This is a genomic window from Parasedimentitalea maritima, from assembly GCF_005771405.1.
Classification (GTDB): domain Bacteria; phylum Pseudomonadota; class Alphaproteobacteria; order Rhodobacterales; family Rhodobacteraceae; genus Parasedimentitalea; species Parasedimentitalea maritima.
The window spans coordinates 173,015-228,961 of record NZ_VAUA01000005.1 but is presented as its reverse complement, the minus strand read 5'-3'; the positions used below and the strand labels follow the sequence as shown (position 1 = coordinate 228,961).

Genomic DNA, 55,947 nt, shown 5'->3' with positions numbered 1-55,947 from the left:
GCGGCGCGGTGCAATTGCCGAGGGTATCCTGGAAGCGGTTGCACGCGGGGTGAACTGTCCTGCTGACAAAATGCCCAAACCTGACCGCAGCAAGGAAAAACTGCAGGTGAATCCGGCGCTGGCTGATCTGTTGCGGGTGTTGTTGAAATCCAAAACCGAGAGTGCTGGCGTTGCGGCTAAATTGATCGCACCAAGCTCTGATTTGGACGCGATTGCAGCTGGTCAGCGCGATGTTCCAGCTCTATCCGGTTGGCGGTTAGAAGTCTTTGGAGCTGATGCACTGCGGCTATGTGGTGGTGAAATTGGCTTAGCCGCCAAGGGCCAGTCAGTTAAGGTCGTTGAGCTCTGAACAAGCGGAAGTGTTCCCAATTTAAATGGCGCCTAGATGGCGCCATTTTTGTTCAGTGTTGGAGAGGTGAAAAGGCAACCTCCACCTGACGGCGAAGCCACACAGACAGATCAAACCCGGCTCTGCCTTAACGGCGGGTTTCGCGCGCGTTGCTGTCACTGGTGACCCGAATCAATCTAACTCCGGCAAGATCCTGATGCGTCAAACTAACGGCTACGCGTACTGTGCGGCTGGTTTCACTACCCACGGCTGTTGGATTTGCCGGATACAGAGCCCTGAAACTGAAGTCGAGCGTCGCGTCGTCAGCATCTAGGTTGCGGCGCAATCTAACGCCATAAGCCCCCTGACGGCTGGCTACCCCAGTGGCATAAACAATGGCCCCAGTTGGCGTTTGTTCAACCTGCAGCCCAGTCACACCTGCAATTTGAACACTCAGATCCTCTGCGGGCGCATCAGACTTGCCAAAAAGGCGCACTTTGTCAGTTGACGGAATAAGAGGATTTACCGGCTCTGCGCTGGCTTCAACCGGCACCTCTGCGCTCTGTGAGTCCCCGAACCAATTGCTGGGATTTACCCGCGATGCCTGCCAGCTGCTACAGCTCGCGAGCGTAACTCCGGTGACCAGAAAAACTGCAATGGATTTGCGCATGTAAGCCGTCCGTTTGAATTGTCCTCGCATTGGATTACCTGATTGTGGGCATGATGAAAAGCGGTTGAAAAAATACTGAGGTCGGCATAGGTCGGGGATTATCCATTCCTGCTACACGATCGGACCTAATACATGGCCAGCGCCGCTTTTGAGGAAATCGTAGAAGATTTTGAATTCCTGGAAGATTGGGAAGACCGCTATCGCTATGTCATTGATTATGGCAAGGCTATGGTTGCTCTCGAAGAAGCGCTAAAGGTGCCTGCCACTAAGGTTCACGGATGTGCCAGCCAAGTCTGGTTGCACCCCAACGTAAAGGGCGATGTATTTTCCTTTGATGGGGACAGCGATGCAATGATTGTGCGTGGGCTAATCGCTGTGTTGCGCGCATTGTACAATGGGGTGCCTGTCGCACAGGTGGCTGGGGTAGATGCAAATGCTGAATTGGGTCGTCTAGGGCTGAACGATCACCTCTCTGCGCAACGCTCAAACGGATTGCGGGCCATGATCGAGCGTATCCGCGAGGTTACGGCCCAGGCCGCCTGAGTTCTGGGCTAGAATGGGGAGAGGGGAAGGGGGCTAGCCCCCTCTTGGCCTTCTGCCAATTCACCCCTAGGATACTTTCAGCTAGATGAAGACGCGGATCCCGCCCAACTGTGTAGCGTCGTCTTCAGGTCGCCGTAACCGGTATGGCGATGTTCAAAGGAAAGCCCCAACCGTTCGGCGCAATGTTGTGCGCGTAGCACCAAGTCTGGATCGTTGACCTGGGACTGGTAGACTAAAGTGGTGTAATTGCCGAAAATCATCTCAAGTAATTCGGGGTTTTTATCAAGCCCCATCGGCCGCCAGATGAAGGCGTCAAATTGCTTTACCAGGAAATCCGTGAGATAAAATGCGGTGATTTCGCCATTGTCCGTTCGTTGGCCAAAGCCCTCATTGCCTTCAAAGAAGGAGTAGCAATGAGGGCCCGCAACCATTTCGACACCCAGTTTTTTGCAGGTGCTTGCCAGTGTGCCGCCAGTGCCGCAGTCGGCATAGACCACAAATATCTGCTCATACTGAGCGCGATGTTTGGTCACCGCTGCGGCAACTGCAGTTGGAATTTGATCAGGGTAGAGATGTAACTTGGCTGGCAAGCAGGTGAGATCAATGTGGTCCAATTGACCATTGGACTTAATGTCCAGAATTTCACGCGCCAGCGCACCACAGGCTATTAGTAGGATGCGGCCAGTTTTGAGTTTAGGAGCAGCCAAACCCTGTTCGGTAAGGCTGCTCTCGTCCAGTTTGCTTTCACTTGGCGGACGAACAGCAACCCGGCCTTGCAGGCGGGCCGCTCTTCCCCGGCGGGCCATTTTAGGCGCTCAATTGGTTGTGTTTGCGGCCCACAAATTCTTTGGCCGTTTCAACCGCAACCGCCGCATCTCTGCAATAGGCATCAGCGCCAATGGCTTTGCCGAATTCCTCGTTAAGAGGCGCACCGCCGACAAGTACGATATAGTCGTCACGCATGCCTTGTTCGATCAGCGAGTCGATCACCACTTTCATGTAGGGCATTGTGGTGGTGAGCAGGGCTGACATCCCGAGAATATCGGCTTTTTCCCGTTCCAGCGCTTCGAGATAGTTTTCAACTGGGTTGTTTATGCCCAAATCGACAACTTCAAAGCCTGCGCCTTCCATCATCATTGAAACAAGGTTCTTACCAATATCGTGAATGTCGCCTTTGACAGTGCCAATCACCATTTTGCCAACCTGCGGCGCGCCGGTCGCGGCCAGCAGGGGCTTAAGAATGGCCATGCCACCCTTCATTGCGTTAGCGGCCAAAAGAACTTCGGGGACAAATAGAATGCCATCGCGGAAGTCAGCTCCGACGATGGTCATGCCGCCAACTAACGCTTCGGTCAGGACCTTATACGGTTCCCATTCCCGCGAAAGCAGGATGTTCACACCTTCTTCGATCTCTTCCTTCAGACCATCATAGAGATCGTCAAACATCTGCTGGACAAGTTCTTCGTCATCCAGTTCCGCCAGGATGATGTCTTCTTCTTCTGACATGGGTGTCTTCCTTGACTAAGGCGGGGGGCTGCCCCTGTGTGGCCGTGTTCTAAGTTCATTTGCGCCAAAAGGCCGCTGGCGGACTGCAATAATTGCGACATTGCCATGGCTTGTACCGACGTATAGGCGCAAAAATAGCAGAATAATAATGAAGAATTCGCATGGTGATCTTCAGTTCTGCGGGTTTGTTCTTTATTTGTTCTTGTCGTTGTTGCAGTATGCAAGGATGCAAATAGATAGAACGATGAATTCAAAGACTCATAAAGCACGTGCTGCCCTTAGTAATGCGGCAGGGCGATTTGATCCGCAGCGCGAATCTGTTGTTGATGGGTGGTTTCCAGAGGTGGAAACATCCAATGTCCCAACCGAGGTACGCCTTGAAGATGCACGCTCCATCATTAGCTATAACCGGTCTCCGGATTTGCCCTTTGATCGTTCGATCAATCCATATCGCGGGTGCGAACATGGGTGTATTTACTGTTTTGCACGGCCCACACATGCGTACCTCGGGCTTTCGCCGGGGTTGGATTTTGAGACCAAGCTGGTGGCGCGTCCCAATGCGGCTGATCTGTTGCGACATGAATTGCGCGCCAGGCGCTACCGTGTCGCAACACTAGCGATGGGCACCAACACTGATCCCTACCAACCGATTGAGAAGGCTCAACAAGTCACGCGGGCCTGTCTGGAGGTTCTAAGTGATTTCAGTCATCCGGTGGCTATTGTGACCAAGGGCGCAATGATCGAACGAGATATTGATATTCTGTCGCCGATGGCGGCCAAAGGGCTGGTTCGCGTCGGAATTTCAGTGACAACTTTGGATCCAGGCCTATCACGCCGCATGGAGCCAAGGGCCCCTGCGCCTGCGCGGCGTTTGGCAGCAATCAAGCGATTGAGTGACGCGGGTATTCCAGTCCGGATCATGGTGGCGCCGGTGGTGCCCGGACTAACAGATCATGAAGTAGAGGCCTTGCTGGCTGCGGGCGCTGTTGCCGGAGCAGATGCTGCCAGTTGGATTATGCTTCGCCTGCCACGCGAGGTCTCGGAACTGTGGCAACAGTGGCTGGCCGAACATGAACCTGGCCGTGCAGCAAAGGTGATGGCCCGATTGCGTGAAATGCATGGTGGCAGAGACTATGACCCACGCTGGGGTCAGCGGATGCGCGGTGAAGGAGAATATGCACGGATGATCGGTCACCGTTTTAAGTCTGCCTGCAAAAGACTAGGCCTGCTTGAGAAAGCGTCAGCATTGCGCAGTGATTTGTTTGCCTTACCCGCACAGATTGGCGATCAACTTTCGCTTCTTTGATTGCCTTGTAGATCTAGATTAAGTGGATCATGCCGTAAGCTGTTGAAAATATGCACGGACGTTCCTCAAAGGGGATATACATAGTGTAGATGAAATTGCGGATCACATTAGGAATACGATGCCGGTAAATTTGTACTGTTGGCGCTGCGAAATGGTCGTCCCAATGTTAACTGATCAGGAATGGGGGCACTTGCAGCTGGAGGTCGACAACATGCGCTTATCTCGCCAACAGGGATTGCTGGCTTTGTGCAAAGGGTATGAAAGGCTTACAGGCTTTCAAGAAAGCAATCCAAGTGCTGTTTTCCACCATGTCGCAAGCCAGTACGGGCCACCCTGTGCCACATGCGGCAAACCGCTTAGAACTGGCAAAGCCAGTTTTTGCGCCGCCTGTGGTGAGAGCGTCCAATGAAAGGTGTGATCAAAATGTTCAGATGTGAACGGAAATCTGGTTGACCATAGCTGGAGAGTTCGTCCACATCAGGCTGTCCAGCAGCAATGCCGCCAATGGTTTTGCAAAAGCTGTCGCAGTACACTGGCGCTGCTACAGCTAAATTTTTCTTTAGCTGCGACGGCGACCACGGCGTTCGCGGGCAGGGGCGACGTCGTCACCAGTGCCATCACTAGCCGATGAAAACGGGCCAAGCGCTTCGACAATCTGCTCCAGCGCAGGGCGTTCGCCGCGTGGCTGGGTATCAAGAGCTTCGCGCATAGCGCGCAGGTGGTCGGGCATGGTGCCACAGCAGCCGCCGATAATTTTGGCGCCACTGTTGCGAGCCATCACTGCATACTCACCCATCAGTTCGGGGGTGCCGTCATAATGAATGTGGCCATCGACATATTTTGGGATGCCGGCATTACCTTTGGAAATAATCGCCCGCTCCGTTCCTTGCGCAGCAAAGCCAAGAACGGTTCGCAGAATGTCGGAGGCACCGGTGCCGCAGTTAGCCCCAAATGCCAGGGGTGCATTATCGATGTCTTCGACCAGCTGCGCCAATGCGGCAGAGGTCACGCCCATCATAGTGCGCCCTGCGGTGTCAAAGCTCATGGTGCCACACCAAGGCATATCTGCCAGTGCAAAGGCCTCGGCAGCGGCAAGAAATTCTTCTGGGGCGGAAATGGTTTCCACCCACAAGACGTCAACGCCGCCTGCTTTAAGTCCCTCGGCTTGCTCGTGGAACATTTCAACAGCCAGGGCGTGGCTCAATTCGCCAACGGGCTGCATGATCTCACCAGTTGGGCCGACTGATCCTGCAACGGCAACCTTGCGTCCCGACTTGTCAGCCACTTCGCGGCCCAGTTCGGCACCCGCTTTGTTCAGTTCGTGCACACGGCTTTGGGCGTCGTGCAGTTTAAGCCGTGAGGTGGTGCCGCCGAAAGTATTGGTCAGGAACAGATCGCTACCCGCGTCGACCGACCCTTGGTAGAGCGCTCGAATTTTGGCGGGTTCATCTACGTTCCACAGTTCTGGGGCATCACCTGCTTGTAGACCCATGTTGAACAGATTGGTGCCCGTGGCGCCATCGGCCAGCAGCACATCCTTACTGTTGAGCAATTCGATAAAGGTGTTGGTCATATTTGATATCCCGTCAAAGTTGGGGCAAAACCCCAGATCGCCTGCGCAGCGCAATCATCTTGGCCTTCCTGTGTCACGCAGCGCGCGACAAGGCAATTCCATTCTGCTCATCTTCTTTATGAGGCTGCGCTACCGGGTCTTCTCTGCGGTGCTGGGTGACGCCAAGGTAAAGTGGAAATTTGAGGGAGTAAAACTAGCTTTAGACCCTTGTTGATGCGGGTCTCCAGACGATGATCTTATACCGTTGCCAGGGACAATCGGCGCAAGCCCAAATCAGCAGCTGCGGCAATTGGGTCCCATCTCAATGCCTGGCAGTCCAGCATGTCCAGAGCCAAGGCAGCACGGAGCTGAAGATATGAGTACAGCTTTGAGAGCGGCAGAATAGGCTAGAACCATCAGGCCCTGTTTCTATTCGGTTCTGTTCCAGAAGAGCGTAACCAACCGATGCCAGAAAAACGATGTCACTTGCAACAGTGGTAAATCTTCGTCGTGACTTTGAAACGCGAAGGGCAAGGTGTTTCAGTTAAGCGCCATCGAAAAAAATGTCGCGCCGGTCGAGGCCAACCGATATGCACGCTCGGTAATCCAAGTTTGGATCAGCTGGCTTCCGATAGAATCTGTTCTTTTGCGTCGGGAAGAAATGCAGCGCGTTTTTTGCGAATTTCATCGGATGTGACCCGCCCTTGAAGGTCCGCGGTCATTTTACGTACGACATCCTCGTGATCCGCCTCTTCGACATCAGCTGTAACAATGGATCTTGCATAGTCTTCGGCTTTGCTACCAGATTTCCCCATTTTTGCTGCAGCCCACAGGCCTAGCATCCGGTTGCATCGGGCCTGTGCTTTGAATTGCATTTCTGCGTCGTGGGCAAATTTCGCCTCAAACGCCTGTTCTCGGTCGTCAAATGTAGTCATGCGGTCGCACCCTATTTAAGTGTGATTTCCTATACTTTTGATATTAGCCCCGCGGCGCATCGGAGCAAGGGTGCGTGGTTTGCTTGCGGCATTGGCAGGCTTGGTCTATGAGGGCGGCACAAACGGGATTCAGGTATCCCCATCAGGCTTATTCGAAAGGCTGACCATGGCGCGTCGCAAGAAAATCTACGAAGGCAAAGCCAAAACTTTGTTTGAAGGTCCGGAACCAGGCACAATTGTGCAGTATTTCAAGGACGATGCCACAGCCTTTAACGCTGAGAAAAAGGACGTCATTGAAGGCAAGGGGGTTCTGAATAACCTTCTGAGCGAATACTTCATGGTGGGCCTTGGCCAGATTGGTGTTCCAACACACTTTCTGAAGCGTCTGAACATGCGCGAACAACTGGTGCGCAGCTGCGAAATTGTGCCGCTTGAAGTCATCGTGCGCAACTATGCCGCAGGCTCTATGTCCAAGCGACTTGGCATTGATGAAGGTACTCAACTGCCGCGGCCAATCGTCGAGTATTGCCTGAAGGATGATGCTTTAGGAGATCCACTGGTCAGCGAAGAACACATAGCTGCGTTTGGCTGGGCCAGTCAGCAGGACATGGAAGACATCCTGAGCCTTACGCTCCGGGTGAACGATTTTATGTCAGGCGTCATGCTGGCAGTTGGGATCCGGTTGATCGATTTCAAGATCGAATTTGGTCGCGTCTACGATGGTGATTTCCAGCGTTTGGTTTTGGCCGACGAGATTAGCCCTGACAGTTGCAGACTGTGGGACATCGAAACCGGGCGCAAGCTGGACAAAGATGTGTTCCGCCGCGACTTGGGGAGCCTTACCGATGCCTATTCAGAAGTCGCGCGGAGACTGGGCGTCATGCCCAACACTCCTCCGACTATGGGCAAACCAACACTGGTTAACTGAGTCCTCAGCGCCCCAAGCGGGCGTTGAACTATTGATGTTTTAGCAAAAAGAGCCCTGAGGGGTTCTTAAACACCGCAATCGAGGAACGACGCAATGAAGGCACGGGTGCATGTGATGCTGAAGAATGGGGTTCTGGATCCACAGGGTGAGGCTGTGCGCCACGCCCTTGGGGCGATGGGCTTTGATAAGGTTGAAGGTGTCCGCCAGGGCAAGGTGATCGATCTGACCCTAGCCGAAGGCTCCAGCGAAGCAGATGTAACTGAAATGTGCGAAAAGCTGCTCGCCAATACAGTGATCGAATCCTACAGCATCGAGATGCTGTGATGAAGGCGGCGGTTGTTGTTTTTCCGGGATCAAACTGTGATCGCGATCTGGCGGTAGCATTTGAAAAAGCGGGATTTGACGTCTCAATGGTTTGGCACAAAGACAGTGCATTGCCTGAAGGCGTTGACATTGTTGGTGTCCCCGGCGGGTTCTCCTATGGTGACTACCTGCGCTGTGGTGCCATCGCGGCGCAATCACCGATTTGCAAGGCCGTTGTCGAACATGCCAACCGTGGCGGCTATGCTCTTGGCGTTTGCAATGGGTTTCAGGTGCTAACTGAAACAGGCGTTCTGCCCGGCGCCTTGCTCCGCAATGCCGGGTTGAAATACATCTGCCGTACGGTTGATCTGAAAGTAGCAACCTCTGACAGTGTCTTTACCGAAGGGTATAATGCTGGCGATGTGATCGGCATTCCGATCGCCCACCACGACGGCAATTACTTTGCAGATGCTGACACTGTGGCCCAGTTGCAGGATCAGGACCGGGTTGCCTTTACCTACGCTGACAATCCCAATGGTTCTATTGCGGATATCGCGGGAATTTTGTCGGAAAACCGTAGGGTGCTGGGCATGATGCCTCACCCTGAACGGGCAGCGGATGAAGGCCACGGCGGCACCGACGGGGTGGCAGTGTTCCGCGCATTGATGGGTATTGTCGCTACAGCGTGACTTGTGGTGCCGGGGCGGCGAGCGTAGATTTGAGCTATGATCGCCCCGCATGACACCTCCCCACAGACAACGCTCGCCAAGCCGTCCAAAACGTTCTCCTGGAAGGTGCGTTTGGGATTGGTTGTTTTGTTGGCAGTGGTTGCAGTTACAGTCTGGCAAACCAATCGCCTGTTGACCAACCGGTTCACGCAGAGCACCCAAAACCGAGCTGAACTTCGGCTCGCACTTTATTCCGGCAATCTGTTGAGCGAATTGCGCCAGAACGCCATCGTGCCACAGTTGTTGGCGCGCGATCAGACGTTGATTTCAGCGTTGCAGTCCAGCGATTTTTCTTTGTCGACCCAACGCCTGATTTCATTTGTCGATGAAATTGGCGCGGCTTCCATTATGCTCCTTGCTCATGATGGGCGAACCGTAGCGGCCACTGATCGCAATCGACTGGGTGAACTGCATCGCAACGCCCCATATTTTGTCGATGCGATACGTTCCAATGCGACTGTGTTCACGGTAATCGAGCGTGAGGCGGGTGGATACCGCTTCAGCTATTCACGCCGTCTGGAAGATACTTCAGACGTGTTGGGGGGCATTGTTGTTGAGGTCGACCTGCAGAAATTCGAACAGGCTTGGGCTGGTATCTCCGATGCCGTAATGGTGACCGACAGTACTGGAACAATCGTGCTGGCAACAGAATCCCGTTGGCGTGGGTTGAGTGAGGAAGACGCTCTTAGGCAGCAAACACCGCAGGGGGCAATCCAGCGCGCAATCCGGGCCACCGCAGATTGGACAGCGTTATCGGCTGATACCTACTTACAGGGTGAGGCGGTGATGCGCATGGCAAACCGCATTCCTTTTCGTGGCTGGCGGATGACATCTTATACCACTTATGTTTCTGTTCGTGAGCGGGTCAACACGGTTCTTGCTCTTGAAATCATGGGATTCGCTATTCTTCTTGCGCTGGCGTTTTATGCTTTAAGTCGCAAAACAGCGCTGCGCATGGCGCTATTCCAGCGGGAGTCGGCGGAGCTTCGCGTATTGAATGCCAGACTGAGGCGGGAAGTCGCCGAGCGGGAGCGGGTGCAAAAAACGCTGGAAGTGGCAGAACAAAGCCTCGCCCAAAGTTCAAAACTTGCCGCACTGGGGGAAATGTCCGCGGCTGTGAGCCATGAATTGAATCAGCCATTGGCAGCAATGAAAACGTATCTTGCCGGGGCGCGGTTGCTACTTGGTCGCAATCGGCCGGAAGAGGCATTGGTGTCCTTTGGACGCATTGATGACCTGATTGAACGAATGGGCGCGATTACCCGCCAGCTGAAATCGTACGCGCGCAAGGGAGGCGATAGCTTTAGCCCTGTAAACATGGGCGATGCACTGGCTTCTAGCCTGTCAATGATGGAACCCCAGTTGCGCCAGCGACATGTCAGAATTGCCCGCGTTTTACCTGATGATCCGGTTTTTGTGATGGGCGATAGAATGCGTATCGAGCAGGTTATGGTGAACCTCTTGCGAAATGCCCTAGATGCCACCAAATCAGTAACAGATCCTGAAGTCGAAATCATTTTGGCAGCAGGTGAAACTGCCATTCTTGCGGTGCGTGACAACGGTGTGGGTATCAAGGATTTTGGGGAACTATTTGAACCCTTCTATACCACCAAGCAGCCTGGAGACGGGGTCGGACTTGGGCTTGCTATCTCATCCGGTATCGTAAACGACCTAGGGGGACGGCTGACGGCTCGCAACGGTGAAAATGGCGGTGCGGTGTTTGAAATGCAGTTGCCAATCCTGGTGGATGGGATTGAAGCCGCTGAATAAGCGCGGCGTGTATTTGAGAGAGGATGCTATATGGCACAGGCTATGAAAATTGCGATTGTTGATGATGAGCAGGATATGCGTCAATCGATCAGCCAATGGTTGGCGCTGTCGGGCTATGATACTGAAACTTTTGCCAGTGCCGAAGACGCATTGAAGGTTCTGGGCGCAGATTATCCTGGCATTGTGATTTCCGATATTAAGATGCCCGGCATGGATGGAATGCAGTTTCTAAAAAAACTGATGGGCAGTGACAGTGCTCTGCCGGTGATTATGATCACCGGTCACGGTGATGTACCCATGGCGGTTGAAGCAATGCGGGTCGGAGCCTTTGATTTTCTTGAAAAACCTTTTAATCCTGACCGTATGTCAGAATTGGCCAAGCGTGCGACTGGCGCACGGCGTTTGGTGTTGGACAACCGGGTCTTGCGACGCGAACTGTCCGATGGCACTCAAATCATGAAGAAATTAATCGGTGCAAGCCCGGTCATGGAGCGTCTGAAAGAGGACATTCTGGATCTTGGCCAAGCCGATGGGCATGTGCTGGTTGACGGTGAAACCGGAACTGGCAAGACCTTGGTGGCCCATGCGCTGCACGCGGTGGGAAGCCGGGCAGGTAAGAAATTTGTACTGGTCAGCTGTGCTGCACTAGAGGAAGACGCTTTGTCTCGGCGGCTGTTTGGGCCGATGATGCCCGAAGATGCGCAACTACCCGCAATCGAGGAAGCGCGTGGCGGTACCCTTGTGCTTGAAGATATCGATGCCCTGACTGAAACACTACAGGCCAAGCTGTTGGGGGTGATCAATGAGCAAGGCACCCCAAGCGAGACACGTATTGTAGCGATTTCGAATCTGCAAGAAGCTGGCAAGACCTGTGAAGACGCACTGCGTTCAGACCTGTTTTACCGTTTGGCCGCACTGCGGGTTACCGTGCCGCCCTTGCGACAGCGTGGCGAGGACATCTTAGCGCTATTTACACGTTTGTCCGAACAGTTCGCTGAGGAATACGGCTGTGACGCGCCACAGGTTTCAGCCCAAGAGGCTGCGCAATTGTTGCAGGCGCCATGGCCTGGCAATGTGCGCCAACTGATCAACATTGCTGAGCGGGCGGTGCTGCAGGCGCGACGCGGCTCTGGAACGATTGCCTCTCTTTTGATGTCAGATCATGAAGAAATGCAGCCGGTGATGACCACAGAAGGTAAGCCGCTCAAGGAATATGTCGAAGCCTTTGAACGTATGCTCATTGATAACACCATGCGTCGGCACAAGGGATCAATCGCTTCGGTGATGGAGGAGTTATGTTTGCCGCGGCGAACATTGAACGAAAAGATGGCTAAGTATGGTCTACAGCGATCTGACTACCTTTGAATGAATTTATCCACAGGGGGCAGCAGTGTTCGGCGCGCCTCACTGCGGTGAGTGGAGAGTGAAAAAGCCTAAAAGCTATCGTACTCTTAACCTTTAGGCTGAATTGTTTGCCCTGTAAGACGATTTACGTTGGGACTGATAAAGATGCCCATTGTCATTACCTATCCACAGGCCTTATGCTGGTGAAACGGGACTGACGCCAATGTGGGCGTCTTCCGTTCAGATGAGTTTCGCTGCTCTGTGTTTTTGTCCGGCATGACCCGAGAAGGCACAGGCAGATCGATTAGCCCCGGATCCCGGGGTAGTTTAGCGCCTGCACCGGGCCGATTTCGGGGTAGGCAGAAATGGGCAGGGTTCGGGATACCCCCACCTGTCGGAGAAGAACCGCGATGACGCGCGCGCACAAACTGAGCACAGAGACAGGACCGACGGGAACATTTTCCGCGACCATGTCCTGTCGCGCGCCGTCTAATATCGCCCTGACAAGACACCACCCAAAACGCGCAGCTCCCCCCGGCAACGGCCGGAGCCTGCGCGCGCAGGCATGGTGCACCAAGGAAACATGGCAAAGAAGATGCTTATTGATGCCACCCACGCGGAAGAGACCCGCGTCGTGGTGGTCGACGGAAACAAAGTTGAGGAGTTCGACTTTGAATCTGAAAATAGACGCCAGCTTGCTGGCAATATCTATCTAGCAAAAGTAACACGGGTTGAACCCTCTCTGCAGGCGGCATTTGTTGACTATGGCGGTAATCGCCATGGCTTTTTGGCGTTCTCGGAAATACATCCTGACTACTATCAAATTCCGGTCGCCGACCGTGAAGCTCTGATGGAAGAAGAGCGCGCCTATGCTGAGCAAATGCGCGCCAAGGATGACGAGGAAGAGAGCAAGCCTTCCAAGCCCCGTCGTTCGCGGTCACGCAGCCGTACTAAGGCTGAAGGTGTCAAATCCAAGGATGCGGTTGAAACAAAAGAAGTTGAGACCGCCACTCCCGAAATTTCGGGCATGGAGACTATCGACCTCAGTGATGAGGGCGAGGCCAGCGCCGTAGATGTACTTGGCGTAAGCGAAGGCAGCTCTCCAATGGAGACTGTTGCTGAAACGCCTGTGGAAGAGCCTGCTGATGATCAGCCCGAAAGTGCGGCAGAAGAGGTCAATCCAGATGCTGAGGCCGTTGCAGCGGGCGCGGAACCTACCGAAGTAGCTTCTGCTCCTGCTGAAGTAGAGGTTGCTGTAGAGACCGCAGTTAAATCGGATGAGGCCGTAGAGGAACAGACAGTAACTACGACGGTTGCTGAAGCCATTGCTGAAGCCGTTGCCATTGCAACAGAAGCCGACCCTGCTGAGGAAAAGGCTGTTGAAGCCAAAGAGCCAGGCAGCGATGAACCAGACGCCGAAGAACAACGCGCTGATGCGACCTCCAAAGACAGTTCTATTGAATCTGTTGCGGAAGAGGATGACAGCGAAGACATCCGTCCGCGTCGCAAGCCACGTCCACGTCGTTACAAAATTCAAGAAGTCATCAAAGTCCGTCAGATCTTGCTTGTGCAGGTCGTTAAAGAAGAACGCGGTAACAAAGGTGCGGCTCTGACCACCTACCTGTCTCTTGCTGGACGTTATTGCGTATTGATGCCCAACACTGCTCGTGGTGGTGGTATTTCACGCAAAATTACCAATGCTGTTGACCGTAAAAAACTGAAAGAAATCGCTCACGAAATCGATGTGCCTCAGGGCGCTGGCCTAATCGTGCGCACCGCAGGTGCCAAACGCACCAAGGCTGAAATCAAGCGCGACTACGAATATTTGCAGCGCTTGTGGGAGCAAATCCGCGAGCTGACACTGAAATCTATCGCACCTGCCAAGATCTATGAAGAGGGCGACCTGATTAAACGGTCGATCCGAGATCTCTATAACCGCGAGATCGATGAAGTGTTTGTTGAAGGTGAACGCGGCTATCGCATTGCCAAAGACTTCATGAAAATGATCATGCCGTCGCATGCCAAAAATGTGAAACGTTACAACGAAACCCTGCCGCTGTTCGCCCGCTATCAGGTGGAAAGCTATCTGGGTGGCATGTTCAACCCGACGGTTCAGCTGAAATCTGGCGGCTACATCGTGATTGACGTGACCGAGGCACTGGTTGCCATCGATGTGAACTCAGGCCGGGCCACCAAAGAAGGCTCGATCGAGGATACTGCGACCAAGACCAACCTTGAAGCTGCTGAAGAGGTAGCGCGCCAGTTGCGCCTGCGTGACCTTGCTGGTCTGATCGTCATCGACTTCATCGACATGGACGAGCGTAAGAACAACGCTGCTGTTGAAAAGCGTATCAAAGACAAGCTGAAAACCGATCGTGCGCGTATTCAAATTGGTCGAATCTCGGGCTTTGGCTTGATGGAGATGAGCCGTCAGCGTCTGCGCCCTGGCATGCTGGAGGCCACAACACAGCCGTGCCCATCGTGCCACGGTACTGGGTTGATCCGTTCAGATGACAACATGGCGTTGACCATTTTGCGTCAGATCGAAGAAGAAGGCACCCGTGGTCGCTCACGCGAAGTACTGGTGCGCTGCCCTGTCAGCATTGCTAACTTCTTGATGAACCAAAAGCGCGAGCATATTGCCCAGATCGAAGCACGCTATGGATTGTCGGTCCGGATTGAAGGCGACCCGCATTTGGTGAGCCCTGACTTTACACTGGAAAAACTCAAAACAGCCACCCGTGCGGTGCCGGTTGCTGCAGCCCCAGTGGTTTCAGTTGACACATCGTTGATGGATCAGGTGGATGCCGATGAGGCCGAAACCACCAATGACGAAGAAACGGTCGTTGAAAGCTCCGGCGCTGCTGAAGAGACTGAAACTTCTGAAGAGGACGTCAAACCCAAGCGTAAGCGTCGTCGTCGTCGTCGTCGTTCGGGCAAATCCGATGCTGCTGAAAATGGGTCGGATACCGATACTACTGATGCAGAGTCTAAAACTCCGGTCGAAGGCGACGAGGCTACGAAAGCTGATGATGGGGCGACAGAGGTCGAACCTGCAGCAGACGAAGAGAAGAAGCCAGCCAAACGCACACGGTCTCGTTCCCGCTCTCGCGGTGGTAAGGCCAAATCAGAAGTTACAGAAAGCCCGGACACTGTTACATCAGAGGCTCAGGCAGAGACTGAAGTTAAGGTCGAAAGCAGCGATGTTGAGCAAGTTACCCCGGTGGTTTCAGAGCCCGAGACAGCCGACGTAGATACATCATCGTCGGTGGCACCTGAGGCTTCAGAGGAAATAGTAGTTGCTGCAGAACCGACTGATCAGGCAGAACCAGTGGTCGAGCCTGTTGCCAGTTCAGAAGATCAAGCAACCACCGAATCTGTTGTTGAGCCTGTTGAGGAAGTCAAAGAACCAGTTACGCCTGAACTGGCTGTAGAGGAAACTGCGATTGAACCTGAGGTGACTGAGCCAGTTGAAGCAGAACCTGTTTCTGAACCAGCTGAGACCCAGCGTGAGGCTGAACCGGCCCTGGTCGCAGCAGAACAAGTTGCTCCTGAACCGGAGGAGCCCCCCAAGCCTAAGCGCCGCGGCTGGTGGTCGTTGGGAAGCTGATGTAATTAGAAGCGCCGGGGCTAGCCTCGGCGCTTCTTACATCTGACTAAAGAATTTTGAAGATCTTTAGATACTGGATTCTGCTGGTGCACAGGTGGTGTACGCTTTGTACACATAGAACACAGCTCGCTTAGACGCTGTTTTCAGGGTCAGGCGCCCTTGCGGATTAGATAGGCCTGATGGCCATCAGCGTCGCTCATCCCAAGAAAAGTGTGACCTGTTTCATTGCAAAAATGAGGTACATCGATCACTGCAGCTGGATCGTCGGACAACAGTTGTAGTACCGCGCCTATGGGTAAGGGTTTCAGCCGTTTGCGGGCCTTAAGGACGGGCAGGGGGCACAATAGCCCTATGGCATCCAGTGTTTCCGAAATTTCGTTCATAACTGTCAGATATGACGGATAATTCATCCTGTCCACAAGGATGTGACCAGCTGCCCTCGTGACCTTTGTAAACAGGTGGGCTAAGGGAGAAAGATGTTTGGTATAGAAATCATCGACGCAGGGCTGATCCCTGCGATGCTTGTGGCGCTGATCGGCGGACTGATCAGCTTCCTTTCCCCCTGTGTGCTGCCCATTGTACCGCCTTATCTGGCTTATATGAGCGGCGTTTCAATTGGCGACATGCAAAATCCCGGCGCAGCCCGCCGCAAGGCTATTGTTGCTGCACTGTTCTTTGTAATGGGTTTGTCGACTGTCTTCCTGTTATTGGGCTTCACAGCCTCTTTCTTTGGCGCTTTTGTGCTGCAAAATCAGGAACTTTTTGCTCAGGTTTCTGGTCTGGTTGTGATCATATTTGGTCTGCATTTTCTGTCCGTGTTCCGGATCCCTATTCTAGATCGTGAAATGCGAATGGAGGCTGGCCAGTCAAGCGGTTCTGCCATCGGGGCCTATGTGCTTGGTTTGGCATTTGCATTTGGCTGGACCCCCTGCATTGGTCCGCAACTAGGTGCAATTCTGTCGCTGGCGGCGTCTGAAGCCTCTGTAGCGCGTGGCACGATCCTGTTGGGTATCTATGCCATCGGCCTAGGTGTGCCGTTCCTGCTCGCCGCGATCTTCCTCAGCCGATCAATGGTGCTGATGAACAAGATGAAGCGACACATGGGGTTGATCGAGAAAATTATGGGCGGTCTCTTGTTGCTCGTCGGCGTGATGCTGGTTACGGGACTGTTTTCCACCTTCTCGTGGTGGCTGCTGGAAACCTTCCCGGCTCTGGCGACACTGGGATAGAAAAAAGGGGCCTACTTGGCCCCTTTTCGTTGCCTGTCAGGTCTTACTCTTGCCCGATTGACCCGCTAGCCTGCGGGTAGAAAATGAGGGTGAAATGAATTTGGATCGGGCAGAGACAAAATCTGTACATCGCCGGGTGAACCGGCGGCGGGTTTTCTATATCCCGGGTTATGACCCAATACATCCACGTCGTTATCGAGAGTTATATCGGAAGGAAAGTGTCGCTCAGGCTGATATTTCCGGGTACCAAATCGGCTTAACGGCCAAAAAGGCCAAGGCAGGTCCTTATGGTTGGCATGTGCAGGCGGAAATCGAAGGTGCTGAGGTTGTCAGTGATGTCGAGGTCCTGGTCTGGTCTGATATTGTCCGCGACAGCATGGAGAGCTCAATCCCGGCTACGTATCTACAGCTTGCTCAGACCGCGTGGACATATATTGCAACAGGAACTCTGCGCCGTCTCATGCGGCTTCGCAAGGGCCCGGTAATTGCCGCGCTTTATCCGGTTGGAATGTTACTCGTCCAAGCATTGCTCGCCATGCTTCTTGTGTGGGGGCTGGCGCGAGCAGTGATCCATATTGCAGGGCTTGCATCGTTGACAGGATCCCTCGTTCAGCTGGCAGGCTTGGTTCTGGGTGCGGGTGCTGGGGTTGCACTTTTACGCTGGTTCAAGAGGATGGACGGTAAGTTTTTTGCCTATTACCTGATGCACGACTACGCTTATTCTGCCGCATCCAGAGGGGCAAACTCTCCAGAGCTTGAAGCTCGGATGGCTGAGTTTACCGCGATGATTGCCTCTGCCATGAAAGATGACAGTCTGGATGAGGTCCTGGTGGTCGGGCATTCTTCGGGCGCACATGTTGCAGTATCGGTTCTCTCGGATTTGATCCGTCAAGGCCTGCCAGCGCAGCATCCTCAATTGAGTTTTCTAAGTCTGGGGCAAGTGGTTCCAATGGTGTCCTTCTTGCCCGATGCCTATCGTTTGCGCGCCGATCTACGTTTCCTGTCGCAGCGCGAAGAGTTGGTCTGGGTTGACGTGACTGCCCCTGGTGATGGTTGCGCGTTTGCGCTCTGTGATCCGGTGAGTGTGAGCGGCGTCGCCCCTCAGGACAAGCGATGGCCTTTGGTGTTCTCAGCCGCCTTCACCCAAACGCTCAGTGCAGAGCGGTGGGCCCAGTTGCGCTGGCGTTTTTTCCGGCTGCATTTTCAGTACCTCTGCGCTTTTGACCAACCTGGCGACTATGACTACTTTCGCATCACTGCTGGCCCAATGACACTGAAAGAGCGCTACAAAGACAGGAAACCATCCCAATCTCGAATTGATGTTGCTGTATCCAAATTCACCTCTGAGGTGCCTGTTTGACGCCGCCAAAACCCCCTGCAAGGCCTGAAAAAGTATCGCTTTTGCGCTATCTGCGTTTGTTTCGGCAGGATATTCTGTCGGCGCAACCTGCTAAGCTGTATCACGCTTGGATGGCCGAATTTCGGACGCCGTTCTTTCGATCATTCATGATCAACCAGCCCGAGCTAGTCAAAGAGGTGCTGAAGGCGCGTCCTGATGATTTTCCAAAGTCCAACCGCATCGCAGAAGGATTGCGACCTCTCCTTGGAAACTCAGTGTTCTTGACCAATGGGGAAACATGGAAACGACAGCGACGGATTATTGATCCTGCTTTTGAAGGAGGGCGCCTGAAAGATACCTTTCCTGCAATGCGAGAAGCCTCTGAAGCCGCTGTATCCAGATTGCAAAGCCAGTTGGGTGAACCAGTCGAAATCGAAGCGGTGACCAGCCATGTTGCGGCTGACGTGATTTTTCGTACCCTATTTTCAATTCCGATTGAAAACAAAGTGGCTGCGCAGGTCTTTAACCGCTTTCGCGATTATCAGCGCAGTCAGCCAATTTTAAACCTCGCTGCTTTTGTGCCGATGCCGCGTTGGATGCCAAGATTTTTTAAACGCACTACAAAACGCGATGCTGCTAAGATCAGGTGGTTGATCACCCAACTGACGACAGAACGGATGCAAGCCATTCGCAATGGTACAGCACCGGATGACTTGGCGACCAAAATTATGACAACATCCGACCCTCAAAGCGGTGAACGCTTTGATACCGAAGAGATGGTTGATCAAGTTGCGATTTTCTTCTTGGCGGGTCATGAAACCAGTGCATCTGCATTGGCTTGGACTCTATATCTGATGGCCCTCTACCCGGAATGGCAGGACAAGTTGGCGGTTGAGGCTGAGGCTTTGGACGAGCAGTCTTTCTCGGTTATGTCAAAGCTGCGTCTTAGCCGCGATGTCTTTCGCGAAGCACTTCGGCTTTACCCTCCGGTGCCGATGATGGTGCGGCAGGCGACTTGTCCAGAACAGTTTCGAGACCGAGAGGTGCCGGTGGGATCGCAGGTGGTGGTTAGCCCGTGGCATCTGCATAGACATGACCGGTTATGGGACAATCCGGATGGGTTTGACCCTGAAAGATGGGGAACCGAAAATGGAAAGCAATGTCAACGCGATGCCTTTATCCCATTTTCCGCAGGTGCGCGTGTTTGTACTGGTGCAGGATTTGCGATGGTCGAGGGGCCGTTGATACTATCGATGTTGATGCGCCAGTATCGTTTTGAGCTAGTCGAAGGGCGCGAGCCTGTTCCTGTCGCGCATTTGACCGTCCGATCAGCGGATGGGATCTGGTTGAAGCTGTCAAAACGATAGACGTCGCAAATATATTCGGGCGTACCTTGTCAGTTATTTCTGGTGAGCCGTCTTAGAACGAACAACCTGATCGCGGAGGCTAGACCACAGTCGGTGCCTCGGGCTTCGTCGATTTCTGCAGCTAAGACGTTGATTGGGCGGTTTTCATCTTCCGCTATCTTGCGAAAGGCCTGCCAGAACTCATCCTCCAGCGATACCGATGTTCTATGACCGCGCAGTGTGAGCGAGTGTTTCTTGGGGCGATTGCTCATTCTTCGATCTTGTGGCCGTCAAGTTTGCGCCTAGCTTTGTTTGCTGTCGTATCGTCCAGCAGTTTTTCCTGCTTGCTCCGCCCATGTTTGATCGCATTTTGGTCAGCGCGGACCTTTTTCTCAGCCCGCGCTTTTTGTTTCTTGAACCGGTTGAGATTTACCGGTTCAGCCATCAGTCTTTGGGTCCAACCATCTGCTCGGGGCGGACAACAGCGTCAAAGGTCGCTTCGTCAACAAAGCCGAGAGCGATAGCCTCTTCCTTAAGGGTCGTACCGTTCTTGTGAGCTGTTTTGGCGACCTTGGTCGCGTTGTCATAGCCGATGGTCGGAGCCAACGCTGTAACCAGCATCAGCGATTCCTTCATCAGTTTATCGATGCGTGGTTCGTTGGCCTGAATGCCGTTCAGCATACGCTCGGTAAAGCTGTCTGCGACGTCGCCCAACAGCTGCATGGATTGTAGCAGGTTATAAGACATCATCGGGTTATAGACGTTCAGTTCAAAATGACCCTGCGAGCCGGCAAAGGTCATTGCGGCGTTGTTGCCCATTACGTGCGCCGCGACCTGTGTCATTGCTTCGGCTTGCGTTGGGTTGACCTTGCCCGGCATGATCGACGACCCCGGTTCGTTTTCTGGCAGGATCAGCTCTCCCAGACCGGAACGTGGACCCGAGCCTAAGAAGCGGATGTCGTTGGCGATTTTGTACATGGAACCGGCAACGGTGGCCAAGGCACCTGACATAAAGACCATGGCGTCATGGGCAGCCAGTGCTTCGAACTTGTTTGGAGCTGTGACAAAAGGCAGGTTGGTAATGTCGGCCATGTTGGCTGCGACTTTTTCGCTCCATCCGTGCTGTGTATTTAGACCTGTGCCGACAGCGGTGCCACCTTGGGCCAGCTCGTAGATGCCGGGCAGGGCAGCTTCGATGCGCTGGATGCCCATACGGATCTGATGAGCGTAACCACCAAATTCTTGGCCCAGCGTCAGCGGGGTAGCGTCTTGAGTGTGGGTGCGGCCGATCTTGATGATGTCCTTGAACTCATCCGACTTGGCTTCCAGCGCTGTCAGAAGTTTATTCAGGCCAGGCAGCAACAAGTCACGTACGGTCATTGCAGCTGCGATGTGCATAGCAGTGGGGAATGTATCGTTCGAGGACTGACCCATGTTACAATGGTCATTCGGGTGAACAGGATCTTTGGTGCCGATCACGCCGCCCAGAATTTCGATTGCACGATTTGCAATCACCTCGTTTGAGTTCATGTTCGACTGGGTGCCTGAACCCGTCTGCCATACTACCAGCGGGAAGTTGTCGTCAAACTTGCCATCAATAACTTCACCAGCCGCCTGAATCACCGCATCCGCGATCTTGGCTTCCATTTTGCCGGACTCTTTGTTGGCCATGGCACAGGCCTTCTTAATCACACCCAATGCGCGTACGATTGCAACGGGTTGCTTTTCCCAGCCAATCGGGAAGTTCATGATAGAGCGCTGAGTCTGGGCGCCCCAGTACTTATCTGCGGGGACCTCTAGCGGGCCAAAGCTATCTGTTTCGGTGCGGGTCTCGGACATCCGTTGTCTCCGTCTGGTATGCTGTTGTATGCCGTTTAACCTGCACCCGTGACGGGTGCAATTGGCCAGTTTCGCGCAGCATAGAGGATCCGGTCGATAGGTATAGGGCGAGCGGTGTCATTTTTCGACTACGCATTGTCTGTTTGCGGGATATGATTACAGTAGGTGCAACTGTATTTTGAAACTCCCAAGGAGGTCACGTGGCCAATTCGTTCGTCTCGCAAATGGTTTTGAACTCTGTCCTGAGGTTTTTGTCGGTTTTTACGATGGCTGTGGTTCTGTCCGGCCAATCTGCAATCGCAGATATTTCACGTTTCGTCGGGGAATATTATGGTCGTGCCGAAGTTGAAACGAGAGCCGGTGACACTGCAAACCGGGATATGAGCGTAGTGATCAAGGAAACTGGTAACGGCTATGCTGTGTTATGGACCTCGACGACTGAAAAGGAAGATGGTCGGCGTAAAACCAAGTCCTATGAAATCGAGTTTCAACCGACAGATCGCGATGGAGTGTATGCTGCGGCTATGAAACGCAATGTATTTGGTCACACCGAGCAGTTGGATCCTATGAAGGGGGAGCCCTATGTCTGGAGCCGAATTACGGGCGATACGCTGACTGTGTTTTCCATGTTTGTAGCTCCAAACGGAGACTACGAGATGCAGCAATATGATCGCACTCTGGCTGAAGGAGGATTGCAGTTAGATTTCAATTCTCACCGCAACGGCATTCCAACAAGATTTATTTCCACATTCCTGTCGCGCACAAGTCAATACTAACAGCGAAAGGGAAGGACAGGGTGAATTCGGCTTTGGGTCTGGGCCGAGTTTCTATTTTCTAAAGCTGTCCAATGATACGATATCCGCATCAGTTTTCTGCTCTTCCTGAGGCGTGTTGATAAGTTCTTCAACGGGCGCCGGCACAGATGCATCACCCTTGGGCTCGTCATCAGGGCTTTCAAAGCGCAGGCCAAACTCCACCGACGGATCGACAAAGGTTTTGATCGCATCGTAGGGAATATAGAGCGGTTCAGGAGCGTCGCCGAAGTTAAGGGTTATGGCAAAGCCATCTTCGCCAACATCGAGGTTGTCAAACCAATGCTGCATCACCACGGTCATCTCGCCCGGATAGCGGTCGGACAGCCAGTCCGCAAGTTCCGCATCTGGATGTCCGGTGTCAAACGTGATGAAAAAATGATGGTTCCCCGGAAGTCCATTGTCAGCAATGTCCAGAAGCACGGTCCGGATAAGACCGCGCATTGCTGTATGCATAAGATTTCCATAGTCGATATCGCGGGACATATCGTAACCCCTTTAACCCATGTCTTAATCATAGGGGATTCGAACAGAAACAAAAGAGGATGGTCACAGTTTTTGTGATTATCCCTAGGGCTTAAGTATTAAGGGGCATGTCGACTGCTTGTTTAAATGGCGAACGGCAACAGGGATGCAGAGATACCGGCCAATGCCATCAAAAACAGTGTCAGGAGCATGCTGCCCCGGGTAGCAAAGGTGAGGAGAGCGGCCAATACAATGAGGCCGAGTGCTATCGGGTCTAGGCTACCCAATGTTGGCACTGGTAGTGAAAACACGCCGTAGTTGCGGTTCTCAACTTCGGCAAACAAGACATGCAGGGCAAACCAGACTGACAGATTTAGAATTACGCCGACCACACTCGCTGTAATTGCTTTAAGCGCTGCCCCAAGCCTTGGGTGCGAAGATATTTGCTCAACGTAGGGAGCGGTCAGAAAGATCCACAAAAAGCAGGGCATAAAAGTAGCCCAAAGCGCAACCAACCCCGCTGCAAGGCCCATCCAGGGGCTATGTGCCTCTAGGCCGGCCAACATAGCAACAAACTGAGTGACTAGTATGAGTGGCCCCGGGGTGGTTTCGGCAAGGCCAAGCGCGTCAATCATTTGCCCCGTTGAAATCCAGGAATACTGTTCGACAACTGTCTGGCTCATATACGCCAGAACGGCATAGGCACCGCCAAATGTGACCACTGCCAGTTTGGCAAAAAACCAGCCGATAGAGGCCAGAAAACTAGCACCAGATAGGCTGAGAGCGATCAAAGGAAGGAGCCAGAGCCCCCCCCAGATCAATAGCTGACGCCCAGCGCTACAAGGGTTCAATCCCTGCGGTTCAATGTCACTTACGACGTCCTTATTGCCGAGGAGCAGGCCATACAGCCCTGCGCCCAAGACTATCAGAGGAAATGGGAGATTGAGTGCAAATATTCCGACGAAACCTATTCCCGCCAGCACCCATGCGCTGGATCCGTGCAAGGCCTTGTTTGCCAGCTTGCGCAGGGCCAACAAGACGATGACGATGACAGAGGATTTGATCCCAAGGAATCCAGCCTGCACCAAATCCAGCGTACCGTAGGTTGCATAGAGGCCAACCAGAATACCGATAATCAAGGCTCCCGGTATCACAAACAGCAGCCCGGCCAACAGTCCGCCAGGTACACCTCGAAGGCGCCAGCCCGCATAGGTTGCCAACTGCATTGCCTCGGGTCCAGGCAGCAACATGCAAAAGGAGAGGGCGCGTAGAAACGCTTGTTCGCTCAGCCAGGGACGCTCTTCTACCAGCTCCCTGTGCATGACCGCAATTTGTGCTGCCGGCCCACCAAAGCTAAGCAAACCGATGCGTCCAAACACCCGTGTCATGGCGCGCCATGATGGCGACGTCATTGGGTCACCGCCGGCCAGTCATGGCTTTCATCGTATCCATCGCGCGCCCAACGATACAGCGCATCATACAATGGCATCGCGGCTTCCAGTTGGTCGATGTCATTCTTATATTGTCGAGACAAGCCAACCGAGAAAGCAAGAAGTCCAGCTGCTTGAGGCGCTAGATCGGGGGCGTTGGTGTCTGCAGCCCGTATAACAGTGGCAAGCCGTGTCATGGCTGGGGTTGCCAGTTTGAATTCTTCAACCATGACGTCAAAACTACACAAGGGGCCCCGATGAGACCAAAAGGTATTTTCTATGTCAAATGGTGTGGCATCGAACAGGTTGGCCACTGCAGTCACCTCAGCAGGAGGGACGAACAGGAATTGAGCAGCAGGATCGACAAAGCGGCGAATTAGCCAGGGACAGGCAATGCGATCTATTTTGGGGCGGTGTCGTGTAACCCAGCAGCTGCCAACGATGGGCTCCGGAATGGCTGCAACAGGAACCAGCGGTAACCCAGCAGAACGCCAAGCAAAATTACCACCAGCCAGGACTTCAGCGGCGATGTTATGCGTGCGCAACAACGCAGCTGCCCCGTGCGAAAGTTTCTTCCCTTTTTGGCAAATAACCACAACGCGCTTTTCTTTCAGCTCGGGTACGAGCTCATGTATCTGTGCGTGGGAAACGCGTCGAGCAGTGGGAACAAGCCTAGGGTCGAGTGCAAAATCCTCATCGGTGATGACGTCAATAATTTGCGGGCAATCTGGTGTGCCAATCAGGCGCATCAGTTGGTTGGGGGATATTTCAGAATATGCAGCAGCCATTGGGCATCCTTTCCGTAACCGGAGTGTTGGATGCGAACCTTAGGCCTAGGCCTCACGGGGTGGTCGCAGTGACCCCATGGTTCCATGCAATAACGCTGCAAGGGCTGCTGTCAAGAGGACGGCGCTATTTCCACTGCATCGCTTGGCCAGTCAGTAAGATAGGAACCGCCTCAGACGGTATCTGACCCAATTGTTCAAATAGAGCCATGTAATTGAAGTGACTATGAGATTCCACAATGATTTGATTTTCAAACCGAATAAACATTTGGCCAGTCATCTGTATTTCCGCTTCATTGTCCGAACGCTTGGCGTCGATTTCTGTGCGTACAACTAACCAGTCCTCTTGTTCCATGACGTGACTGAAGGACACTTTGATGTCTTTAAGCAGTTCGCGGATTGCAGTCACCAACTCGCGGATGTCTTCTCGTTGCAGTGAGGTGCCGGAAATCACACCAGTAGAATAGGTGTCGGGGCCGTACATTCGGTCAATTACGTTCAGGTTCCCATTAGACCAAACTTCGTCGAACCAATATTGTAACAGCTCGGTATTGGTCATGATTGCTCCCGTTGAAATTCAAGGTGAGAATGGCGACGACAAATCAACAAAACCTTAAAATCGGATTTCAGATGCGAAATAGGTAGAAAGCTCAGATGGTTGTCTGTTGGAACTACGTACGACCTCAACTATCCAGATCGACGGCAATAGCACAAAGAAGGTGGGGGAAGTGCAGGTTTCTGTTGCCAGGTACCTGCGAACCCCGCCAAACGCTGCAAAGCGAGAGGACTTAAGTTTTCGGTTTTCCGAACTGCTTACGCAGCGAGGGCTACCGGAGCACGATTGTCATTTGCAATTGTACAGTTTTCGCCGGTAACGGTGGCAGACAGCCGAGACAAAGCTAACCCCTTTAGACGTTCGTCGATCCTATTTCGTCCCCATGATCCCCAAATGAAGGATGTTTGGTGGAGACGCCGGGTACCGCCCCCGGGTCCGATCCGCTTATTACGAGCGCATTTATGTCCATAGTCCCCGAAGAGACAGGACGAATATAGGCCTTGGTTCGGTGAATTTGAAGAGGGAAAGCGATCAGTCGATTGAAAAAAAGCTCAATTACCGCTGGAGAGTCGTAGAAGCGTGCCCGTTCTGGTGAAACGCCTAACGTTCGATAGAAGGGGGAGAACTATTTTGATGCAGCGCGGGCGGCGAAGACATCGGCTGCAATTTTTCGGGTTTCGGCCTCAAGGTTATGCAAGCAATCGATGGCTTCCGCCCCGTCGCCGTTTTCAATCGCGTCCGCAATGCTGCTGTGCAGGCACACCATGATCCCGCGTGATCGAGTTGTAAAAGTGATCATGTTCATTAACGGTTGCATCGCTTCCACAGCTCCCGCCAGCTGGTAGGATAACACTGGATTGTCTGCGCCATCTACCAGGGCTCTGTGAAAGGCGACGTCAGACGCGCAATAGGCTTCGTCGGTCAGGCTGGGTTGGCTTTGCCGAAAGATCTCGGTGCGCATGGTGGCCAACTGATCAGCGGTGCGGCGTTTCGCAGAAAGTGGTGCGCATGCGCGTTCCAGAGCATATCGAGCTTCACAGGCCGTATCGAAACTAACCTCATTCATAGAAAGCAACAGGGTCGAGGTTGTAACTTGGTCGGCATAGGCCTCTTTGAAGCTTAGCCGATTGACAAATGCCCCACCGGTCGCACCCCGTTGTGTTCGGATAAGGGATTGGGCTGCCAATCTTTTCAGGGCTTCGCGAACTGTTGGGCGTGAAACTTGAAAGTAGTCAGCCAACTCTGCCTCTGAAGGCAGCCGTTCGTCGATGATCAGGTCTCCTGAAACAATCGAGTCACGGATGGCTTTGGCGATTTGAGCCGAGAGGTTGGCGGAACTGTTTGGGTCAATTTTCACTTTGTTGTCTCGTGTCTGTGCTGTGAGCAGATGCGCAAATGTTTTTATTGTCTGACATTTAAAAGTCTGACACTAAAAAAGCAAGAGTTGAGCCGAAGGATTCTGTGGTGATTCCTTCTTGATGTAGTCGTCGAGCAAGTCAGAGAGATAGCAATGGCAATGATTTCACCATCGCGGCGTTTGCGCAGAACCCCCTTTTCAGAAGGTGTCGAGGCAGCCGGTGTTAAAGCCTACACCGTTTACAATCACATGTTGTTGCCAACTGTGTTTGAGAGCATTGAGGCAGACTACCATCATCTAAAGAAACACGTTCAGGTCTGGGATGTGTCCTGTGAACGCCAGGTGGAGTTGCGCGGCCCAGATGCTGGGCGGCTAATGCAGATGTTAACGCCCCGTGACTTGAGGGGCATGCAGTCTGGGCAGTGTTTCTATGTGCCAATTGTAGACGAAACGGGTGGTATGCTGAATGACCCGGTTGCGGTGAAGTTGGCGGAGGACCGATGGTGGATCTCCATCGCTGACAGTGATTTGCTATACTGGGTCAAGGGCATTGCGAACGGTTGGCGGTTGGATGTTCTGGTCGATGAGCCAGATGTTTCACCGCTGGCAATACAGGGTCCTAAGGCTGAAGAGCTTTTGGAACGGGTATTTGGCTCCAAAATACGCGATATCCGGTTCTTCCGGTTTGGCCTGTTTCAGTTCCAGGGGCGCGATTTGGTCATTGCCCGATCTGGATATTCAAAACAGGGCGGGTTTGAGATCTATGTTGAAGGTAGTGAAATCGGTATGCCGCTTTGGCATAAGCTATTTGAGGCTGGAGCAGACTTGGATGTGCGGGCAGGGTGCCCCAATCTGATTGAGCGGATCGAAGGTGGGTTGCTGAGCTATGGCAATGATATGACCGACGATAACACACCGCACGAATGTGGGTTGGGTCGGTTCTGCGATACTCATACCGCGATTGGCTGCATTGGTCGCGATGCACTGTTGCGCGTCGCAAAAGAAGGGCCGGTTCAACAGATCCGACCACTTTCCATCAGCGGAGAACCTGTCCCAGCCTGCACCGATTACTGGCCTCTATACGCTTCTGGTAAGCGGGTGGGGCGCGTGTCCTCGGCCGCTTGGTCGCCGGATTTCCGGATGAACGTGGCAATTGGTCTGGTTCGGATGACCCATTGGGATGCGGGAAGTAAACTTGAAGTCGAAACGCCTGACGGTATGCGCGTGGCGACTGTGCGCGATAAATTCTGGATTTGAAGGAGAGCACTATGTTCAATGCGTTAGTTGTAAACAAAGATAGCGAAAGCGGCAAAACCTCGGCTGCGGTAGAAAAGGTCAGTCTGGACCAGCTGCCAGACGGTGAGGTGACGGTTGCGGTGGAATACTCCACAGTAAATTACAAAGATGGTCTGTGTATTGGTCCTGGTGGCGGGCTCGTTCGCAAGTACCCACATATTCCTGGAATTGATTTTTCAGGCACCGTGGAAGCGAGCAATGACGACCGGTACAAGCCTGGTGACAAGGTAGTGTTGACTGGCTGGCGGGTTGGCGAAGCTCATTGGGGGGGCTACTCCCAAAAAGCAAATGTCAAAGCTGACTGGCTGGTGCCTTTGCCCAAAGGGTTGGATAGTCGTCAGGCAATGGCTGTTGGGACAGCGGGTTTCACGGCGATGCTGTCGGTCATGGCTTTGGAAGACCATGGGTTAAAACCTGGCCATGGTCCGGTATTGGTGACGGGCGCCGCTGGGGGCGTTGGGTCAGTTGCAACTGCGATATTGGCCAATCTTGGGTACGAGGTGGCAGGTGTTACTGGACGACCAGAGGCAGCTGAGTATTTGACGTCTTTGGGCGCGACACAAATTGTTGCTCGTGATGAGATCAATGAAACTGTTAAACGCCCACTGGAAGCAGAAAGCTGGGCGGGCTGTGTTGATGCCGTTGGTGGCGCCATGCTTGCGCGCGTGCTGGGGCAGATGAAATATGGAGCTTCTGTTGCGGCCGTTGGTTTGGCTGGAGGCGCGGGCTTGCCCGCTACGGTGATCCCATTTCTGTTGCGCGGGGTAAACCTGCTAGGGATTGACAGTGTCATGCAGCCTTATGACAACCGTCTTCGGGCCTGGCAGCGCATTGCTTCGGATTTACCGATGGATAAGCTGGAAGCGATGATTCAACCCGCCTCACTTAGCGATCTGCCGCAATTGGGTGAGGCTATTTTAAAGGGTGAGATTAAAGGACGCGTTGTTGTTGATGTGAATGCGTAAAACAAATCCTGGCGCGGAGCGGCCGCGCCAGGGCTTTCGCGAGCTTTAAGAGTTCATCTCGCCAGCGTTTACAATAGGAGCCCGGAAATTAGGGGTTTTGAACCTACTGCGGGTCTTGTTGCCAAAACTCAAACTTAGACCAAAATAGACAGAGTGGAACGTCGCCTGCTCGTCAATCAACGTGCGGCCAACCCGTACAAAATCGCCTTGATACCCAATAAACCAATCCAGTCGCTCTGAGATTGGTTGTTGATAGCGCAAGCCAAACTGAATCCATTCACCATCATCGTGATCGAAGCTTTCTTCGAAATCTCCAAATCCAGCGGCGAGATTGCCGGTTAACAGACCTTTGAATAGGGGACGAGAGTGTCCGATATTCATATAGGTCATATCCTCTATGCCATCGTGATCAGGATCCAGGCCGTCATCTGCCATGTGCATGTATCCCGCCTGAACAAATGTATTGCCCCAAGCCTTTTCAGCACCAAAACCAAACAAGGGGCCGCCATGCTCGTCATCGGCATTGTTGTTGGCGTTTGCCCAGGTCGCAAAGATACCCCATGGGCTCTTTGGGTTACCCAGCGAATAGTGCAGGCCGTACCCGTGATACCGAGCATTGTCATTTCGGGAGGACGGATTGCTGTGGGTTTCCCCGTGCTCGTCGTAGGTGAAATCCAAATAGAGTTGGTTGCCGTTTTCGAATGAAACCAACCCACCAGCATATACGCCACCGCCACTCGCCGAGGCGCATAGCTCAGTTCCGCCACTGTCACAGCTTTCGCCGTCGTCCATGGCGCCAGCCGGATTTACTTTTTGAAGCCATATGTCGGATTCGGCACTAAAGCTTTGGGCGGTGATTGGAGTTGAAAGTGTGAGTAACACAAGTATCTGAGGGAGGCAGGCGAGGCGATTGAACATAGGTTTCCGTGCCTGTAACTTTTCGTTAACGCGCCTCTTATTGAAGATAGAGATCAGATGTTCCTTTGATTTTTTGAAATCACCAATTGCCTCAAACCGTGTTGCTGCAGAAACACATCAGTAGGAGTTCGGAAGGCATTCGAGCACGCTAAGGCTGTCCCGCTTCCGCTAACTTCCCGCTTGGGTTCAATTCGACGTTTCAGAACAACAGCCGTGATTCACCCAAGTCGAAAAGCCCCCGGAGCAACCCGGGGTCTTCTACCTTAGTTATCGTTCCCAACAAAGAAACCAACAGAGTTCCCGTCTGGGTCTTTTGCATAGAAAAAGCGACCCGCTGGAATTTCGATGGCGGGTGATGTGACCTCACCTCCAGCTTTGGTAACTCGGTCCATCACGTCTTCCAATTTACCTTCTGCTGCTAGGTGCAGCGTGGGCCCGGAGCCGTCGCTGGCGGGTTTGCCGGGGTAGAGATGCAAAGCGACGCCTGAGCAAGCATCTGCTGGCTTAAACATCGCAATAGGGTTGGGTCCGCTGGAGTCGATTTGCAATGTAGCGCCAGTAACGATGCCGTAAAACTCGCAAGCCTTAGTCAAGTCAGTAACGGGCAGTTCGCCCCAGACCAAGAAGTGTGTGGGAGAGTAAGTCATAGATATTCATCCTTTGTTTTGACCTTCCCAAGTTGCCAGAGACTGTTGCCAGTTTTTGACGTCAGCAAGAGGGCTTGACCTGTGCAGTCAACAACGGCACTGATTTGGCAATATTTTGGGGAGTGAACATGCCGTTGGATATCGATTTTGTACGCAGCCAGTTTCCTGCGTTTTCCGAACCCAGCCTGCAGGGACAGGCATTTTTTGAAAATGCCGGTGGGTCATATACTTGTCAGCCAGTTATTGACCGGCTGACAAGGTTCTACAGCCAGCGTAAAGTACAACCCTATGCCCCCTATGAAGCCTCGGCGTTGGGGGGCGCTGAGATGGACGAAGCCAGACTTCGCCTTGCGGCTATGATGGGCGTAGAGACGGATGAGCTCAGCTTTGGCCCGTCGACAAGTCAAAATGTCTATGTGCTGGCACAGGCCTTTAGGAAGTTCGTAAATCCTGGCGAAGCAATTATCGTGACCAACCAGGATCACGAGGCCAATACAGGCCCTTGGCGGCGGCTAGCGGACGAAGGTATTGAAATTCGGGAGTGGATGATTGACCCGCAGACCGGGCATCTGGATCCAGCAGATCTTGAGAAACTTTTGGACGACAAGGTGCGTCTGGTTTGTTTTCCTCATTGCTCAAACGTGGTGGGCGAGATCAACCCTGTGACCGAAATTACAGCATTGGCTCATGCGGCCGGGGCGTTTGTCTGTGTCGATGGCGTATCTTATGCACCGCATGGTTTACCCAATGTTGGAGAGCTGGGGCCGGACATCTATCTGTTTTCGGCCTACAAAACCTATGGTCCGCATCAGGGACTGATGGTGGTGCGCAAAGCGCTGGCAGACTTGCTGCCCAATCAGGCGCACTATTTCAATGGAGGGGTAGGGTACAAACGCTTTACGCCCGCAGGTCCAGATCATGCACAAGTGGCCGCCTGTGCCGGGATGGCTGATTACATTGAAATGTTGTGCGATCATCATGGCGGACCCTCACAGGACGACACTGCCCGAGCAGCCTTTGTTCATGATCTCATGCGCGCTCAGGAAGTGAAACTGCTGCAACCGCTTCTCGATATGCTGCGAGAGCGCAACGATGTGCGGCTGATTGGCCCGGACAAAGCTGAATTGCGTGCGCCTACAGTTGCCATTCAGTTGAACAGACCTGCTGAGCCGGTTGCTGCAAAACTGGCAGAGTTGGGGATTATGGCCGGGGGCGGTGATTTTTACGCGGTGCGTGCGCTAAAAGCCCTGGGCGCAGATCCCGATGCTGGTGTGCTACGTGTTAGCTTTACCCACTATACCTCAGAAGACGAGATGAAGGCACTGATCGCAGCTCTCGAAGCCGTGCTCTGACCTTGGTCATCAATGATGGTTGTTTGATGCTTCGCTTGCGTGGCGGGTGATCGCATCAAACTTCTATACCGATGAAACACTGAATTTCCACTAGGCCTATCGCTCGGAAGCTCCTAAAATAAATCAATTGAAGACGATACTGACCGCCTTTTCCTAGTATTAAACGGATCTTATCTATGCCAACCGGTGCACGACTGACCGCTGCCCTCTGCCTCGCGCTACTTGCATTTCTGTTGTCGGGAGAGATCATGCCTCTGATGCCAGAGGGTACCAATTTTGGTTACTTTACGCCGTTGAATATGTGTTTAGGGCTCCTCGTGGGGTGGTTCGTGATGGGTAAACGAGCAGGGCGCGGGTTTGTGCCTGCCCTCAACAATGGAATAAGTGGCGTCGCGGTATTGTTGTTTTGGGGGCTGTTTATCCAAGGTGCGTATGAAATGTTCCGGCTGGCCATGCGCAATCGCTATGGTGGGCCATTTGAAGCCTTGTCAGCGATTTTTACGATCGGGTTGGACTACGCTATTGTGATTTTTGTCCCCGAGGTAATAGTGACTGTTTTAATAGGGGCAATTGTTTCTGGGCTAGCCACCGAAAATGCATCTCGACGCTGGCGTTAGTACTTCAACAAAACAAAAGGTTACCACACGTGACGGATCTCTTCTTCTACGGCACTTTGCGTTACGCTGCATTGTTGGAACTGGTTCTCGGACGATCTGGAGCTGATCTGGATACTTGTCCAGCCAGCTTGGCAGGGCATGGTATTTTTGCGGTTAAGGGTGAGATTTTTCCAGCCATCGAAGAGCGGGCCAGTCATGCTGCACATGGGGTATTGGTCAAGGGGCTTTCCGATGAGGATGTGGCGGCACTTAACTTCTATGAAGGCGGGTTTGACTACGATCTGAAGGACGTTGTGCTGCAATTGCAGGACGGAACTGAAGCAGTGGCTTCGGTCTATTTTCCTCAACCTGGACTATGGCAGACGGGGCCTGCTTGGAACTTAGAGGAATGGGTCGCAAATTGGGGAGCTCTGACCCTGCGTGCAGCCCAGGAAGTCATGGCCTATCAAGGCCGGATGAGTGCAGCAGAGGTGGCTCGGTGTTTCCCGTCAGTTCGCACTCGGGCCGCGGCATGGATCGCAGCTCAGGCACGTCAGCAAGATCCGGATCACGATCTTGCTGAGGATGTGGTTGTGCATACCCACAAGCACGCTCACTTGAACTTTTATGGCATGGAAGAAATGGATCTTCAGTTTCGGCGCAACGATGGCAGTCTTAGCCCGGTGATGAACCGTTGTGCCGCGCTGGTTGGTCGTGCGGCTGTGGTTTTGCCCTATGACCCGGTTCGCGACGAGGTGTTGTTGGTTGAACAGTTCCGTGCCGCCACATTTATCGCTGGAGAGCAAAGCCCATGGATGTGGGAGCCCGTTGCCGGTTTGGTGGATCCGGGCGAAACTGCGGAACAAGCGGCACATCGTGAGGCAATGGAAGAAGCTGGGGTGGTACTGGAGGCTTTGGAAGCTGTTGCTCAGGTCTATCCGTCCAGCGGCGCATCGGGGGAATTTATTCACATTTTTGTGGGGATCGGAGACCTGTCTCGCCGTGAGGCTGGTGGAGGTCTAGCCTCGGAAGGGGAGGACATTCGTTGCAAAGTCATCAGTTTTGAAGACTTGATGGTCGAAGTCGATGCTCAGCGTTATCTGGATATGCCGCTTATGACTGCGGCTTTGTGGTTGGCGCGGCATCGCACACGGTTGCGAAAGCCCAAAACCTAGCATCTTCTGACCTTGAGATCGTGTCTGGGCTTGTCTACATCAGAAGAGATTGATCGAAAGGGATACCATGCGCATCGCACGTGATCTGGCCGACGCTATCGGCCACACTCCACTTATCCGTTTGAACCGCGTCAGCGATGAAACGGGTTGTGAAATTCTGGGCAAGGCCGAGTTCATGAACCCGGGTCAGTCGGTGAAAGACCGAGCTGCGTTATATATCATCAAAGACGCCATCGCGCGGGGTGATCTGAAACCAGGTGGAACCATCGTTGAAGGGACCGCCGGGAATACTGGTATTGGACTGGCGCTGGTTGGGGCGTCGATGGGATTCAAAACGGTGATTGTGATCCCGGAAACCCAGTCCGAAGAAAAAAAGGATATGCTGCGTCTGGCGGGGGCCCAGCTTGTCCAGGTGCCGGCGGCACCTTATCGCAATCCAAACAACTTTGTACGTTATTCTGAAAGATTGGCAAACGAGTTGGCCAAGAGCGAGCCAAATGGCGCGGTTTGGGCCAACCAGTTTGACAATGTAGCTAACAGATTGGCGCATGTAGAAACTACTGGTCCCGAGATTTGGGAGCAAACTGATGGCAAGGTCGATGGTTTTGTCTGTGCTGTTGGTTCAGGTGGTACGTTGGCTGGGGTCGCCGACGCGCTGCAGCCCAAGGGTGTGAAAATTGGCCTAGCTGACCCTATGGGGGCTGGATTGTTTTCCTACTACACCACCGGTGAAATCGCGATGGAAGGTGGCTCGATCGCTGAAGGAATTGGTCAGGTTCGTATCACCAAAAATCTGGAAGGTTTCAAACCGGATCTATCCTATCAGATTTCCGATCAGGAAGCCGTGCCCTATATTTTTGATCTGTTGCATGACGAAGGTCTGGTGCTTGGCGGTTCGTCGGCAATCAATATAGCCGGTGCAGTGCGCATGGCTCGCGATTTGGGCAAAGGCCACACTATTGTCACAGTACTTTGCGACTACGGCACACGCTACCAATCCAAACTTTTCAACCCGGATTTTCTGCGCGAAAAGAACCTGCCCGTGCCTGACTGGATGACCCATACGCCAGCTTCGATACCTGGTGTGTTCGAAGAGGTATGACGCAACTGATGCGCCACATGAAGCAATGCCTAGCAGCGCTCGGCATTGCCTTATTGTTTTTCAGTGTCGCTGAAGCTCAGTTGTCGTCGACAGAGAGAGCCTATTATCAAGACTGGTTAAAGACGGCTGCGCGGGCAGAGCTGGTTATCGACTCAGATCGTGCATCGTCAGCGGCTATGGAAGTTCTCCGCCGGGAAATTGCTGATTACAGAGAAAGATTTGGCAATGCTCGCGAGGATAATGCAGATCGTATAGCGACGCTAAACTCACAACTCAGTGCTCTTGGGGGCGCTCCGGCAGAGGGGGAAATTGAAGACGCGGATATTGCGGCTCTGCGGTCCTCTTTGAATGAACAACTCAACACACTGCGTGTTCCAAGGGTAGTTTCGGAAGAGGCCCATAACCGTGCTAACGGTCTGATTTCTGAAATTGACCGGATCATTCGAAAGCGTCAAACCAAAGCACTGATGCAGCGTGGGCCCTCTCCTTTGAACCCCGAGCATTGGCCGGAAGCAATGCGCGAAATTTCCGGGGCTGTCACGGCAATATGGAATGAGACGCTTTTGCGGTCGGGAAGTGATACCACCCGAGAAAACTTACAAAATAAATTACCGCTTATTCTTGGTCTTGTCCTTGCAGGCGCAATGTTGCTCTTGCGTGGAAGAGTTTGGGCCAAACGCGTCGGTGAGTATCTGCGTCAGTTTGGCTCCCGAGGGAGCGCAGCCTGGGGCTTTGTTGTCTCGGTTGTCCAAGTTGTGTTGCCGTTTCTGGGTGTCACTTTGCTTGTTCAGGCCGTTTCGGTCTCTGGCATGTTGGGTGTGCGCGGATCTCTGCTGCTGGAATCCGTTCCCCAGTGGGCGGCAATTTTACTGGCATTCAATTGGCTGGGCCAGCAATTGTTTGTCTCTCCCAGTGGCGAAGCTCTTGTGCCTTTACAACCGGGGCGACGGGCAGAGTTGCGCCTGTTGATCGAACTTCTGGCTGTGATGCTGGTGCTGCGTGATTTAGTTGTACAGGTCGATCAGGTAGAAAACCTGTCTTCGATAACCCGTTCAGTGGTAGCCTTTCCCATAATATTGAGCACGGCTCTGTTATTGGTTCGGCTGCAACGTATCGGCCTGCAGCGCGCAAAGAATGCGGCCCTTAGTGCCAATAAACTGGTGCGTGGCGTGCGGCGTGCGGCCTATGGGTTTGGCGTTCTGTCGCCGGTTCTTGCTGCATTTGGATACATCTACGCCGCCGAAGCCATTATCTATCCAGTGGTCATTACCCTGTTTGTGGTGTCTTCAATCCTAATTGTGCAGCGGTTTATTGGCGCAGTTTATGCGCTGATCACAGGTAACCCAGAGGCAGCTAAAGATTCGCTGTTTTCAGTGTTGGCTGGGTTTGTTTTGGCCATTCTGGCGTTGCCGTTGTTAGCGTTGATTTGGGGCGCGCGGATCGCTGACCTAACAGAAATGTGGTCGCGGTTCCTGGAAGGGTTTCAACTCGGCGAAACGCAGATTTCTCCTAGTTCATTCTTGCTGTTCGCCCTAGTTTTTGCTGCGGGCTATACAATTACACGTCTTGTGCAAAGCAGCCTGCGGAATTCGCTGCTACCCAAAACCCGAATGGATCTTGGCGGTCAGAATGCGATTGTTTCAGGTACAGGCTATCTGGGCATTTTTCTTGCGGCTGTGGTCGCGATTTCCTGGGCGGGACTGGATCTTTCGTCGCTGGCTATTGTTGCTGGCGCCTTGTCTGTTGGCATCGGTTTTGGGCTGCAAACGATCGTTTCGAATTTTGTTTCAGGTATCATTCTGTTGGTCGAACGGCCCATTTCCAAGGGGGATTGGATCGAAGTTGGCGGCATGATGGGCTACGTGCGCGATATTTCTGTACGTTCAACCCGAATTGAGACCTTTGACCGTACGGATGTAATCGTTCCCAACTCGGATCTGATCTCAGGAACAGTCACCAATTACACGCGCGGCAATACTGTTGGGCGGGTGATCGTGCCAGTTGGTGTCGCCTACGGCAGTGACCCGCGTCGGATTGAAGCAATTCTGTTGGAGATAGCCAAAGCCCATCCTATGGTTGTGATGAATCCAGCGCCCAGCGTGGTTTTTCAGGGGTTTGGGGCCGACAGCCTGGATTTTGAAATCCGCGCAATCCTGCGAGACGTCAACTGGGTCTTGTCCGTGCGCTCAGAAATGAATTTTGAAATTTCCCGCAGGTTTGAGGAAGAGGGGATCGAGATCCCATTTGCCCAACGTGATCTCTGGATCCGCAATCCGGAGGCATTGAACAGTGCCAAACCCGCCGGAACGCAGCCTATACCATCAACAACATTCGAAAAACCTGATGCCAATGATATCGGTGATCCGGAGGGTGATAATGACTACTAATCTGTTATTTCAAAAAGATGCGTACCTGCGCGAAGCGCCCGCTGAGGTTCTGGGACATACGGACCAGGGTGGCGTGGTTCTGGATCAAACATTGTTCTATGCCACTGGTGGTGGACAACCCGGCGATGGGGGCTTGCTCGAATGGGACGGTGGCAGTTGCACCATTTCGACAGCTGTTAAAGGTGAAAATTCCACGATTGTTCTGGTGCCAGCAGAAGGCCAGACCTTACCGCCAGTTGGAGCGTCAGTAACTCAGAAGCTCGATTGGACGCGCCGTAATGGACATATGCGGGTGCATACAGCGCTGCATCTGTTGTCGGTGGTGATACCGCTCCCTGTTAGCGGTGGTTCTATTGGTGCCGAAAAAGGTCGGTTGGATTTCAATATGCCAGAGGCTCCGGAAGATAAGGCCGCGCTACAAGACAAGCTGCAAACCATGATCGATCTGGATTTGGAGGTTTCTGACAGCTGGATTTCCGGCGCTGAATTAGACGCAAACCCGCAAATGATTAAAACCATGTCGGTGTCGCCACCTCGTGGGGCAGGGCAGGTTAGGCTGGTGCAAATCGGCGCAGGCAAGTCTCAGGTAGATCTGCAGCCTTGTGGCGGCACTCACGTCCGGCGTACCGCTGAGATTGGTAAGATCCGGCTTGGAAAAGTGGAAAAGAAGGGCAAACTGAACCGTCGGGTATACCTTCACTTGGACGATTAAAAAAAACGCACATTTACGCGGCTTTTTTAACTGGTTATCTCTTGCATTCCCTCTGTGTATCCGTCAAAAGTCCGCCCAATGGACAGGTGGCCGAGTGGTCGAAGGCGCACGCCTGGAAAGTGTGTAGGCGGGAGACCGTCTCCAGGGTTCGAATCCCTGTCTGTCCGCCACCCAACCTCTTTAGTTGTATATTCTAGATGGTGGTGAATGTCTCAGGCGCCTTTGTAATGCCCAGTGCCTTCTAGCATTTAGGTTTTCTATCAAGTCAGTGTCGGACCAATCGAAAGTACGCATCAGGTGTCGGGCCCCATGAGCCGGTACTTCTGGCTAGGTGATTAGCTTGTGTGGACCACACACAATTTGGCTGACTTACAACCGGGGTTGCGCCACACCTTTCCGGGGATTTGGAACGCACGTCTTACATGACTAAGATCAGTTTTTCTTCGTCATTATCAATCTGAAAATAGAAAATAGAAAATTGGACTTGGGTTTGGGGGATCTTGATATGACAACCACGACTTTCAGCAAGGGCTGCCACCATAGCTCTGAGCGAAATGGCGAATGCGCCCTTGCACTTCGCTCAGAGCAACAGGATCGAACGCTCGTTGGCCTCAGTTTTCTGTTTGGTTCCCAACGGCCTTTTCTCAATTTTTTTTAACGAAAAGACAGGGTGCGCCACATGGGTAGCTTCGCAAACATAATAAGGTTTCCTGCAATCGTTAGGGCAATCCCTGCAAGCGCAGTTGCATGCCATTCATAACCCTCAAAGAGGGTGGACATGAACAGAGCGACGACGGGGAATAGAACCGTAGCATAGGCGGCGCGATCGGATCCTAAACGCGCAACCATTAAGAGATAGGTGCTAAAGCCAATGACCGACCCTATGACAGCAAGATAGACCAGCGACCAGATGTAGGTGGGGGAACTTGGCCACGTAAAAGGCACCCCACTAAAGATAGCAACTGTGAGAAGAACCAGTGCTCCGATGCCCATGCCCCATGCGTTTGCGAGGATCGGAGAGACCCCGTGTTGACTGTTTTTTCGCGACATCATGTTGCCAAGAGAAAACATCAAGGTTCCTGCCGTTGCCCAACCAATGCCCTGTAAGACGTCTGCATCGAAGGACACAGTAAGATCGTGCCAAAACAACAAAACCAGCCCGGTCGCACCGGTGAAACCAGCAAGAACGGTTCTTGGTTTGACCTTTTCCCCAAAGAAAATACGGGAATTGACTGCGTTAAATATCGTTGCCAGCGAAAAGATTACGGAAACTAATCCTGACGGCATCAACGACGTGGCGTGGTAGAAACATAGAAAGTTGAAACTGAACAGGCAGAGAGCCTGCAACACCACAAACCGCCATTGAGCTGGCAGTTTTAGTCGACCCAACAGGGCTAGGCCCACGAGGAATACAACGCAGGCCAGTGCAAAGCGGTAGAAGACCGAAACGATAACGTCGACGGTTCCGAGCTGCCATGCGATGGCGATCCAAGTTGTCCCCCAAATGAAGACGGTGGCGGCAAATAGCAGATAATTGATCATGATCTCTCCTGGTTACCGGGGTGTTAGATCAACTAAATTGACCAAGATTGCACGATCTTGCGGTATTCGAAGATGTGGCCAGTGACACTGCTTCAGTTCGTAGTAGTTAGGCTTAAAGGAGCCAATCTGTGAAAAAGCGCGTTGACGAATTTCTATCCGCTTCACGTCAGACTAAACGTCTGGCGAGCTTGTCGTTGGGACGTGGGCGTCAACTTGCGGTTTGGCACAACAGCCACGACGAAATCCAATACAATGCAACAAGCGGTCACGTCTTTAGTCTGTACCTCAATGGTGGGGCAGGGACACGCCGAGTTGATGGCAGTGTAAAATCAGGTGAACCTGGGACACTTTGTGTTCTTCCGGAGGGTCATTCTTCTGAATGGCAGATCACTGAGACGTTTCAATTTGTGCATCTATATGTAGCGAACGATGCATTGCGCGCTGCCTATGCCAAGACCCACGACCAGGATGCCCGTAGGCTAGATATCGCAGAGCAGACATTTACCGCTCCCGGCGTACTTGAACGGCCGATGTTAAAGATGGCTCAGGCCGCGCTGGACGGAGATGTTCTTGCTGCGGATTCTAGTTTCTCCGACATGGTAGCTGGTCTGGAAGATCGGCCGGTACGTTTGGTCGGCGGGCTTTCATCCAGGGTTGTACGGGACGTAAACGACTGGATTGAAGCCCATATTGACGGCGAAATACGATTGTACGATATGGCAAAACTCGCAGGCATTTCGGAGTATCACTTTCACCGAATGTTCAGCCTGACTTGCGGAATGACGCCCCACAATTGGGTCACAAGGATTCGTGTTGAGCTAGCGAAGAAGTTGCTGAAACAAGAGCCAATGGCTGGAGTCGCAGTAGCATGTGGTTTCTCTAGCCAGAGCCATTTTATCCGCCGTTTCAAAGAACAGATGGGCGTTACGCCAGGGCAATATGTTCGGATGATCATGCCATGAAGGTGACGCACTAGAAATACGAACGTCCTACCACTGTGTTCCACTAGACGCAGCAATGTGCTCGTCGGCGCGGGTGAATTGGACGGAAAAAAGCAATGTCAGGACTTCTAGTTTTTGTAAGCACAATGTTTGTCATCGTTCAGGTCAATTCGCATAAGTGTCCTTTTCACTATCTAAGATTGCTTTCAGCTCTGCCAGATGGCGCTCGGACTGATCGGGGTACTCTTCAAGTTCTTGCGCAGTTTTCTCTGCGATTTCATCACTGATGATGCGCAGTTTTTGCCCCGTTTGCAGCGCCCGTATATAGGTCTCAGCGGCCCGTTCAAAATAGTAGAGCCGGTTGAATGTATCGGCCACCGTGTCGCCGATGACCAAGACACCGTGATTGCCCATAATCATGACTTTGACTTTGGGGTCTGACAGCAACCCGGCGCAGCGTTTGCCTTCGCTTTCAAACGCCAGACCACCATATTCCTCGTCCACGACGTGGCGCCGAAAGAAGGTGGCCGAATTTTGGTCGATTGGCGGGAGCGTACTGTCGGCTAGCGATGCAAGAACCGTTGAATGGATTGAGTGCACATGCATGACACAGCGTGCGTGTGGACAAAGCCGGTGGATTGATCCGTGCAACCCCCACGCCGTTCCATCGGGCGCGCCCGGGCGGTTCATCGTATCTGGATCATTTGCGTCCAGCAACAACATGTCAGAGGCCTTGATCCGACTAAAGTGCATCTGGTTTGGGTTCATCAGAAACTGCGTGCCGTCGTCATTCACCGCGAGGCTAAAGTGGTTGGCAACCGCTTCGTGCATATTAAGCCGCGCAGTCCAGCGGAAGGTGGCAGCGAGGTCAACGCGTTCGTTCCAATGTGCAAGGTTAGGGTGCGTGGTCGCGAAAGATGTTGGCATTCTGGCTCTCTTTTCGTCCGACACTCCCCAAGTAGAATGCCATGTGCACAGGTTGAAACTGATGGACGACCGGATCAAGTGTAATTGGAGCCATTAACGCGAAATGTTGCGCTGTGCCGCCGCTGCAAACTCGTCAGAAGACGAAAGGGGAGAGTATAGGCTTGTTCTTTGCTCGCGCGTGAGCCAGCGAAATGGCCCGGATATACAATCGCTGGAGCGATTTTGTTTATGCTCCAGTACTTTTGTGATCCGCACTACTGCTGATTTGTTTTACGCCGACATAGCTGATCAAAACCATGAAGCCTGCTGTCGCCAGACACAAAGGGAGGCCTCCAACCTGATAGCTTAGTCCTGACAGCACTGTACCCAACAGTCGGCCTGCTGCGTTCGCCATATAATAAAAACCAACATCCAGCGTGACCCGTTTGGCATCGGTGAAAGATAGGATCAGATAGGAATGCAGCGACGAGTTGACTGCAAAAATGCCACCAAACACTATCAGGCCAAGGATAATGCACCCTGTTAGAATGCCGGAAGGTTCCTGAGCGGTGAAAACGACAAGGGACAGTACTGCGGGCACTGGTATCAGCAGGGCGGCCCATATTTGGGCCTGTTGCAGAAGATCGCTTTTGGTTCGGGAAGAGGCCTTTAATAGTTTGGGTGCGAACCCTTGCACGACACCGTAAAGGATTGTCCAGACCGCCATAAAGGAACCAATTGTAAAAAAGGCATTTCGGTTCCCGGCCTCAGACCCATCTGACAAAACGGCATAGAAATAAATTGGGATGCCGACAACAAACCAGACATCTCTGGCCCCAAACAGAAACAGTCTGGCGAAACTAAGCCAGTTTATGTTGCGGTTTTTTGAGAGAACTTCGGAAATTTTTGCTTCTTTTCTCCCAGCTGGCAGGCCCGTTGGCATTCTAAGCATCACCGCGATGAGGATTGTCAAAAGTACCGCTGCCATTGCCAAAACCGATGGAACGAAACCCAAAATAGCCAACAAAACAGCGCCAAGTAAGAAACCTGCACCTTTGATCGCATTTTTTGATCCGGTGAGGAGAGCCACCCATTTGAACAACCCGCCACCGTCGGCAGGGGCCAGGATTTTCACAGCGCTTTTGGAACTCATCTTGGCCAGATCTTTGGCTACACCAGACAACCCCTGAACCAGCATTACAAAGACTACTGACAGCGAAATTCCCCAGGTCGGTTCAAGTTGTGACAAAGCGAGCAATGCAATAACCTGTAAGCTCAACCCTGCATACAATGTTGATGTCAGGCCAAACCGTGCAGCAATCCAGCCGGCTGATAGGTTTGTGATGACTCCGGCCACTTCATAAAGGACAAACAGATAGGCCAATTGAACGGGTGAAAAGCCCAACGAATGAAAGTGCAAAAGCACCAACATTCGAAGTGCTCCGTCGGTCAGCATAAAGGCCCAGTAAGCAGCCGTAACTGTGATATAGGCGGAATACCCTGCGGTACGTGTCACAGTGTTTCGCCCACCATAAACGCGACATCAATCAACCGATGGGCATAGCCGTATTCGTTATCGTACCAGGCGTAGACCTTCAGCTGAGTGCCGTTAACCACCATAGTTGAAAGTGCGTCTATAATGCTGCTGCGTTTATCATTGGTGTAGTCCGACGACACCAATGGGCGGGTCTCGTACCCCAGAATGTCTTTCAACGGGCCATTGGCAGCCGCTTTGAACAGCGCATTGACCTCGTCAACCGAAGTTTCACGCTCCATTTCAAATACGCAATCTGTAATTGAAGCATTCAGTAGCGGGACGCGCACGGCATGACCGTTCAGCTTGCCTGTCAATTCTGGGTAAATGAGCGTGATAGCTGTTGCCGACCCTGTTGTTGTCGGAATGAGGTTGGTCAGGGCTGATCGTGCACGTCGAAGATCTTTGGCCGGACGATCGACGATTGTCTGTGTGTTGGTCACATCGTGGATTGTTGTGATCGACCCATGTTTGATGCCAATACCGTCCATCAGCACCTTAACAACTGGTGCCAGACAGTTGGTTGTACAACTTGCTGCTGTCACAATCTGATGTACGGCGGGATCGTATTCGTCATTGTTGACCCCATAGACGATATTTGCTGTTGGCCCATCTTTGACAGGGGCAGATACAATCACCTTTTTGACGCCTGCCTCAAAATACGGTGCCAACTTGGCTTCGGTCTTGAACGCGCCGGTACAGTCAATAACAACATCCACACCTTCAAGGGGCAGTTCTTTCAATTCTCGCGCACAGGTTACTGGGATGTGCGTATCATCAATCGTTATAGAGTTTTCATCAGCTGAAAATTCTGCAGGCCAGCGGCCGTGAATGCTGTCGAACTCCAACAAATGCGCATGCATTGCAGGGTCGCCGACTGCATCATTGATGAACGCAATTTTTGCACCTCGCTCTAGCAAAGGGCGAAGCGCAAGTTTTCCCATCCGGCCCAGGCCGTTCACAGCATAAGTTGTCATTTAGTATTCCTGATCTGAGAGTTTTAAACCGATTTTGTCGATTTGGTTTTGAAGGGTTGCCTTGTTCAACTTGTCAAATGGAAGAGCAGCAAATGCACTGATCCTGTTGTGCAATGCCCCATATGTTTGCTGAAAAGCGAACCGTTGTTCAGCTAGAGCGCCCTTGGCTAGTACGGGATCTGGCATACCCCAATGACCGGATATGGGTTTACCGGGCCAGGCGGGGCAGTCTTCGTTAGCGGCCTGATCACAAACAGTAAAAACGAAATCCATTTTTGGCGCGGTTTCGAGCTGAAATTCATAGATGTTCTTGGACCTCAAAGGCGTCACATCATGTCCCTTGGAATTCAACACCTCAACGGCATGTGGGTTCAATCTTGACTTCGCAGCAGTTCCCGCGGAGTAGACGTTGAACCGCTCGCCAGCGATATCGCGTAGCAGAGTTTCGGCAAAAATGGATCGCGCAGAATTTCCAGTACATACGAACAGAACATTGAGTTTTTGATCTGAAACCGACCCTTCAACATGTTCAAATAACGAAGGCGGACAAAGATCCGGACGACCCTGACAACAATCATGGAAAAGATCAGAAACGATATCTCGCGCAGTCTGCAAGTTCGCAGTGTAATACAGATGCGTTCCATTGCGGCGTTGTGAAATGATGCCTGATTGCTTGAGCGCCGCCAGGTATACCGAGGCTGTACTTGGTTTATGCCCCAGTATGGATGAGATTTCACCGGCGGACAGTTGATCCGGATACCGCCGGATCAGCAAGCGAAATATACCCATTCTTTGCGGGTGACTGAGGGTAGACAGGCGATTGATGAGTTCTTGTTCCATATTTCATGAATATTTAAAATATAGTGATTCAGCAAGTTGAAAACTTGACCAGCTTATACATTTTTTGCCCACCCTCGTGTTTTGAGTTCTTGCTTCGGCGTCAGAAGACTTTTGTGCCGGCGCTCCACGTCCCTTTAAGCTCTGGGGTTTCGCTGGAGTTTCCAAAGCGGATCAGATCGGCTCGTTTGCCAATCTCAAGTTGACCGCGATCTAGCAGTCCAACTGCGTTAGCCGGGTTCCGGGTTACGGTAGATAGCCCACGTGCCATATCGCCCCATAAGTTGCCCAGCTGGACTGCAGCGATAAGCAAACCTGCTGGAACATAGTCAGACGACAGGATGTCTAGGCGGTCGCGTTCGGCCAGTTCCCGGGCGGCAACATTCCCAGAGTGAGAACCGCCGCGAATGATATTTGGAGCGCCCATGATAGTGGAGATCCCCTTGGCATGACAGGCGTCAGCGGCATCGAGAGTAGTCGGGAATTCAGCCATCGACACGCCATATGAATGGCTCACTTCAACCTGCTTAGTTGTTGTGTCGTCATGGCTGGCCAGTTTAGCACCAAATCTTGAAGCCTCCGCAACTGTTGCGGCCTCATGTTTCTTGCCAAACGTAGACTGCAAGCCGTACAAAAAACTCACGTGCTCATCAAAGCCTGCATCATCCAGGTTGTGCTTGCCGCAGGCGTAATCTTTGTATTTCTGCACATCGGTGAACTGTCGCTGACCTGGCGTATGATCCATCATCGACACAATTCCGATGCGATCTTCAGGGCCGAACTCGGCCAACTCTTCAGTCAGTGTTTCAGAACAGATCTCAGCGCGCAGATGGATGTGGTGGCTGATCCGCAATGTTTCTGACTCCCTGAGCGCCAGTAGCTCAGTCGTCAGTTTGCGGGCATATTTCCCGTGATGCTTGCTTTGATCTGAAACGATGGAACCAACCCGTAGTGCGTCAAACACAGTGGTAATTCCAGTTCCCGCCAGTTCTCGGTCATGCGCAATAATTGCTGCCCGATGTGGCCAGTCAACTTTTGGACGCGGGGACAAATGCCGCTCAAGGTTATCAGTGTGTAGTTCCACCATCCCCGGTGCTACATAGTCACCTTCCAGATCAATGGCTCCGGTAACACCAGTCGCAGTGCTGCTGATATCAGTAATGAGACCGTCCTGTAGGCGGATCGTTCCGTGGATAACCTCTTCACTCAGAATGATGCTGGCGTTGGTCAGGATTGTGTCTTGTGTCATGTCAGTGTCACGCTGTTTTGGCAGTTGAAAGTAACTGCCGGAGAATTGAAATGTTTGAACGATACGCCATTTTCTACACACCACCTCCTGGGCCGTTGGCAGAATTCGCCGCATCCTGGCTGGGCTGGGATAGCGAAACAGCTACAGCCGTCCCACATCCTGTTATCGCAGGTGTAGATGTAAGTAATGTGACGGCCACCCCCAGAAAGTACGGGTTTCATGGGACCCTGAAAGCGCCGTTCCATCTGAATCCTGCGTGTTCGGTCGACGAGTTGAAGGCGGCAATTGCGGTATTTTCTGCAACGCAGGCGCCTGTTGTTATGGACGCGTTTCAGTTGCGACAGGACCATGGGTTTGTTGCTCTGCGTCCACGAACCCACACTGCGAAGCTGCGGGAGTTCGCCTCGAACGTTGTTAAAGAATTCGATCTGTTTCGAGCACCGTTGACGGAATCTGATATCGCTAGGCGGCGACAGGCGGATTTGACCGATAGGCAAGACAGGCAGATGCTTGGCTGGGGATACCCCTATATTTTTGATGATTTCAGTTTTCATCTGACCCTGAGCGGGCAACTGTCTCCTACTCAAGGGGGGATCGTGATCGACGTTCTTGAGCCACTTCTCGAACCTGTCATGTCCGAGACTGCAATTATTGATGCGATCACTCTGGTTGGCCAGGATAGTAACGGAATGTTCCATCAGATATGCCGCTACGCGCTCACTGGATGAAGAAGGGCCGAAACAGCGGCCAAGGTGCGTTCTAATGGGCCGCTGTTGTCTACCACATGAGCTGTAATCCCTCTGGGTAGAGTAAAGTTTGCCCGGTCCAGTCGATGGGCAATTTCTGACGCACTCTCACGGCCCCGTTTTTGTAGACGTGTTGATAAGGTGGAGCGGGAAGCTGTGAGCAACAACACTTCAAAACGTGCGAACAACAGTTCTGCCTGCGGCAGGACTGCACGAGACAAGTTTGCCAATACATCCTGTTCGTTGTTCAAACTTTGGTCGATGGAAACGGGGATACCGTATTGCAGGCCGTGGGCGTGCCAGTGCAGTAGAAAATCACCAGCCGCTAAGCGGCGTTCAAATTCTACTGTGCTGACGCCGTCAAAATCTTCACCGCCTGCATCACTGGGCCGTGTGATGACACGTCTGGCAAGAGTTAGCCGGTCGTCATTTTTGGCCAGTGCCCGCATAACGCTGTCTTTACCAACACCGGATGGGCCAACAACTGCGATGAAACGGCCCGTCATGCTGCCAGCCCAGGTGTAAAACCGGTCACATCAATTTGCCGGTCACAAATCTGGTCTCGCGCGTCGTGGTCGTGGAAAATACCGATGATGGCAGTACCCCGATCTTTGGCCTCTTTAATCATTGTCAGTACTGTTGCCCGATTTGTTGGGTCCAGGCTTGCCGTGGGTTCATCCAGCAGCATTACGGGATAGGGATAGGCAAAGCCGCGGGCAATATTCACGCGCTGCTGTTCGCCGCCGGAAAATGTTGTCGGGCTTAGCTGCCACAGCCGTTCAGGGATATTGAGCCGCTCCAACAAGGACTGTGCTTTGGCTGTAGCCGCATCACGGGTCGTGCCGGTGATCATTAGGGGTTCAGCGACAACGTCCAAAGTTGATACGCGCGGAACCACGCGCAAGAACTGACTGACGTACCCCAATGTGTGACGCCGAAGCTGTAAGATATCACGAGGTTCAGCGCAGGCTACATCAACACCATCTACCAGAATGCGCCCGGAGGCGGTAAGGTAGTTGCCGTAGATCATCCGCATAAGCGTGGATTTACCTGAACCCGATGCCCCTACCAGTGCAATGCATTCCCCGGCAGGGACATGAAGTGAAGCTCCGGCCATAACCGAAATTTCGGTGGCGCTTTGGTTGTGGAGCGTGAAGGATTTTGAGACGTTTTCAATACGGATCATGGCGTCAAACCTGCAAGACTGAGGAAACAAGAAGCTGGGTGTAGGCATGCTGCGGATCATCCAGCACTTGATCTGTTAATCCGGTTTCCACCACATGGCCGTCTTTCATCACCATCAGCCGGTCCGCCAACAGGCGTACCACGGCCAAATCATGGGTCACGATGACCGCGCTCAGCCCCATTTCACGTACAAGACCACGCAGCAGATCCAGTAACCGGGCCTGCACGCTGACGTCCAACCCACCGGTAGGTTCATCCATGAACACCAGCCGTGGACCCGTCACCAGATTACGTGCGATTTGCAGCCGTTGCTGCATGCCGCCGGAAAAAGCGGTTGGATGATCGTCGATCCGGGTTTCATTGATTTCGACCCGCCCCAACCAATCAATCGCATCGGACCGGATATTGCCATAATGGCGGGCGCCAACAGCCATCAGCCGCTCGCCCACATTGCCGCCCGCACTGATATTCATCCGCAGCCCATCACGCGCATGTTGATGAACAAATGCCCAATCGGTACGGCCCAACATGCGTCGTTCGGGTTCTGGCATTGTGACGGTGTCTTTTAACCCATCCGTCCGCGTATCAAACAAAACCGCCCCGTCATCAGGAACCAGATGCCCGGCAAGACAGTTGAGCAGGGTCGATTTTCCTGACCCACTTTCCCCGACGATCCCCATTACCTCACCGGGATAAAGATCAAAATTCACATTCCGGCAGCCGATGCGGTTGCCATAGAACTTTGCGATGTTTTGTACTTTCAGAAGCGGTGTCATGCTGCATCCTCTGCGTTAACAGCAGCCAATGCGCCCAGATGTCCGGCTTGCTGACGACCTGCGCAAAAATCTGTATCCGAGCAAACGAACATGCGGCTGCCTTGATCATCCATGATCACCTCGTCCAGATAGCTATTTTCAGCCCCGCACATGTCACAGGCGTGATCTGCCTTGGTGGCCTCAAACGGATAATCTTCAAAATCCAGGCTCTCGACCTTGGTGTAGGGCGGCAGTGCGTAGATGCGTTGTTCACGCCCTGCACCAAACAGTTGAATTGCGGACATTTCCAATTTGGGATTGTCGAACTTCGGGATCGGAGATGGGTCCATCACATATCGACCTTCAACCTTCACCGGGTAGGCATATGAAGTGGCAATCGCCCCGTGTTGACTGATGTCTTCATACAGTTTCACATGCATTAGCCCGTATTCCTCAAGCGCGTGCATTTTGCGGGTCTCGGTTTCGCGTGGTTCTAAAAACCGCAACGGTTCCGGAATAGGCACCTGATAGACAAGGATCTGGTCATCTCGTAGCTCGGCCTCGGGAATCCTGTGGCGTGTCTGTATCACACTCGCCTCAGTGGTGTTTTCAGTTGTGGCGACTCCAGCAGTGACCTCAAAAAATTTGCGGATCGATACTGCATTGGTGGTGTCATCAGCGCCCTGGTCGATCACCTTCAACGTGTCGTCGGGAGTGAGTGTGGCGGCCGAAACCTGCACGCCTCCGGTGCCCCAGCCATAGGGCATTGGCATTTCTCGGCTGGCAAATGGAACCTGGTACCCCGGAATTGCAAGACCTTTGAGAATGGCCCGCCGGATCATCCGTTTGGTCTGTTCATCAAGGTAAGCAAAATTGTAATCGGTCATTCCGCGGCCTCCTGCATTGGATATGTCTCGGCCGCCTCGCGGCGGAGTTTTCGCACCAGTTCAAGCTCGGATTGGAAATCGACGTAGTGGGGCAGTTTGATGTGTTCCAGAAACCCGGTGGCTTGAATATTATCGCAGTGGGAAAGGACAAACTCTTCGTCCTGTGCAGCCGCACCAGAGTCACTTTCACCAAGTTCCTTCCAGCGCAGGGCTCGGTCGACCAGAGCAACAGAGATTGCCTTACGTTCTGATTGGCCAAACACCAGACCATAGCCACGAGTGAACTGTGGCGGTTCCGTTTTGGAGCCCTGAAACTGATTGACCGTTTCACATTCGGTCAGTGTCATTTCACCAATTTCAATCGCGAAGCCGAGTTCCGGAATCTCCATCTCAACCGGTACAGCACCTATCCGCAACTCACCGACAAAGGCATGGTTGCGGGCATAGCCACGCTGGGTGGAATAGGCCATCCCAAGGACAAATCCTTCGTCACCACGCGCCAAAGATTGTAGCCGCAGCGCACGGTTTGAGGGCAGCTCCATCGGCTCTCGTGTCAGATCCGGTGGTGTGTCTTCACAGGCTATCTCGGTTTGGATCAAACCTTCGGTGTTGAGGAACTCCATAATGTGCGGGATTGGCTCGCGCCTTGGTTTGGCTGTTTCAGCATCGGCCTGTGGGTCGCTCTCAGCTGCCAGCTTGAAATCCAGAAGCCGATGCGTGTAGTCAAACGTTGGCCCCAGAACCTGCCCACCGGGAGCATCCTTAAATGTGGCAGATATCCGACGGTCACAAGCCATGTCTTCTGTTTTCACCGGTTCGGATGAGCCAAACCGGGGCAGGGTGGTGCGATAGGCTCGGATCAGGAAGATCGCCTCGATCAAGTCTCCACGCGATTGTTTGATCGCCAGAGCTGCTAGATCGGGATCATATAGCGATCCCTCGGCCATCACCCGGTTAACTGCCAGGCTTAGCTGCTCACGGATTTGCTCAATGGACAGTTCAGCTATGCTGGTATCCCCGCGGCGCTCTTCTGCCAGCCAGGCATGGGCGTTATCAATGGCGCGCTCGCCGCCTTTTACTGCGACATACATCAGTGATCTACCTTGGTTGTGCGTGGCAATGCAGCGACCTGCGTGCCGGTGGTAAAAAAGAAATCCAACCCCAACGGAAATAGTTTGGCATTGTCTTGGAAGGATTGTGTTTCTGGCAATGAAAGCTGGGCTGCGTCTTTGATGCCCGGTCCAGTCAGGGTCGCTCCTTGGGGTTTCAGCTCGTCACATTCCACAATCAGAGTGGCTGATCTGTCTGGATATTGGGCTGTGCCAATGGCGAACTGAGAAAGCGGTGCCAGTGATTGCCATGTGCCGATGGCAAACACGGCCTTGTCTGGTGTGACAATTGGCGCCCCAGTGTGGAAGATTATCCAGTCCCTGATCACAGCTGTTTCAAAAGGTCCGCTCAGGCTCACCGGCGTTTCGGCATCACAAAGCATCAGAATTAAGCTACCGGCAGCCACTGACAGGGGCGCTGGTGGTTTGGCGCCGGAAATTTTTTCAATCTGACCGGGACGGGCCAGAGCATTCATGGCTGCACGAAACGCTACAGCGTTTTCGATGGGCGCGTTTGCAAACGCGCCTTCAAGAGCTTGTACCTGCATCAGTCTTCGCCTCGTACCATGGTAAAGAAATCAACTTTGGTGGCCGCTGCCTTAGCGGCGCGCGCATCGCGGGATGTGGCCATTTCAGTCATCAATGGATCCAAGACCTGAGCCTTTAGGCTGTTTGCGCGCGGTGTCTGCATTAGCGCATCAACAAGGGCCGCATGTCGGGCCTTGGATTTACTGCGCCCCTGCACAACTGCATGACCCACTTCACCAGAGGCCAGCTGCAGTGCGCATCGCGTCACTGTCATTTCTCCAATGTTAAATCGGCCTCCTGTGCTACCAGCACGGCCTTGAACCATAACCCCACCCAGCTCGGGGTGGCGCAGCCACTTAAATTCGGGCTCCGGCCCAACGGCCGTCATTTTGTCTTCGAGAGAGTGCGTTGGAGCTTTGGCCAATAGGCTCATCCAAGCCTGACGCGGATTTTCTTTGTTCATCTAGACACCTTGCAGAGTTGTCTACGTTTCTATACAACTAGACAAATATTGACTGACGAACACCGCAACAGCAATCTAAGATTTGTGAAATTTCAGTGACATGACCACGCGAACCCCAATCTGGAAGTCCATATATTCAGCCCTCAGTTCAGACATTGCAGACGGGCGGTACGGATCTGGAGACAAGCTCCCGACCGAGGCGCAGCTGGCTTCACGTTTCGGTGTCAATCGACACACTGTTCGGCATGCGCTAAAGGTGATGGCGAAAGAGGGGCTTGTTCTGGCGCGCCGTGGGGCCGGTGTATTTGTGGCGCAACGTCCAACTGAATATCAAATTGGGCGCCGTGTTCGGTTTCATCAAAACCTCGAGGCCGCTGGCCGGATGCCCGCCAAGGAGGTCCTTCTTCTTGAAACACGCAAGGCTAATCCACGCGAGACAGAGGCCCTTCAACTGATCGGCTCCGAGGTGCATGTTTATGAAGGGCTATCACTGTCTGATGGGCAGCCCATAGGGGTTTTCAGAAGCGTATTTCCGGCTGATAGGTTCCCAAACTTACTGGAAAATCTGGAAAAAGCCCGATCTGTGACCAAGGCTTTGCAGGAACATGGCGTGACGGATTTCACTCGATCGCAAACGTCGCTGACAGCAAAAACTGCGTCTGCTACAATCGCTCTGCATTTGCGATTGTCCGAAGGCGCCCCGATCCTACGCGCTGTGTCCATCAATGTTGATCCGGAAGGTCGGCCCATCGAATACGGCCGAACCTGGTTTGCCGGTGATCGGGTAACACTCACCGTCAAAGGCGATTGAATTCCAGCATCCAAGCTGCGCTTTTGAGTTACTCATATTTCTCAAGAAACGCTTCAGCGACTAAACTGCGGAAATCATCCAATGCAGTCCGCAGTTTGTCGTGAGACCAATCCCACCACGCCAATTCAATCATGCGCGCAGCGGTTTTCTGTGGATAGCGGGTTCGGATTGGGACCGCAGGAATTCCCGCCACAATCATGTACGGCGGAACATCTTTGGTAACGATCGCCCCAGCAGCAACCACTGCACCATGCCCAACGGTTACTTCTGGCTTGATCATTGCAGAGTGACCAACCCAGATGTCATGACCCAATGTTGCGCGCCGGGTGGCACGATGTGCAAACCAATCAGCATCATCCTCGGCGTCGTCCCAATAGCTGGCAGACCGGTAGTGAAAGTGGTGCAGAGACGCCTTGTCCATTGGATGATCGGTTGCCCCAATCCGAGTAAAGCTCGCGATATTTGCAAACTTTCCCACCTCTGCATTGGCTATATCGCAGGTGCGATCACAGTAGCTGTAGTCGCCAAACCTGCTGTTTGTGATACGGCTGTTCGCCCCAATTTCAACATAACGTCCAAACTGACTGCCGGTGATTTGGCAGTCAGGATGAACGAAGGGTTGTTCAGCTTGTAAACGTGGCATGGCGCAGCCCCTTGGTTTGGTTACGGAAGCAAAAATGCATTCTTTGCCGCGTTGGATTTTCTGATCTTGGTTTTTTTCTCTTCACCCTTAATCAATTTGCGCCGCAGCCAGCCAGAGAACCAATCCATGAACATCACCATCAGGATGATGAGAACGATGTAATAGGCCACTTCTTCCCAATCTTTCTGGGTGATGATGGCTTGGGTCAGCAGCAGACCAATGCCGCCCCCGGTGATCGCACCAATGATGGTTGCGCTGCGGGTGTTTGACTCGAGGAAGTAGAGCAACTGACTGAGCAAGACTGGGGTGATCTGCGGAATTACACCAAAGCGGTACTGCAAGAGCGGGCTGGCACCGGTTGATTGCACTCCCTCGATCTGTTTCTCATCAACATTTTCCAAAGCTTCGGAGAAGATCTTGCCAAAAGTCCCGGTATCGGTGACCAAAATGGCCAAGGCACCAGTTAATGGGCCGGGGCCAAAAGCGCGGGACAAAACCACAGTCCAAATTAGGGAATCTACTCCGCGAAGGAAGTCGAAGAACCGTCGGACAACAAAACGAACAGATGACATCCGCATGAAATTCCGGGTGGCTAGAAATGCAAGCGGTAGTGCTACAATCCCAGCTCCCAACGTTCCCAGAAAGGCCATCAACAAAGTCTCCAGAATGGCCCAGGCGACATCCTGATGGCGCCACATCTTGTTGGTCCAGAAGTCGTTGAAAATCGCACCGGCCTCACCCTGAACCGCGTGGCTCAACAGTTTAGCTGGGCCCATGCCGTGGTAAGGGCTATCGAGAGTAAAGAAGAAGAGCTCCCAACCGGTAAAGTAGCGAAAGACTTCGGTTCGGTTTCGCGTAACGGTCAATCGACCGGCGTCGGTGGTAATCGCCAAACGGTTCTTAGACGCGTTGATCCAGTTGGGCACAGGGCCATCAGGTAAAGTGGCGTTTACTCCTGTGCGACCGGGTTTGGCTGTGACCAATCCATACCCCGGAATATCATATTCGATCACCTGGGGCCCAAACCGCACATGATGACCGTTTTCCAGATTGATCGAGGTGGTTTCCCCCAATGAGACCCAAGCTGGCGCCTCACCATCTGGATAGCGACCTTTGCGCTCGCCTTCGATCGCTACGGAAACCGAAGCATCCCGATTGTCGCGGGTGACGTGGGTTTTATAACTGTAGCTGTCACTGACCAGCGTTCGGGCATTTTTGACGCTGACCTTGTCCCACAACCCGGAAATATCAAATGCGACGAACACATAGGTCAGGTACAATAAAACGATCACCGGGAGGCCGAAGTTGATTAGCTTCTTCTTTTGAAACAGCTGAGATGTCGCCTGTTTGCGATCGGCCAACCCGAGTTCGGTTGAAATGGTTGTCATGCTTTGGCTCCATGAGTCATACGGTCGCGAAGTTGGCCAGACAGCTGGTCGACAACAACGATGGTGATGAAAAGCAAAAGGAAAATTGCGGCGGCTTCGTCATAGCGCCCCTGTCCCCAGGACATGGAATTGCGCAACTCATAGCCAATACCACCGGCCCCTACAAAACCCAGAATGGCAGAGGCGCGGATGTTAATTTCGAACCGCAACAAGGCGTAGCTGACGTAATTGGGACCAACCTGAGGTATGACCCCCAGATACATCCGTTGGGCCCAACTTGCACCAACAGATTCAAGGCCATCAACTGGTTTCAGTGAAGCATTCTCGTTCACTTCAGAGAACAGTTTTCCCAGAGCCCCTGCAGTATGGATGGCAATTGCGATCATTGCAGGAACAGGTCCGCCGCCCAGCAGGAAAATCAAAACCAACGCAATCACGATCTCAGGAATAGCGCGTGAAATGTCCATGATACGCCGGAAGACCGGGATCAGGGCGGGCCAGGGGGCTAAACCACGCGTGGATAGTAAAGACAAAATTATACCCGCGATTGCGCCGATCATGGTCGAAGCAGCGGCGATATTCAGTGTTTCGACCAAGGAAGGAAAGAAATGCACCAAATGCCCAGGCAGTTGTGCCGATTTTTCCAATGCCTCGCCCAGCACTTCGGCGGGGTAGTCGAATACGTTGGTAAACCCATCCCGAAATGATCCGGCGTTGCGCGCGTCGGCAGTTCGAAAACCAGCAGCCATAAGAGCTGCAAAGATCGCCAGAAGAATACCACCGTAGACCCGTTTGCGCTGGGTCAAGGCAATATAGTCGCCTCGTATTTCCGTCAGTGAGGGTGGGGATGTGTTTAGGTCCGACATTGGAAGTCTCCCGATCGTCGTATTGGTCACACGGCCCGCCCGGTGGAGAGGCGCCTGACAAAAAACGGGGCAAGGCAATATTGGCCAAGCCCCGTTGTCTTTGGTGATGAAAATTAGTTGGACTTCAATTTCCGTGCTTCGATGATCACTTCGTATGCGTCATGACCGATTGGCATAACACCCTTAGCCTCGCCTGATAGCACACCATAGGCGCACTCAGGATCCATCGCGGGCAGTGAAGCCATCAGCGCAGTGAACTTGACCTTCACATCAGCAGGAAGATCTTTGCGAAGAACAATTGGGCCTTCTGGAATTGGGTTGGACTGCCAGATCTTCACCAGATCGTTCATGTCGACCAGACCCGCATCAACAGCGCGGCGCAGGGCACCCGAATTATAGCCATCTTCCCAGTTGCCCAGACCGTCGGCCCACGTCACGCCGCCATCTACGTCACCACCATTTACAGCAACGATTGTCTGCTCGTGACCACCGGTGAACTTTACTTCGCCAAAGTAGTCGCCCGAGGTCATGGTCGCACCGGTTTCAACTGGAATTTCGATGGAAGGGATCAGGAAGCCAGACGTCGAGTTTGGATCACCAAAGCCGAATGTTTTGCCTTTCAGATCTTCGAGCGAGGTGATGCCGCTATCTTTACGGGCAAACCCGATTGAGTAGTAGCCATAGCCGCCATCGTTGTTGACTTTAACCAGGATCGGTTCAACAGCTTCTGGATCGCTCAGATATGTTTT

At 52.9% G+C, this 55,947-nt stretch carries 57 protein-coding genes, 1 tRNA gene and 1 other RNA gene (2 of these 59 only partly in view); 25 read left to right on the top strand and 34 right to left on the bottom strand.

Annotated features, from left to right (window positions below):
• On the top strand, positions 1–349 hold the 3' portion of the coding sequence (gene rnd, locus FEE96_RS11655; protein ID WP_138163222.1) for a ribonuclease D. It extends 809 nt beyond the left edge of the window; only the last 349 of its 1,158 coding nucleotides appear in the window; the start codon falls outside the window, past its left edge; it ends in the stop codon at positions 347–349.
• 127 nt (positions 350–476) lie between these two features.
• Here the strand turns inward: rnd and FEE96_RS11650 are convergent, their stop codons facing one another.
• Complete coding sequence (locus FEE96_RS11650; RefSeq protein ID WP_138163221.1) at positions 477–998, bottom strand: hypothetical protein; 522 nt, start codon at positions 996–998, stop codon at positions 477–479.
• A 132-nt stretch (positions 999–1,130) separates the two neighbouring features.
• On the opposite strand from FEE96_RS11650, the gene FEE96_RS11645 reads away from it, so the two are divergent.
• Positions 1,131–1,541 (top strand): SufE family protein, encoded by a 411-nt coding sequence (locus FEE96_RS11645; protein WP_138163220.1) that lies wholly within the window; start codon positions 1,131–1,133, stop codon positions 1,539–1,541.
• Between the two features lie 77 nt (positions 1,542–1,618).
• On the opposite strand, the gene FEE96_RS11640 is transcribed toward FEE96_RS11645, so the two are convergent.
• Together FEE96_RS11640 and FEE96_RS11635 are read right to left on the bottom strand one after the other, a co-directional pair.
• Positions 1,619–2,347, bottom strand: coding sequence for a DUF1638 domain-containing protein (locus FEE96_RS11640; protein ID WP_138163219.1), 729 nt, complete (start codon positions 2,345–2,347; stop codon positions 1,619–1,621).
• Position 2,348: 1 nt separating this feature from the next.
• Positions 2,349–3,047 carry a corrinoid protein gene (locus FEE96_RS11635; protein WP_138163218.1) on the bottom strand — a complete coding sequence of 233 codons (699 nt, stop codon included), beginning with the start codon at positions 3,045–3,047 and terminating at the stop codon, positions 2,349–2,351.
• 244 nt (positions 3,048–3,291) lie between these two features.
• Here FEE96_RS11635 and FEE96_RS11630 point away from each other — a divergent pair, with 244 nt between their 5' ends.
• Entirely contained in the window at positions 3,292–4,353 is a 1,062-nt protein-coding gene (locus FEE96_RS11630; RefSeq protein ID WP_246079417.1) for a PA0069 family radical SAM protein, read from the top strand.
• A 559-nt stretch (positions 4,354–4,912) separates the two neighbouring features.
• Here FEE96_RS11630 and bmt read toward each other — a convergent pair.
• A complete protein-coding gene (gene bmt, locus FEE96_RS11620) occupies positions 4,913–5,926 on the bottom strand; it encodes a betaine--homocysteine S-methyltransferase (RefSeq protein WP_138163216.1) in 1,014 nt (337 codons plus the stop codon).
• Between the two features lie 596 nt (positions 5,927–6,522).
• Complete coding sequence (locus tag FEE96_RS11615) at positions 6,523–6,840, bottom strand: DUF1476 domain-containing protein (RefSeq protein WP_138163215.1); 318 nt, start codon at positions 6,838–6,840, stop codon at positions 6,523–6,525.
• 166 nt (positions 6,841–7,006) lie between these two features.
• Between FEE96_RS11615 and purC the strand changes: the two genes are divergently transcribed.
• From purC to FEE96_RS11585, 6 genes are all read left to right on the top strand, one after another.
• The gene (gene purC, locus FEE96_RS11610) at positions 7,007–7,768 is read left to right on the top strand and encodes a phosphoribosylaminoimidazolesuccinocarboxamide synthase (protein WP_138163415.1); all 762 of its coding nucleotides are present in this window, start codon (positions 7,007–7,009) and stop codon (positions 7,766–7,768) included.
• 93 nt (positions 7,769–7,861) lie between these two features.
• Positions 7,862–8,092: a phosphoribosylformylglycinamidine synthase subunit PurS gene (gene purS, locus FEE96_RS11605; protein ID WP_138163214.1), complete on the top strand. Its 231-nt coding sequence runs from the start codon at positions 7,862–7,864 to the stop codon at positions 8,090–8,092.
• A complete protein-coding gene (purQ, locus tag FEE96_RS11600) occupies positions 8,092–8,760 on the top strand; it encodes a phosphoribosylformylglycinamidine synthase subunit PurQ (protein ID WP_138163213.1) in 669 nt (222 codons plus the stop codon). Before purS ends, purQ begins: the two co-directional genes overlap by 1 nt.
• A 36-nt stretch (positions 8,761–8,796) precedes the next feature.
• Positions 8,797–10,569 carry a sensor histidine kinase gene (locus tag FEE96_RS11595; RefSeq protein ID WP_138163212.1) on the top strand — a complete coding sequence of 591 codons (1,773 nt, stop codon included), beginning with the start codon at positions 8,797–8,799 and terminating at the stop codon, positions 10,567–10,569.
• Between the two features lie 30 nt (positions 10,570–10,599).
• Entirely contained in the window at positions 10,600–11,934 is a 1,335-nt protein-coding gene (locus FEE96_RS11590; protein ID WP_138163211.1) for a sigma-54-dependent transcriptional regulator, read from the top strand.
• 562 nt (positions 11,935–12,496) lie between these two features.
• On the top strand, positions 12,497–15,523 hold the full coding sequence (locus FEE96_RS11585) for an Rne/Rng family ribonuclease (protein ID WP_138163210.1): 3,027 nt from the start codon (positions 12,497–12,499) through the stop codon (positions 15,521–15,523).
• Positions 15,524–15,672: 149 nt separating this feature from the next.
• Here FEE96_RS11585 and FEE96_RS11580 read toward each other — a convergent pair whose 3' ends face one another.
• Entirely contained in the window at positions 15,673–15,933 is a 261-nt protein-coding gene (locus tag FEE96_RS11580; protein ID WP_425467310.1) for a sulfurtransferase TusA family protein, read from the bottom strand.
• A 66-nt stretch (positions 15,934–15,999) separates the two neighbouring features.
• On the opposite strand from FEE96_RS11580, the gene FEE96_RS11575 reads away from it, so the two are divergent.
• The 3 genes from FEE96_RS11575 to FEE96_RS11565 all read left to right on the top strand — a co-directional run bounded on the left by FEE96_RS11575 (position 16,000) and on the right by FEE96_RS11565 (position 19,458).
• A complete protein-coding gene (locus FEE96_RS11575; protein ID WP_138163209.1) occupies positions 16,000–16,752 on the top strand; it encodes a cytochrome c biogenesis CcdA family protein in 753 nt (250 codons plus the stop codon).
• Positions 16,753–16,846: 94 nt separating this feature from the next.
• Positions 16,847–18,112 (top strand): hypothetical protein, encoded by a 1,266-nt coding sequence (locus tag FEE96_RS11570; protein ID WP_138163208.1) that lies wholly within the window; start codon positions 16,847–16,849, stop codon positions 18,110–18,112.
• Entirely contained in the window at positions 18,109–19,458 is a 1,350-nt protein-coding gene (locus FEE96_RS11565) for a cytochrome P450 (RefSeq protein WP_138163207.1), read from the top strand. Before FEE96_RS11570 ends, FEE96_RS11565 begins: the two co-directional genes overlap by 4 nt.
• Before the next feature lie 29 nt (positions 19,459–19,487).
• Here the strand turns inward: FEE96_RS11565 and FEE96_RS11560 are convergent, their stop codons facing one another.
• Genes FEE96_RS11560 through fumC form a run of 3 tightly spaced genes read right to left on the bottom strand, consistent with a single transcriptional unit; the run spans position 19,488 to position 21,276 of the window.
• Entirely contained in the window at positions 19,488–19,709 is a 222-nt protein-coding gene (locus tag FEE96_RS11560) for a ribbon-helix-helix domain-containing protein (RefSeq protein WP_138163206.1), read from the bottom strand.
• Positions 19,706–19,882 (bottom strand): DUF4169 family protein, encoded by a 177-nt coding sequence (locus FEE96_RS11555; protein WP_138163205.1) that lies wholly within the window; start codon positions 19,880–19,882, stop codon positions 19,706–19,708. The genes FEE96_RS11560 and FEE96_RS11555 overlap by 4 nt, the downstream gene beginning before the upstream one ends.
• On the bottom strand, positions 19,882–21,276 hold the full coding sequence (gene fumC / locus FEE96_RS11550) for a class II fumarate hydratase (protein WP_138163204.1): 1,395 nt from the start codon (positions 21,274–21,276) through the stop codon (positions 19,882–19,884). Before fumC ends, FEE96_RS11555 begins: the two co-directional genes overlap by 1 nt.
• A gap of 224 nt (positions 21,277–21,500) precedes the next feature.
• On the opposite strand from fumC, the gene FEE96_RS11545 reads away from it, so the two are divergent.
• Positions 21,501–22,052 (top strand): hypothetical protein, encoded by a 552-nt coding sequence (locus FEE96_RS11545; RefSeq protein WP_138163411.1) that lies wholly within the window; start codon positions 21,501–21,503, stop codon positions 22,050–22,052.
• Between the two features lie 51 nt (positions 22,053–22,103).
• Here the strand turns inward: FEE96_RS11545 and FEE96_RS11540 are convergent, their stop codons facing one another.
• The 6 genes from FEE96_RS11540 to FEE96_RS11515 all read right to left on the bottom strand — a co-directional run bounded on the left by FEE96_RS11540 (position 22,104) and on the right by FEE96_RS11515 (position 26,681).
• On the bottom strand, positions 22,104–22,574 hold the full coding sequence (locus tag FEE96_RS11540) for an SspB family protein (RefSeq protein ID WP_138163203.1): 471 nt from the start codon (positions 22,572–22,574) through the stop codon (positions 22,104–22,106).
• A gap of 122 nt (positions 22,575–22,696) precedes the next feature.
• Positions 22,697–23,965 carry a chromate efflux transporter gene (gene chrA / locus FEE96_RS11535; RefSeq protein WP_138163202.1) on the bottom strand — a complete coding sequence of 423 codons (1,269 nt, stop codon included), beginning with the start codon at positions 23,963–23,965 and terminating at the stop codon, positions 22,697–22,699.
• The gene (locus FEE96_RS11530; RefSeq protein WP_138163201.1) at positions 23,962–24,771 is read right to left on the bottom strand and encodes a chromate resistance protein ChrB domain-containing protein; all 810 of its coding nucleotides are present in this window, start codon (positions 24,769–24,771) and stop codon (positions 23,962–23,964) included. Before FEE96_RS11530 ends, chrA begins: the two co-directional genes overlap by 4 nt.
• 124 nt (positions 24,772–24,895) lie before the next feature.
• The gene (locus tag FEE96_RS11525) at positions 24,896–25,327 is read right to left on the bottom strand and encodes an ester cyclase (protein ID WP_138163200.1); all 432 of its coding nucleotides are present in this window, start codon (positions 25,325–25,327) and stop codon (positions 24,896–24,898) included.
• A 168-nt stretch (positions 25,328–25,495) separates the two neighbouring features.
• Positions 25,496–25,847, bottom strand: a transfer-messenger RNA (tmRNA) gene (gene ssrA, locus FEE96_RS11520).
• Positions 25,848–25,949: 102 nt separating this feature from the next.
• Positions 25,950–26,681 (bottom strand): FadR/GntR family transcriptional regulator, encoded by a 732-nt coding sequence (locus FEE96_RS11515; protein ID WP_138163199.1) that lies wholly within the window; start codon positions 26,679–26,681, stop codon positions 25,950–25,952.
• 153 nt (positions 26,682–26,834) lie between these two features.
• Between FEE96_RS11515 and FEE96_RS11510 the strand changes: the two genes are divergently transcribed.
• Both FEE96_RS11510 and acuI read left to right on the top strand, forming a co-directional pair.
• On the top strand, positions 26,835–27,938 hold the full coding sequence (locus FEE96_RS11510; RefSeq protein WP_138163198.1) for a dimethylsulfoniopropionate demethylase: 1,104 nt from the start codon (positions 26,835–26,837) through the stop codon (positions 27,936–27,938).
• 11 nt (positions 27,939–27,949) lie between these two features.
• Positions 27,950–28,942 carry an acryloyl-CoA reductase gene (acuI, locus tag FEE96_RS11505; protein ID WP_138163197.1) on the top strand — a complete coding sequence of 331 codons (993 nt, stop codon included), beginning with the start codon at positions 27,950–27,952 and terminating at the stop codon, positions 28,940–28,942.
• Between the two features lie 45 nt (positions 28,943–28,987).
• On the opposite strand, the gene FEE96_RS11500 is transcribed toward acuI, so the two are convergent.
• Entirely contained in the window at positions 28,988–29,860 is an 873-nt protein-coding gene (locus tag FEE96_RS11500; protein WP_138163196.1) for a hypothetical protein, read from the bottom strand.
• A gap of 263 nt (positions 29,861–30,123) precedes the next feature.
• Positions 30,124–30,507: a VOC family protein gene (locus FEE96_RS11495; protein WP_138163195.1), complete on the bottom strand. Its 384-nt coding sequence runs from the start codon at positions 30,505–30,507 to the stop codon at positions 30,124–30,126.
• 128 nt (positions 30,508–30,635) lie between these two features.
• On the opposite strand from FEE96_RS11495, the gene FEE96_RS11490 reads away from it, so the two are divergent.
• From FEE96_RS11490 to FEE96_RS11460, 7 genes are all read left to right on the top strand, one after another.
• The gene (locus FEE96_RS11490; RefSeq protein ID WP_138163194.1) at positions 30,636–31,859 is read left to right on the top strand and encodes an aminotransferase class V-fold PLP-dependent enzyme; all 1,224 of its coding nucleotides are present in this window, start codon (positions 30,636–30,638) and stop codon (positions 31,857–31,859) included.
• Positions 31,860–32,035: 176 nt separating this feature from the next.
• Entirely contained in the window at positions 32,036–32,476 is a 441-nt protein-coding gene (locus tag FEE96_RS11485; RefSeq protein WP_138163193.1) for a TrgA family protein, read from the top strand.
• Positions 32,477–32,505: 29 nt separating this feature from the next.
• A complete protein-coding gene (locus FEE96_RS11480) occupies positions 32,506–33,630 on the top strand; it encodes an NUDIX domain-containing protein (protein WP_138163192.1) in 1,125 nt (374 codons plus the stop codon).
• A 67-nt stretch (positions 33,631–33,697) separates the two neighbouring features.
• Positions 33,698–34,732 (top strand): cysteine synthase A, encoded by a 1,035-nt coding sequence (locus FEE96_RS11475; protein WP_138163191.1) that lies wholly within the window; start codon positions 33,698–33,700, stop codon positions 34,730–34,732.
• 17 nt (positions 34,733–34,749) lie between these two features.
• Positions 34,750–37,119: a DUF3772 domain-containing protein gene (locus tag FEE96_RS11470; protein ID WP_246079415.1), complete on the top strand. Its 2,370-nt coding sequence runs from the start codon at positions 34,750–34,752 to the stop codon at positions 37,117–37,119.
• The gene (locus tag FEE96_RS11465) at positions 37,109–37,831 is read left to right on the top strand and encodes an alanyl-tRNA editing protein (RefSeq protein WP_138163189.1); all 723 of its coding nucleotides are present in this window, start codon (positions 37,109–37,111) and stop codon (positions 37,829–37,831) included. Before FEE96_RS11470 ends, FEE96_RS11465 begins: the two co-directional genes overlap by 11 nt.
• An 80-nt stretch (positions 37,832–37,911) precedes the next feature.
• Positions 37,912–38,001 (top strand) — tRNA-Ser (locus tag FEE96_RS11460).
• A 484-nt stretch (positions 38,002–38,485) separates the two neighbouring features.
• On the opposite strand, the gene FEE96_RS11455 is transcribed toward FEE96_RS11460, so the two are convergent.
• On the bottom strand, positions 38,486–39,373 hold the full coding sequence (locus tag FEE96_RS11455) for a DMT family transporter (RefSeq protein ID WP_138163188.1): 888 nt from the start codon (positions 39,371–39,373) through the stop codon (positions 38,486–38,488).
• A gap of 128 nt (positions 39,374–39,501) precedes the next feature.
• On the opposite strand from FEE96_RS11455, the gene FEE96_RS11450 reads away from it, so the two are divergent.
• Positions 39,502–40,335 carry a helix-turn-helix transcriptional regulator gene (locus FEE96_RS11450; protein WP_138163187.1) on the top strand — a complete coding sequence of 278 codons (834 nt, stop codon included), beginning with the start codon at positions 39,502–39,504 and terminating at the stop codon, positions 40,333–40,335.
• A gap of 144 nt (positions 40,336–40,479) precedes the next feature.
• Here the strand turns inward: FEE96_RS11450 and FEE96_RS11445 are convergent, their stop codons facing one another.
• The 5 genes from FEE96_RS11445 to FEE96_RS11425 all read right to left on the bottom strand — a co-directional run bounded on the left by FEE96_RS11445 (position 40,480) and on the right by FEE96_RS11425 (position 45,817).
• A complete protein-coding gene (locus FEE96_RS11445; RefSeq protein WP_138163186.1) occupies positions 40,480–41,241 on the bottom strand; it encodes a class II aldolase and adducin N-terminal domain-containing protein in 762 nt (253 codons plus the stop codon).
• 226 nt (positions 41,242–41,467) lie between these two features.
• Positions 41,468–42,736 (bottom strand): organoarsenical effux MFS transporter ArsJ, encoded by a 1,269-nt coding sequence (gene arsJ / locus FEE96_RS11440; protein ID WP_138163185.1) that lies wholly within the window; start codon positions 42,734–42,736, stop codon positions 41,468–41,470.
• Positions 42,733–43,731 (bottom strand): ArsJ-associated glyceraldehyde-3-phosphate dehydrogenase, encoded by a 999-nt coding sequence (locus tag FEE96_RS11435; RefSeq protein ID WP_138163184.1) that lies wholly within the window; start codon positions 43,729–43,731, stop codon positions 42,733–42,735. Before FEE96_RS11435 ends, arsJ begins: the two co-directional genes overlap by 4 nt.
• Positions 43,732–44,571 carry an arsenate reductase/protein-tyrosine-phosphatase family protein gene (locus FEE96_RS11430; protein WP_138163183.1) on the bottom strand — a complete coding sequence of 280 codons (840 nt, stop codon included), beginning with the start codon at positions 44,569–44,571 and terminating at the stop codon, positions 43,732–43,734. It lies immediately after the preceding gene.
• 100 nt (positions 44,572–44,671) lie between these two features.
• Entirely contained in the window at positions 44,672–45,817 is a 1,146-nt protein-coding gene (locus FEE96_RS11425; protein WP_138163182.1) for an alpha-D-ribose 1-methylphosphonate 5-triphosphate diphosphatase, read from the bottom strand.
• A 50-nt stretch (positions 45,818–45,867) separates the two neighbouring features.
• Between FEE96_RS11425 and FEE96_RS11420 the strand changes: the two genes are divergently transcribed.
• The gene (locus FEE96_RS11420) at positions 45,868–46,545 is read left to right on the top strand and encodes a DUF1045 domain-containing protein (protein ID WP_138163181.1); all 678 of its coding nucleotides are present in this window, start codon (positions 45,868–45,870) and stop codon (positions 46,543–46,545) included.
• On the opposite strand, the gene phnN is transcribed toward FEE96_RS11420, so the two are convergent.
• From phnN to phnG, 7 genes are read right to left on the bottom strand one after another with little or no spacing between them, the layout of a single operon-like run.
• Positions 46,527–47,069 (bottom strand): phosphonate metabolism protein/1,5-bisphosphokinase (PRPP-forming) PhnN, encoded by a 543-nt coding sequence (gene phnN / locus FEE96_RS11415; protein ID WP_138163180.1) that lies wholly within the window; start codon positions 47,067–47,069, stop codon positions 46,527–46,529. The genes FEE96_RS11420 and phnN overlap by 19 nt on opposite strands.
• Positions 47,066–47,749 (bottom strand): phosphonate C-P lyase system protein PhnL, encoded by a 684-nt coding sequence (gene phnL, locus FEE96_RS11410; RefSeq protein WP_138163179.1) that lies wholly within the window; start codon positions 47,747–47,749, stop codon positions 47,066–47,068. Before phnL ends, phnN begins: the two co-directional genes overlap by 4 nt.
• Positions 47,750–47,753: 4 nt before the next feature.
• Positions 47,754–48,524: a phosphonate C-P lyase system protein PhnK gene (phnK, locus tag FEE96_RS11405; protein WP_138163178.1), complete on the bottom strand. Its 771-nt coding sequence runs from the start codon at positions 48,522–48,524 to the stop codon at positions 47,754–47,756.
• Positions 48,521–49,390, bottom strand: coding sequence for an alpha-D-ribose 1-methylphosphonate 5-phosphate C-P-lyase PhnJ (locus FEE96_RS11400; protein WP_138163177.1), 870 nt, complete (start codon positions 49,388–49,390; stop codon positions 48,521–48,523). Before FEE96_RS11400 ends, phnK begins: the two co-directional genes overlap by 4 nt.
• Complete coding sequence (locus tag FEE96_RS11395) at positions 49,387–50,481, bottom strand: carbon-phosphorus lyase complex subunit (RefSeq protein ID WP_138163176.1); 1,095 nt, start codon at positions 50,479–50,481, stop codon at positions 49,387–49,389. Before FEE96_RS11395 ends, FEE96_RS11400 begins: the two co-directional genes overlap by 4 nt.
• Positions 50,481–51,047, bottom strand: a complete 567-nt coding sequence (phnH, locus tag FEE96_RS11390; protein ID WP_138163175.1) for a phosphonate C-P lyase system protein PhnH — start codon at positions 51,045–51,047, stop codon at positions 50,481–50,483. Before phnH ends, FEE96_RS11395 begins: the two co-directional genes overlap by 1 nt.
• On the bottom strand, positions 51,047–51,490 hold the full coding sequence (gene phnG, locus FEE96_RS11385; RefSeq protein ID WP_138163174.1) for a phosphonate C-P lyase system protein PhnG: 444 nt from the start codon (positions 51,488–51,490) through the stop codon (positions 51,047–51,049). The genes phnH and phnG overlap by 1 nt, the downstream gene beginning before the upstream one ends.
• Before the next feature lie 100 nt (positions 51,491–51,590).
• Here phnG and phnF point away from each other — a divergent pair, with 100 nt between their 5' ends.
• Positions 51,591–52,301: a phosphonate metabolism transcriptional regulator PhnF gene (phnF, locus tag FEE96_RS11380; RefSeq protein ID WP_138163173.1), complete on the top strand. Its 711-nt coding sequence runs from the start codon at positions 51,591–51,593 to the stop codon at positions 52,299–52,301.
• A gap of 28 nt (positions 52,302–52,329) precedes the next feature.
• Here the strand turns inward: phnF and FEE96_RS11375 are convergent, their stop codons facing one another.
• The 4 genes from FEE96_RS11375 to phnD all read right to left on the bottom strand — a co-directional run.
• Positions 52,330–52,944, bottom strand: a complete 615-nt coding sequence (locus FEE96_RS11375; protein WP_138163172.1) for an LbetaH domain-containing protein — start codon at positions 52,942–52,944, stop codon at positions 52,330–52,332.
• A 20-nt stretch (positions 52,945–52,964) separates the two neighbouring features.
• On the bottom strand, positions 52,965–54,332 hold the full coding sequence (phnE, locus tag FEE96_RS11370) for a phosphonate ABC transporter, permease protein PhnE (RefSeq protein WP_138163171.1): 1,368 nt from the start codon (positions 54,330–54,332) through the stop codon (positions 52,965–52,967).
• Complete coding sequence (gene phnE, locus FEE96_RS11365; protein WP_138163170.1) at positions 54,329–55,198, bottom strand: phosphonate ABC transporter, permease protein PhnE; 870 nt, start codon at positions 55,196–55,198, stop codon at positions 54,329–54,331. The genes phnE (FEE96_RS11370) and phnE (FEE96_RS11365) overlap by 4 nt, the downstream gene beginning before the upstream one ends.
• A gap of 113 nt (positions 55,199–55,311) precedes the next feature.
• Positions 55,312–55,947: the 3' portion of a phosphonate ABC transporter substrate-binding protein gene (gene phnD, locus FEE96_RS11360; RefSeq protein WP_138163169.1), read on the bottom strand. The gene runs 273 nt beyond the window's last position; the window shows 636 of its 909 coding nt (coding positions 274–909); its start codon lies off the right edge, out of view; the stop codon is at positions 55,312–55,314.

Bases quoted from the DNA above. Each gene is read 5' to 3' on its own strand.
- FEE96_RS11425 (WP_138163182.1), bottom strand. From the start codon at position 45,817: ATGACACAAGACACAATCCTGACCAACGCCAGCATCATTCTGAGTGAA.
- FEE96_RS11490 (WP_138163194.1), top strand. From the start codon at position 30,636: ATGCCGTTGGATATCGATTTTGTACGCAGCCAGTTTCCTGCGTTTTCC.
- bmt (WP_138163216.1), bottom strand. From the start codon at position 5,926: ATGACCAACACCTTTATCGAATTGCTCAACAGTAAGGATGTGCTGCTG.
- FEE96_RS11470 (WP_246079415.1), top strand. From the start codon at position 34,750: ATGAAGCAATGCCTAGCAGCGCTCGGCATTGCCTTATTGTTTTTCAGT.
- FEE96_RS11645 (WP_138163220.1), top strand. From the start codon at position 1,131: ATGGCCAGCGCCGCTTTTGAGGAAATCGTAGAAGATTTTGAATTCCTG.
- phnF (WP_138163173.1), top strand. From the start codon at position 51,591: ATGACCACGCGAACCCCAATCTGGAAGTCCATATATTCAGCCCTCAGT.
- FEE96_RS11555 (WP_138163205.1), bottom strand. From the start codon at position 19,882: ATGGCTGAACCGGTAAATCTCAACCGGTTCAAGAAACAAAAAGCGCGG.
- phnL (WP_138163179.1), bottom strand. From the start codon at position 47,749: ATGATCCGTATTGAAAACGTCTCAAAATCCTTCACGCTCCACAACCAA.
- acuI (WP_138163197.1), top strand. From the start codon at position 27,950: ATGTTCAATGCGTTAGTTGTAAACAAAGATAGCGAAAGCGGCAAAACC.
- phnH (WP_138163175.1), bottom strand. From the start codon at position 51,047: ATGCAGGTACAAGCTCTTGAAGGCGCGTTTGCAAACGCGCCCATCGAA.
- FEE96_RS11455 (WP_138163188.1), bottom strand. From the start codon at position 39,373: ATGATCAATTATCTGCTATTTGCCGCCACCGTCTTCATTTGGGGGACA.
- FEE96_RS11375 (WP_138163172.1), bottom strand. From the start codon at position 52,944: ATGCCACGTTTACAAGCTGAACAACCCTTCGTTCATCCTGACTGCCAA.
- FEE96_RS11525 (WP_138163200.1), bottom strand. From the start codon at position 25,327: ATGACCAATACCGAGCTGTTACAATATTGGTTCGACGAAGTTTGGTCT.
- fumC (WP_138163204.1), bottom strand. From the start codon at position 21,276: ATGTCCGAGACCCGCACCGAAACAGATAGCTTTGGCCCGCTAGAGGTC.
- FEE96_RS11420 (WP_138163181.1), top strand. From the start codon at position 45,868: ATGTTTGAACGATACGCCATTTTCTACACACCACCTCCTGGGCCGTTG.
- FEE96_RS11475 (WP_138163191.1), top strand. From the start codon at position 33,698: ATGCGCATCGCACGTGATCTGGCCGACGCTATCGGCCACACTCCACTT.
- FEE96_RS11500 (WP_138163196.1), bottom strand. From the start codon at position 29,860: ATGTTCAATCGCCTCGCCTGCCTCCCTCAGATACTTGTGTTACTCACA.
- FEE96_RS11630 (WP_246079417.1), top strand. From the start codon at position 3,292: ATGAATTCAAAGACTCATAAAGCACGTGCTGCCCTTAGTAATGCGGCA.
- phnG (WP_138163174.1), bottom strand. From the start codon at position 51,490: ATGAACAAAGAAAATCCGCGTCAGGCTTGGATGAGCCTATTGGCCAAA.
- FEE96_RS11430 (WP_138163183.1), bottom strand. From the start codon at position 44,571: ATGGAACAAGAACTCATCAATCGCCTGTCTACCCTCAGTCACCCGCAA.
- FEE96_RS11510 (WP_138163198.1), top strand. From the start codon at position 26,835: ATGGCAATGATTTCACCATCGCGGCGTTTGCGCAGAACCCCCTTTTCA.
- purC (WP_138163415.1), top strand. From the start codon at position 7,007: ATGGCGCGTCGCAAGAAAATCTACGAAGGCAAAGCCAAAACTTTGTTT.
- FEE96_RS11650 (WP_138163221.1), bottom strand. From the start codon at position 998: ATGCGCAAATCCATTGCAGTTTTTCTGGTCACCGGAGTTACGCTCGCG.
- FEE96_RS11540 (WP_138163203.1), bottom strand. From the start codon at position 22,574: ATGTCCCGCGATATCGACTATGGAAATCTTATGCATACAGCAATGCGC.
- phnE (WP_138163171.1), bottom strand. From the start codon at position 54,332: ATGACAACCATTTCAACCGAACTCGGGTTGGCCGATCGCAAACAGGCG.
- purS (WP_138163214.1), top strand. From the start codon at position 7,862: ATGAAGGCACGGGTGCATGTGATGCTGAAGAATGGGGTTCTGGATCCA.
- FEE96_RS11545 (WP_138163411.1), top strand. From the start codon at position 21,501: ATGGTTTTGAACTCTGTCCTGAGGTTTTTGTCGGTTTTTACGATGGCT.
- FEE96_RS11485 (WP_138163193.1), top strand. From the start codon at position 32,036: ATGCCAACCGGTGCACGACTGACCGCTGCCCTCTGCCTCGCGCTACTT.
- purQ (WP_138163213.1), top strand. From the start codon at position 8,092: ATGAAGGCGGCGGTTGTTGTTTTTCCGGGATCAAACTGTGATCGCGAT.
- FEE96_RS11435 (WP_138163184.1), bottom strand. From the start codon at position 43,731: ATGACAACTTATGCTGTGAACGGCCTGGGCCGGATGGGAAAACTTGCG.
- phnN (WP_138163180.1), bottom strand. From the start codon at position 47,069: ATGACGGGCCGTTTCATCGCAGTTGTTGGCCCATCCGGTGTTGGTAAA.
- FEE96_RS11585 (WP_138163210.1), top strand. From the start codon at position 12,497: ATGGCAAAGAAGATGCTTATTGATGCCACCCACGCGGAAGAGACCCGC.
- FEE96_RS11395 (WP_138163176.1), bottom strand. From the start codon at position 50,481: ATGTATGTCGCAGTAAAAGGCGGCGAGCGCGCCATTGATAACGCCCAT.
- FEE96_RS11635 (WP_138163218.1), bottom strand. From the start codon at position 3,047: ATGTCAGAAGAAGAAGACATCATCCTGGCGGAACTGGATGACGAAGAA.
- FEE96_RS11615 (WP_138163215.1), bottom strand. From the start codon at position 6,840: ATGACTACATTTGACGACCGAGAACAGGCGTTTGAGGCGAAATTTGCC.
- chrA (WP_138163202.1), bottom strand. From the start codon at position 23,965: ATGACGTCGCCATCATGGCGCGCCATGACACGGGTGTTTGGACGCATC.
- phnK (WP_138163178.1), bottom strand. From the start codon at position 48,524: ATGACACCGCTTCTGAAAGTACAAAACATCGCAAAGTTCTATGGCAAC.
- FEE96_RS11530 (WP_138163201.1), bottom strand. From the start codon at position 24,771: ATGGCTGCTGCATATTCTGAAATATCCCCCAACCAACTGATGCGCCTG.
- FEE96_RS11560 (WP_138163206.1), bottom strand. From the start codon at position 19,709: ATGAGCAATCGCCCCAAGAAACACTCGCTCACACTGCGCGGTCATAGA.
- FEE96_RS11465 (WP_138163189.1), top strand. From the start codon at position 37,109: ATGACTACTAATCTGTTATTTCAAAAAGATGCGTACCTGCGCGAAGCG.
- FEE96_RS11570 (WP_138163208.1), top strand. From the start codon at position 16,847: ATGAATTTGGATCGGGCAGAGACAAAATCTGTACATCGCCGGGTGAAC.
- FEE96_RS11580 (WP_425467310.1), bottom strand. From the start codon at position 15,933: ATGAATTATCCGTCATATCTGACAGTTATGAACGAAATTTCGGAAACA.
- FEE96_RS11640 (WP_138163219.1), bottom strand. From the start codon at position 2,347: ATGGCCCGCCGGGGAAGAGCGGCCCGCCTGCAAGGCCGGGTTGCTGTT.
- FEE96_RS11495 (WP_138163195.1), bottom strand. From the start codon at position 30,507: ATGACTTACTCTCCCACACACTTCTTGGTCTGGGGCGAACTGCCCGTT.
- FEE96_RS11445 (WP_138163186.1), bottom strand. From the start codon at position 41,241: ATGCCAACATCTTTCGCGACCACGCACCCTAACCTTGCACATTGGAAC.
- FEE96_RS11590 (WP_138163211.1), top strand. From the start codon at position 10,600: ATGGCACAGGCTATGAAAATTGCGATTGTTGATGATGAGCAGGATATG.
- FEE96_RS11575 (WP_138163209.1), top strand. From the start codon at position 16,000: ATGTTTGGTATAGAAATCATCGACGCAGGGCTGATCCCTGCGATGCTT.
- FEE96_RS11595 (WP_138163212.1), top strand. From the start codon at position 8,797: ATGATCGCCCCGCATGACACCTCCCCACAGACAACGCTCGCCAAGCCG.
- FEE96_RS11400 (WP_138163177.1), bottom strand. From the start codon at position 49,390: ATGACCGATTACAATTTTGCTTACCTTGATGAACAGACCAAACGGATG.
- phnE (WP_138163170.1), bottom strand. From the start codon at position 55,198: ATGTCGGACCTAAACACATCCCCACCCTCACTGACGGAAATACGAGGC.